Genomic DNA, 57,322 nt, shown 5'->3' with positions numbered 1-57,322 from the left:
TTCGCTCATACACCCGGCGCTGAGCGCTCGGCAGACTTTTATTCGTTTTTCACTCGAACGTGTGTTTGGCGCAACCTTTCGAAAGCTACTACCGTTGTCCAGCTAGGGAGACCATTCGAGAGGGGCCGACGTGACCACCACCGCAGACAGTGCCATCATCACTGCCCAGGACCGCTCCCAGAGCCGACTCGAGCCGGTGCATGCCATGAATGACTCAGTCACGAACACGGAGGGGCCGGAGCCCGCGCGCCCAGCGCGCTCGCTGCCCGGACGACCTCCTGGAATCCGGGCGGACAGCTCGGGGCTCACGGACCGGCAGCGGCGAGTGATCGAGGTCATCCGGGACTCCGTACAACGGCGGGGGTACCCCCCGTCGATGCGGGAGATCGGTCAGGCGGTGGGCCTTTCCAGCACGTCCTCCGTCGCACATCAGCTGATGGCCCTGGAGCGCAAGGGCTTCCTGCGCCGCGACCCCCATCGTCCGCGGGCGTACGAGGTGCGCGGCTCGGACCAGCCCAGCACGCAGCCCACGGACACCACCGGCAAGCCCGCGGCGTCGTACGTGCCGCTGGTCGGCCGGATCGCGGCCGGTGGGCCGATCCTCGCCGAGGAATCCGTCGAGGACGTGTTCCCCCTCCCTCGTCAGCTGGTCGGGGACGGAGAGCTCTTCGTGCTGAAGGTCGTCGGCGACTCGATGATCGAAGCGGCGATCTGTGACGGGGACTGGGTCACCGTGCGACGCCAGCCCGTGGCGGAGAACGGCGACATCGTGGCCGCCATGCTGGACGGCGAGGCCACGGTCAAGCGGTTCAAGCGCGAGGACGGCCATGTGTGGCTGCTCCCGCACAACTCCGCGTACCAGCCGATCCCCGGCGACGAGGCGACGATCCTCGGCAAGGTCGTGGCGGTGCTCCGACGGGTGTGAAGCCCGGCTCGGTCCGACTGGGCCCTTGGTATCCGCGGTACGGATACCAAGGGCCCTCGTCGTTTCCCCGCGGCGCCCGCGCCCTTCGCGGACCCGCCCGGGACTACTTCGCGTCGGCCTTGGCCGCCGCGTCGATCGCGGCGAGCGAGCGGCGTGCCTGGTTCGGGTCGGTCGTGTACCAGAAGTCGGGGAGCGAGGCTCGCAGATAGCTGCCGTACCGGGCATTGGCCAGGCGCGGGTCCAGCACCGCGACGACGCCCTTGTCCCCGGTCGCGCGGACGAGCCGGCCGGCTCCCTGGGCCATCAGCAGTGCCGCATGCGTGGCGGCCACGGCCATGAAGCCGTTGCCTCCCGCCTCCTCGACCGCCTTCTGCCGTGCGCTCATCAACGGGTCGTCGGGCCGCGGGAATGGAATCCGGTCCATGATCACCAACTGGCAGCTCGCACCGGGGACGTCGACGCCCTGCCAGAGCGAGAGCGTGCCGAAGAGACAGGTCTCCGGGTCGGCTGCGAAATTCTTGATCAGCTCGCCCAGGGTCTCCTCGCCCTGGAGCAGGATCGGCTTCTCCAGCCGGGTCCGAAGCTCCTCGGCCGCGGCCTGGGCCGCCCGCATGGAGGAGAACAGTCCGAGCGTGCGTCCGCCTGCGGCCTCCACGAGCTCGGCGAGCTCGTCCAGCATGTCGGTGCGGGACCCTTCGCGCCCGGGCGTCGCCAGATGCCGGGCGACGTACAGGATCCCCTGCTTCGGGTAGTCGAAGGGCGAGCCGACGTCGAGCCCCTTCCACTGCGGGACGTCATCGCCCGCGGTGCCCTCCGGGGAGAGTCCGAGGGACGCCCCCACCCCGTTGAAGTCCCCGCCGAGCTTGAGCGTGGCCGAGGTGAGAACCACGGAGCGGTCGGCGAAGAGCTTCTCGCGCAGCAGCCCGGAGACCGAGAGCGGCGCGACCCGCACGGAGGCGCCGAAGCGGTCGTGCCGCTCGTACCAGACGACGTCGTACTCGGAGCCCTGCGTGATGCGCTCGGCCACGCCGTGGATCGTCTCGACCGAAGCCATCGCCTGCTTGCGGACCGCGTCCTCGTCCTGGACGGACTTGTCACGCGTGGAGCCGAGCGCGGTGATCACCGTACGAGCGGCGTCCCGGAGCGCCATCAAGGCGTACCCGAGGTCCTCGGGAACTTCCTCCAGCCTGCCGGGCAGTGCCAGCTCCATCACCCGCTCGAAGCCCTCCGAAGCCGTCTGGAGCGCGTCGGCGGCCTTCTCGTTGACCAGCTTCGCCGCACGGCGCACCGCGCGGTTGACCTGGCCGGGAGTGAGCTCACCCGTGGCCACTCCGGTGACCCGGGACACCAGCTCGTGCGCCTCGTCGACGATCAGCACCTCGTGCTGCGGAAGCACCGGGGCGCCCTCGATGGCGTCGATGGCCAGGAGCGCGTGGTTGGTCACCACCACATCGGCGAGCTTGGCCCGCTCCCGGGCCTGCTCGGCGAAGCACTCCGCGCCGTACGCGCACTTGGTGGCGCCCAGACACTCCCGGGAGGAGACGGAGATCTGCGCCCAGGCCCGGTCCGAGACACCGGGGGTGAGGTCGTCCCGGTCGCCCGTCTCCGTCTCGTCCGCCCAGTCCCGCATGCGCAGCAGGTCCTGGCCGAGCTTGCTCGACGGCGCCGCCGCCTCGAACTGGTCGAAGAGCCCCTCTTCCTCCTCCTGCGGCACGCCTTCGTGGAGACGGTGCAGACAGAGGTAGTTCGACCGGCCCTTGAGCATGGCGAACTGCGGTCGGCGGCGCAGCAGCGGATGCAGGGCGTCGACGGTGCGCGGAAGGTCACGCTCCACGAGCTGCCGCTGGAGGGCCAGGGTCGCCGTGGCCACCACCACGCGCTCGCCGTGGGCCAGGGCGGGCACCAGATAGCCGAGCGACTTGCCCGTACCGGTGCCCGCCTGCACGAGCAGATGGGATTGGTCGTCTACGGCCTCGGCGACGGCACCGGCCATGGCGGCCTGGCCGGGCCGCTCCGTACCGCCGACGGCGGTCACGGCGGCGTGCAGGAGCTCGGGGAGGGATGGCTTCGTCATAGCCCGACCAGCCTACGGGGCGCCACTGACAACAACGCTCACTCCCGGACTCACGCGGAGGGGTGCAGCGGGTTGGGCACCGTGCCGTGGCGCGCCGCGTGCGGACGCTCTGGCCGGTCGCGGTAGCCGTCCAGGTGCAGGCGGTTGCGGTTCAGACAGAGGCGCTCGATGCGGGGCGTCAGCATGTCGAACATCTCGAACCGCTCCTTCAGCTCCGGGAACCGGGCGTGATGGCGCAGGATCTCCGCCCGGACGAGTGACCAGAATGCGCTCTCCGGGACGCCGAGCTGTTCCTCGCATAGCGGTGACAGGAAGCGGAAGACTCCGGTGAAGAGACCGGAGTGGATGAACTGGGTGAGGAAGGCGGGTTCCTCGGTGAGCAGGACGCGGCGTACGTCCTGCGGCATCGTGTCGTGCTCGGGCAGCGGCCGGGCGCTGACGTTCACGTCGTCGACGAAGTCCTTGATCGCCAGGCGCACCGGGACGTCGTGGTCGTCGAAGACGACGATGGCGTTCTCGCCGTGCGGCGAGAAGACGGTGCCGTAGCGGTACAGGAAGTGCAGCAGCGGCGGGAGCAGGGCGGCGAAGAGCCGGGTGAGCCATGCGGTGGGCGTCAGCCCGGAGCGGGCGACCAGCTCGGCGGTGAAGGCACGGCCCTGCGGATCGGTGTGCAGGAGCGAGGCGAGGGTGCGGGCCCGTTCGCCGGGCGCGAGGCGGGGCAGGAGGGGCTCGCGCCAGATCGCTCCGAGGATCTCCTTGAACTGGTACGGCGTCTCGGGGAGGTGGTCGTAGAGCGGGTGCTCGACCGTGACCGAGGCGACCTCGCCGAGGAGGATGACGCCGCAGGTGTCGCGCAGGAACGGATCGTTGTCCCGCATCCCCTGCACCCAGCTGGTGACGGCGGGCGCGGCGAGGGTGCGCTCGGTCGGCAGGCCACGCCAGACCAGCGTGTTGAGGATGGACAGCGGGAGCTTGACCGTGTGCCGGTCGGGCCGGGCCAGGTTGGCGAAGGTCCGGATGGACTGCTGCGGCAGGCGCAGGTCCGGGTCGGCGTGCAGGGGCACGATGTCGCCGGCGGCGATGGCCGGGGCGAACAGGGGAATGATCCACTCGTCCCACTGCCAGGGATGGACGGGCAGACAGTAGTAACCGTCCGGGTCGAGGCCCCGGCCGCGCAGAGTGGCGGCGAAGGACGAGCGGACCGCGGGGTCCAGTTCCTGGGCGTAGAGCTCGGCGGAGTCGGCGAGCGCACCCACCCCCCGGTAGGCGGCGATCCGGGACGAGACGGCGATCCACGGCAGCGTCACCGGTGTGCGGGCCTCCGGGGTGAAGCGGGCGGCGTCGCCGGCGGAGAACCCGAGCCGCCCCTTGTTGGCGACGATCCACGGATGCCCCGTCTGGTGGCCCTCCAGTTCGGCGTAGCCGAGGTCGGCCAGTTCGGCGGCGGTGACCGCGCCGTGGTCCAGGCGGGCGTCGGCGGTGAGCGTGGTAGTGAGCTCACGGACGAGATGGCCGAGCGTGGCACCGTCGAGCCCGAGAAGGCGGCGGGCGCGGGCGAGGAAGAGCAGCGGATCACCGAAGGGGACGCTGCCCTCCACCTGGTCCCCGGCCGGCGTACCGCTTGCCGTGGCAGCGGTCGCGTAGGCCTCGGCCACCGCACTGCTCGCCGCATGAGCGGTCGTGTCGGCCTCCGCCGCCACGCCGCTCGCCGCACGGACGGCCGTATCGGCCTCGCTCGCCGCACGGGCGGCCGCATCGGCCTCCGTCGCCGCACTGCTCGCCTCACGGATCGAGTCCGGGGCAACGCGCCAACTTCCGTAGACGCCCCGCCGGGCGGTGAAGCTCAGGCTGCCGCCGTCGTCGAGCACGAGGGTGTACGTATCTCCCCCGGCGGATCGTGGAACGGGCTGGACGACTTCCTCGTAGGCGAATTCGCCGAGCATCTTGGCGAGCAACCGGGCGGCGGCCCGGTCCCAGACCGCCCGGTTCAGTTCCGGGGTGCTGAGCAGCGCGGGCGACTGGACCGCATCACGGCTCACGGGATATTTCGGCACGGGGACTCCTCGGGAGGGAACCGACGGGGTTCGAGCGGTGTGGGCGGGGCAGCGAATCGTTCACAGTTGGTCACGGTGGGCTCGGTCGCGGATCATCAGCGCGGCCCGCTTGTCGGGGAGTCGGACCTCGGCCGAGTAGCGGAATCCGGCGCTCAGGAAGGCGGAGACGGACGGGGTATTGCGGATGTCGGGCTCGGCGACGACTCGCGTGCACCGGGGGCGGTTGTCGAGGACGAGGTCGGAGACGGCCCGGAGGAGGGTGGTCCCGATCCCACGGCCCCGTCGGCCCACATCACCGATGAGAAGGTGGATCCCGGTGTCGTGCGGCCGGACCCGGCAGAGCCGGGCCAGCGGGTCGAGGTCGGCCCGGTAGATCTCCCAGTAGCTCATCGGGACGCCCGCGAGCACGCCCAGACAGGGGACGCTGCGTCCGTCACCGTCGAGTTGGGGCATCAGGTGCCGGGCGGTGACGGCCTCGGCTCCGGCGAGTTCCCAGAAGGCCGCGACGGCGGGGTCGTTCATCCAGCGGCTGATCAGCGCGAGATCGCGTTCCGGACGCACGGGGACGAGCTGGAACACTCCGGCCGGGGTGGTGACCGGCTTCCACTCGGCCGGCCGGTCGAGCAGCACGGAATCCTGCGGTCCGCATGAGGGGGCGGGGGTCTCCTGCGCGCCCCCGTGCGGCACGGGGGCCTCCTCCGCCAGGAGCGCGAGCAGTTCGTCGGTGAGCCGCAGATCCAGCGTGTCCTCGGTGCCCGCCCCGGCCCGGGAAGCGGGGCAGGCCCCGGGGTCGGCGGGCGCGTCGGCGGGAGGCACGGTGCCGCTCTCCTCTCTCGTCGGCGTCCGGCCGGGACGGGGTTCAGCGGTCGGCGTCCCGGTCGGCACGGATTCGTCGGTCGGCGTCCTGACCGGGACGGGTTCGCCTGTCGGCGTCCCGGCCCGGACGGGGTTCAGCGGTCGGCGTCACGGCGGGGACGCGGGGGGATCCTCAGCCGCACAGGGGGTTGGTGATGGTGACGTAGACGGACTGGGTGTCCACCGGCCCGACGAGTTCGTCGAGGCCGTGCAGGCGCGTCAGCATGTTGGCCTTGCAGCGCAGGCGGGGGGTTTCCAACAACTGCGCGGGGAGCGGGGATCCCAGGGCGGTGGCCGAGCCCAGGAAGCGCCGGAAGGCGGCGAGGAGCACCTGTTCGTCGGCGAGCTGCTGGGCGCCGAACGCCCCGATCAGTCCGAACACGTTGTTGATGCCGAGGTAGTACGCGAAGCGTTCGTCGGTGACGGCGTCGGAGACGAAGGTGTCGCTGACCGATCCGATGCCGGGGAGCCTGTGGTCGAGGGCGGCGCGGTGGGACTCTCGGAAGTAGTAGCCCTGATTGTCGCGGTAGCGGCCGCCGACCGGCCAGCCCTCGGCGTCGAGCAGGACCAGGGTGTTCTGCTGATGGGCTTCGAGGGCGACCCCCGCGTTGCCGTCGAGCCAGAGCACCGGCTGCACCACCCGGTCCAGGTAGCGCAGGAACCACTCGGCCGCGACGGCGGTCGTGGCCCGGCCGGTGGCGGCGCCGAGGCCGAGGACGATGTCGGCGAGGCGGGAGCGCATGCCCGCACGGTCCGGCCAAGGGCGCGGCGAAGTGAGCCCGGCGATGCAGACCGCGTCGTCGTACCGGCCGAAGGGATTGTGGCGCAGCATGACGTCGAGGCCCGGGATGTGTTCGCCCTCGGGGGTGTCGACCGCGAGCCAGGCGGGGTCGCGGACGATGTCGAACGTGGGGTGGACCGCGTGCCACTGCCGGGCGAGTCCGCTGCGCAGCAGCCGGTGGACCTCCACGCCCCGGTGGAGCTCCTTGCGGAGGTTCTCCCGCCGGGAGTTGGTGATCCGCACCCCGAGGGAGAGCTTCAGCATGAGGTCGGCGCCGGGCCGCTGCACGGTGCGCACCGAGGAGGTGGGGTGCCAGCGCTCGCCGTACGGACCGAGGTCGTGCAGCAGGCCGGAGTCGGCCAGGGCGGCGACTTCGGGACGCATCGCCAGTTCGCGGGCCTGCCAGGGGTGCAGCGGGATCGGTGCCGTGTGCGGCGGGAGGCGCAGGCCCTCGGCATGGCGGGCCACCAGTTCCCCGGCCGGGACCGGGCGGCCGTGGTCGGTCCAGGCGGAGTCGGTGGCCAGTACGGACCGGTCGACGGCCATCCAGTGGAGCGGGAAGGAGCCGTGCGACTCGGGTGAGTAGAGGCGGGACTCCGAGTCGGAGAGGCCTTCCCTGCTCTTGGGCGAGGGGTGGAACGGGTGGCCGAGGAGGAGTGACTGCTCGGCGGTCAGGAAGAGGTCCGCCGCGGCGGGCGGGGCGGGCCGGCGCCGTTGCCCCTCGATGAAACCGGCGGTCCGCCGCACCGAGTCGGCCACCCTGGCCACCATGTCGGCGCCCTCGTTGTGGTCGGCCTCGCGGCCCAGGAGGGCGGCGACGGTGACGGCGTCGGCGGGGGGTGCGTCCTCGGATGCCTGCTCCAGGCGGGGCGGGCCGAAACGGTGCCAGCCGGTGGCGGACCAGTGGAGGACGGGGACGAGCAGGGCGTTGCCGCTCGCGGGCAGCGGGATGCGCAGGGTCTCCCCGGCCGGGCGCGGCAGGTCGCATTCCCGCGCCCAGCAGCGCAGCAGGTTCTCGATGCCCGCAGCGCCGGCGGCGCGGAGCGGGTCGGAGTGGTCCAGGGGATCGGGGTGGGCCGGGGGGTCGGGATCGTCCAGCGGTTCGGACGCCGGTGCGGGGCAGGCGGTCGTGGTCCGGTGGGCGTGCCACGGACCGTGCGGCACCTCCTTCTGGCGCGGCACGGTCGACGCCTCGACGGCGAGGTGGCCGGAGGTCCCGGCCTCTCCCCGGTGGTGGCTGGAGGGAGGGCCGTCGGCCTCGGGCGCGGGGGTGGGGTTCACGGCGGTCTTTCCTGTGATGGTTTCCGGGGTCAGCGGATCGACCCGGTCGCGGTCCGTCGGTGCGGTGAGCGTTCGGCGGCTGCCAGGGCGTGGGCAAGGCGGTCGACGACCGCTGTCGCCTGTTCGTCGGTGAGCGTGAGGGGTGGGAGCAGACGTACGACCGTGGAGTGACGGCCGCCCAGTTCAACGATGAGGCCGCGGCGCAGGCACTCCTGCTGGACGGCCCTGGCGAGGACGGGATCCGGGGGTGCCTCGCCGCCCGAGCCCACCGGAGCGGCCTCGGGGTCGACCAGTTCCACGCCGATCATCAGTCCGCGCCCGCGGACGTCACCGATGCACGGGTGCCGGGAGGCCAGTGACCGCAGGTTCGCGAGCATCCGGGCGCCCAGGGCGGCGGCCCGGTCGGCGAGCTGGTTCTCCCGCACGTAGGCGAGGGTGGCGGTGCCGGCGGCCATGGCGAGCTGATTGCCGCGGAAGGTGCCGGCGTGGGCACCTGGCTGCCAGGTGTCGAGCTCGGAGCGGTAGACGATCACGGCGAGCGGGAGGGAACCCCCGATGGCCTTGGACAGCACCATCACGTCGGGCACGATGCCGCTGTGCTCGACGGCCCAGAAGGCACCGGTCCGGCCGACTCCGGTCTGGACCTCGTCGGCGATCAGGGGGACGGACCGGGCTGCGGTGATCTCCCGCATCCGGCGCATCCAGCCGTCCGGAGCGGGATTGACGCCGCCTTCGCCCTGGACGGGTTCGAGGATCATGCCGGCCGGTGCGGGTGTTCCGCTCTTGGGGTCGTCCAGCACGCTCTCGGTCCAGCGCGCGGCCAGTTCCGCGCCGCGCTCCCCGCCGGCGCCGAAGGGACAGCGGTAGTCCTGCGGGAACGGGAGCCGGGTCACCCGTACGTCCTCGGCGCCACCCGAAGCGGCGAGGGCGCCCGCCGTCATGCCGTGGTACGCGCCGGTGAAGGCGAGCAGACCGCTGCGGCCGGTGGCGGCGCGGACCAGGGTGAACGCCGCCTCGACCGCGTCGGTGCCGGCCGGCCCGCAAAACTGGATCCGCGCGTTGTCGGCGAACTCCCTCGGCAGGGTGGAGAACAGCTCCGTGGTGAAGGCGTCCTTGACCGGCGTGGCCAGATCGAGCACGTGGAGCGGTGCACCCGAGTCGATGACCTTCTTGATCGCCTCCAGGACAACCGGATGATTGTGCCCGAGGGCCAGCGTCCCGGCTCCGGACAGGCAGTCGAGGTAGCGACGCCCGTCCGCTCCCTCGATGGTGAGTCCGCGTGCCCGCACCGGCACGATCGGCAGCGAACGGGCATACGTCCGGGCGGCCGATTCGCGCAACGCCTGGCGGCGCAGGATGCCTTCGTGCGGCGCGAGTGGTGGTGCCGGAGCTGGTTCGGTCACGGCCACGGCTGTTGATCCTCCCGCTGTAACAGTTGCGTTGCACGTCAGCACGATTCCGCAAGGACGGACTGCGGGGGTGAACGCTGTCTGTGTGTCCCCCGTATGTACCAACGACGGCGGGCGCGCGGGATCACGGGTAAATCCGAAGATCCTTACGGGCCGGAACCGGGCCCCTGCCGCACGCCGTCCACAGCCACACCGGCATAGTGGGGGACCGTGCCGTGGCTCCGGGACGGAGTCCCGGCCGGCCGGCATGGGCGGAAGGCCGCACGGACCGACGTCCGCCGGAGCCGGCCCGTGTCTCGCACAGCAGTACCGAAGTGCCGTACAGAAGCTTTGATTGACGAAGTCCCAGGGGGATCACCAGATGCGACTCGTTCGACCAGGATTCACCGCACGCCGTGGGGGAAGCGCTCGCCGCTTCCCCTCCCCCGTGCTTGCCGCCGCGGCGGTCACCGCCGTCCTCGCGCTCACCGCGACCGCCTGCGGGCCGGGCGAGGACGACGCGAGCACCGGGCCGAGCAGCAGTTCCGCGGGCCAGACGTCGGACGGCAAGATCGCCATTCCGGATGATCTGAAGGACCGGCTCAAGGAACACGGGATCGACCTCGACCAGTGGAAGGGCGGCGAGTGGAAGAACTGGGACAAGGACAAGTGGCTGCGTGAGGCCAAGGACTACATCAACCCCATCATCGAGGGCCTCTGGGACCCGGACCGGATGCGGGACGCCGACAAGGCGCCCGAGCAGCCGGTCGAGAACGACATCTCCGGCGACAAGGGCGTGACGGACCCGACGCCCGCCCCGGTCCGGGCCGTCGGCGTGCAGACGCCGTACCACGACAACGCCGCGGAATCGGGCAAGCTGTTCTTCGACGGCCCCGAGGGCTCGATGGTCTGCTCGGCGACCGTGGTGAAGGACCCGGCACACCCCGGCAAGTCCAACATGGTGTGGACCGCGGGCCACTGCGTGCACGCAGGCAAGAAGGGCGGCTGGTACCGCAACATCGCCTTCGTGCCGTCGTACAACGACAGCGGCCTGTCGACCGACGAGCTGCGGAACAACCCGCCCAAGGAGAAGGTCGCCCCGTACGGCGTGTGGTGGGGCTCGTGGGCGCAGACCTCCCAGCAGTGGATCGACCAGGGTGCCTCGGTCGGCGGTCTGGGCGCTCCGTACGACTTCGCCGTGCTGCACGTGACACCGGAGAAGGGCTCGACCGGGAAGTCCCTTGAGGAGACGGTCGGTTCGGCCCTGCCGGTCGAGTTCAACGCCCCGGCGGTGCCCAAGATCGCGGACATGACGGCGACCGGCTTCCCGGCCGCTCCGCCGTACGACGGCCAGAAGCTCTTCCAGTGCAAGGACAAGCCGGGCCGGCTCTCGCTCACCCAGGACGACCCGACGATGTACCGCATCGGCTGCACCATGACCGGTGGTTCCTCCGGCGGCGGCTGGGTCGCGGCGGGCCAGGACGGCAAGCCCGCCCTGGTCTCCAACACCTCCATCGGCCCGGTGTCGGCCGGCTGGCTGGCCGGACCCCGCCTGGGCGAGGAGGCCAAGGGCGTCTACGACTCGGTCAGCAAGAAGTACGCGGGGCAGTGAGCACGGATCGTCGTCCGCACGGGCGCGGATGACGACACCTCAGGGGTCTTCGGCGGGAGGTTCTCTGCCGAAGACCCCTGACCCGCGGGAACGTCGATCCGGTTGAGCCGTGCCTGCCGCTGGGTCTGCGGCCCTGCCGTGCCCGATCCAGGATCCGCGGCGCCCGGCGCCCGGCCCCGGTGGCGACGACCGCCGCCCGGCCCGTCATAGGGTGATCCCGCACCATCACCGACAGCCGGTCATCCCGGCATCCGGCATGACAAGCTCATGCCATTTTGAAGATTTCAGGGGGAATCTTTTCCATGCGATCCATACGTCCGCTGCTCGCCGCGACGGGTCTCGTCGCCGCACTCGCGCTGACGGCCACGGCCTGTGGTCCGAGCGAGGACCAGGCGGCCGACAAGCCCGTCGCCACCGAATCCGCCGGCTCCGACTCCAGTGACGGCATATCCGCCGGTCTGGCCGACACCCTGAAGAAGCACGGGGTCGATCCGGAGAAGTGGAAGAGCGGCGACTGGAAGAACTGGGACAAGGACAAGTGGCTGCGTGAGGCCAAGGACTTCGTCAACCCGGTCATCGACGGGCTGTGGAAGCCCGACCGGATGAAGTCCGCGAAGGACCCGGCCAAGACCATGTCCGCCGGGGACCTCTCCGGCGACCAGGGTGTCACCGACCCGGAGCCGAGGCCGGTCACGGCCGAGGCCGAGAAGACGCCGTACCACGACTACGCGGCCCCCGTCGGGAAGGTGTTCTTCGACTCCCCCGAGGGCTCCATGGTCTGCTCGGGCACCGTCGTCAAGGACCCGAAGAACCCGGGCAGGTCCAACCTGGTGTGGACGGCCGGCCACTGCGTCCACGCCGGCGCGAAGGGCGGCTGGTACCGCAACATCGTCTTCGTGCCCGCCTACAACGACAAGGGCAAGACCGCCGCGGCGCTGGAGAACGCGCAGCCGCAGGAGATCGCCCCGTACGGCGCCTACTGGGCCGACTGGGCCACCACCTCCGGCGAGTGGCTGGCCGACGGCGGCCCCACCGGCGGTGAGGGCGCCCCGTACGACTACGCGGTCCTGCACGTGAAGCCGGAGCGCGGCACCAAGTCCCTGGAAGAGACCGTGGGCAACGCCCTGACGGTCAACTTCGACGCCCCGGATGTCGCGCGGATCAGCGCGATGGGCGCGTGGGGCTACCCGGCCGCCCCGCCGTACAACGGTCTGATCATGCACAAGTGCGTCGACCGTCCCGGCCGGCTCTCGATCAGCCCCGCCACTCCCACGATGTACCGCATCGGCTGCACGATGACCGGCGGTTCGTCCGGCGGCGGCTGGTTCAGCGAGGGCGGCGACGGCAAGCTGGCGCTGGTCTCCAACACCTCCATCGGCCCGGCGACGGCCGGCTGGCTGGCCGGTCCCCATCTGGGCGAGGGCGCCCAGCAGATCTTCACGATGATGAGCGACAAGTTCGGCGCCGAGTAACGGACGCGCCCGCACGACAGACGGATGGCCTGCTCCCTCGCGAGGGAGCAGGCCATCCGTCTGTGTGCTGTGCTCAGTGCACCGCGGGTACGAACGCGGCGAGGTCCGAGGCAAGCTCCTCGTGCACCCGCGCCTTGAGCAGCGTGCCCTCCGCCGTGTGCTCCTCGGAGATCACCTCGCCCTCGGCGTGCACGCGCGAGACGAGCCCGCCCTCGGTGTACGGCACCAGGGCCTCGATCTCGACCGACGGCCTCGGCAGCTCCCTGTCGATGAGCGCGAGCAGCTCGTCGATACCGGCGCCGGTCCGTGCCGACACCGCGATCGCGTGCTTCTCGTTGCGCAGGAGCCGCTGGAGGACCAGCGGGTCGGCCGCGTCCGCCTTGTTGATCACCACGATCTCGGGCACGTCCAGCGCACCCACCTCGCGGATCACCTCGCGCACCGCGGCGAGCTGCTCCTCCGGCACCGGGTGCGAGCCGTCCACCACGTGCAGGATGAGATCGGACTCGCCGACCTCCTCCATGGTGGAGCGGAAGGCCTCGACCAGGTGGTGCGGCAGATGCCGTACGAACCCGACGGTGTCGGCGAGCGTGTAGATCCGCCCGCTCGGTGTCTCGGCCCGGCGCACGGTCGGGTCCAGGGTGGCGAACAGGGCGTTCTCCACCAGCACACCCGCGCCGGTCAGCCGGTTGAGCAGCGAGGACTTGCCCGCGTTGGTGTAGCCCGCGATGGCGACCGAGGGCACCTTGTTGCGCTTGCGTTCCTGGCGCTTGATCTCGCGGCCGGTCTTCATCTCCGCGATCTCCCGGCGCATCTTCGCCATCTTCTCGCGGATCCGTCGCCGGTCGGTCTCGATCTTGGTCTCACCGGGACCACGGGTCGCCATGCCGCCACCGCCGCTGGAACCGCCGCCGCCCATCTGACGGGAGAGCGACTGACCCCAGCCGCGCAGGCGCGGCAGCATGTACTGCATCTGTGCCAGTGAGACCTGCGCCTTGCCCTCACGGGACTTGGCGTGCTGGGCGAAGATGTCGAGGATCAGTGCGGTCCGGTCGACCACCTTGACCTTGACGACGTCTTCCAGGTGGATCAGCTGGCCGGGGCTGAGCTCACCGTCGCACACGACGGTGTCCGCCCCTGTTTCGAGAACGATGTCGCGCAGTTCGAGGGCCTTGCCGGAACCGATGTAGGTGGCCGGGTCGGGCTTGTCACGGCGCTGGAAGACGGCGTCGAGCACCTGTGCTCCGGCCGTCTCCGCGAGTGCCGCGAGCTCCGCGAGGGAGATCTCCGCATCGTGCACCGTGCCCGAGGTCCAGACGCCGACCAGCACGACGCGCTCCAGGCGCAGCTGGCGGTACTCGACCTCGGTGACGTCCTCGAGCTCGGTGGAGAGTCCGGCCACACGCCGCAGCGCGGCACGGTCGGAGCGGTCCAGCTGGTCGCCGTCCCGCGCTCCGTCGATCTCGTGGCTCCAGGCGACGTCCTCTTCCATCAGGGCGTCCGCCCGAAGGCTTTCGGTGAGGCTCTCGGTGACGTTCTCCGTGGCACTCTGCGCGTCCTGCGCGTCCTGGGGAAGGGAAGAAGAGGAGGTCATTGGATCCTTACGTCGATAGAAGTCGGTTGCATCAGTCACAACGCGTGACCTTCCCGGATGATTCCCGCGGGGGGATTTCTCCGGTCCGGCCGCCGCGGCGACTCGTCGATAGTGGCATGGCGGGACCGGCCCGTCACGCGGGTTTACCGTTGCCGCGCCGGTGTCGTGCTGCGCCAGTCCGGATGCCCCGGCATGGGCGGCGTCTTCTTCCCGTACAGCCAGCCTTCGAAGAACGCGGTCAGGTCGCGTCCGGCCACCCGGGACGCCAGGGCGGTGAAGTCGGCCGTGGCGGCGACGGAGTCGCGGTGCTTCCTCACCCAGAGCCTCTCCAGCCGGTCGAAGGCCTCCCTGCCGATCTCCTGACGGAGCGCGTACAGGACCAGTGCGCTTCCGTCGTACACCACCGGCCGGAAGAGGCTGATCTTCTCGCCCGGTGCCGGCGCGGTGGGGCGGGCCGGCGGACCGCCCTCGGCGCGCCAGCCGTCCGAGCGGGTGTAGGCGTCGCGCATCCGGCGTTCCAGCGGCTTGTCGGCGTGCTCCTCGGCGTAGCGCGCCTCGTACCAGCTGGCGTGCCCCTCGTTGAGCCAGAGGTCGGACCAGGTCCGCGGGGAGACGCTGTCGCCGAACCACTGGTGGGCCAGCTCGTGGACCATGACCGAGTCGACGTACCACGCGGGGAAGCCGCCGTCGGTGAACAGCCGGCGTTCGAAGAGGGAGAGGGTCTGGGTCTCCAGCTCGAACCCGGTCTCGGTGTCGGCGACCAGTACGCCGTAGTTCTCGAACGGGTAGCGGCCGACCTGCCGTTCCATCCATTCCAGCTGGCCGGGGGTCTTCTTCAGCCAGGGTTCGAGCCTCTCCCGGTCGGCGGCCGGGACGACGTCGCGTACCGGCAGCCGGTGCGGACCGGTGCGCTCGACGACGGTGGAGCGCCCGATGCTGACCTGGGCCAGTTCGGTGGCCATGGGGTGCTGGGTGCGGTAGGTCCAGGTGATGCGGTCGCCGTGCCTGATCCGACCGGTGCGCAGGCCGTTGGCCACCACGGTCAGATTCCGCGGGGCGGTGACGCGGAAGGTGAAGTACGCCTTGTCGGCGGGGTGGTCGTTGCCGGGGAAGACCCGGTGTCCGGCGTCGGCCTGGTTGGCCATGGCGAGCCCGTCGGCGGTCCGCACCCACCCCCCGCTGTCCTGTTCGCCCGAGGGGTCGCTGGTGTGGCGGACGGTGATGCGCAGGGGCACTCCTGCCGGGAGGCTGCCCGGTGGCTCGATGACCAGGTCCTCGTCCCGGACCGCGAAGTCGGCGCGCAGGCCGTTCACTTCGACGGAGCGCACGGTGCCGCGGGCGAAGTCGAGGTTGATCCGGTCCAGCGGCTCGGTCGTCCGCGCGTCGATCGTGGTGACGGCGTCCAGCGGCTCGCTGTTGCGGCCTTCGTAGCCGAGGCCGATGTCGTAGGCGAGTACGTCGTATCCGGGGTTGCCGAGATGCGGGAAGAGCGGATCCCCGATGCCGAGGGGCACCGGTGCGGGCAGGGTCGCGGCGACGAGGGTGGCCGATGCGGTGGCCAGCAGGGCGGCCCGCAGACGACGGGAGAGGAACGGCATGGACTACGGCTACCAGCGCCGCTCCGCCGTCGAGGGACGGCGCGCGCCGCGCCACCCGAACGAGATCCGCCGCGGACGGTGCGCGCGGGTCAGAGTGCGGCGGCGGGGTGCTGGGCGCGGCTCACGTCGTACACGCCCGGGACGTCGCGCATGGCGCGCATCAGCGCGGGCAGTCCGGCGGCGTCGGGGAGCTGCAGGGTGTAGGTGTGCCGCACGCGCTGTTCGCTGGGGGGTTCGACGGTGGCGGAGATGACGGCCGCGTCCGCGCCGGCGATCGCCTCGGTGAGGTCGGCGAGGAGCCGGGGCCGCCCGAAGGACTCCGCGACCAGGGTCACGCGGCATTCGGCGGCGTCGCCCCAGCTCACGGCGACCGGCACCCGGCCTACGGCCTCCATCCTGCCCACGACGGGACACTCCAGGCGGTGCACGGTGACGGCGCCTCCGCGCACCGTGAAGCCGGTGACGGCGTCCGGGGGTACGGGGGTGCAGCAGCCGGCGAGCCGCACGGTGGTGTCGGGCCGCTCGACCACGGCGCTCACGCCGCGGCCGGCCGCACCGGCCGTTTCCGGCCGCCCGGGCCGGGCGGACCGGCCCGGTTGCGGTCCGGTCCTCCGGCCGTCGGGCGGGATTCCGGCGGCGGTTTCCGGGGCCTGCGGATGGGCGTCGAGCCAGCCGGTGATGGCGATGCGGGCGGTGGGCGTCGTCGCGTGGTCGAGCCAGTCGGGCGAGGGCCCGGACGCGGCGTCCTCGGCGAGGAGCGGCTGGACGGTGTCGCCGTCGCCGAGCACCGTACTGAGTGTGGCCAGCCGGCCGTTCACCCGGGCCCCGATGCAACTGTGTGCGGCGTCCCCGTACTGCGCGTAGGCGGCGTCGACACAGGTGGCGCCCACGGGCAGGCCGAGCGTGCCGCCGTCGGTGCGGAAGACGGTGATCTCGCGGTCCTGGGCGAGATCGGCACGCAGGGTCGTCCAGAAGGTGTCGGGGTCGGGGGCGGACTGCTGCCACTGGAGGAGCCGGGAGAGCCAGCCGGGACGGGTCGGGTCGGCGCGCTCACCGTCCGCGGGTTCGGTGTTCGCTGACGTGCCGTCCGCGGCGTAGGGATTGCCGAGCGCGATGACGCCGGCCTCGGCGACCTTGTGCATCCGGTGGGTGCGGATGAGGACTTCGGCGACCTCGCCGTCCGGGCCCACGACCGCCGTGTGCAGCGACTGGTACAGGTTGAACTTGGGGGAGGCGATGAAGTCCTTGAACTCGGAGATCACCGGGGTGAAACAGGTGTGGAGTTCGCCGAGGACCGCGTAGCAGTCGGCGTCCTCGGCGACGAGCACCAGCAGGCGTCCGAAGTCGCTGCCGCGCAGTTCGCCGCGTTTGATCCGGACGCGGTGCACGGAGACGAAGTGGCGAGGCCTGACGAGCACTTCGGCGGTGATGTCCGCTTCGCGGAGCACCCCGGCCACCCGGTCCGCGATGGCGGTGAGCGGGTCGGCGGCAGCCGCGGCGGAGATCACGGCGCGGGTGTGCGCGTACTCCTCGGGGTGGAGGATGGCGAAGACGAGGTCCTCCAGCTCGGTCTTGAGCGCCTGGACACCGAGCCGTTCGGCGAGCGGGATCAGTACGTCGCGGGTGACCTTGGCGATCCTGGCCTGCTTCTCGGGGCGCATCACGCCGAGCGTGCGCATGTTGTGCAGCCGGTCGGCGAGCTTGATCGACATCACCCGGACGTCGTCGCCGGTGGCGACGAGCATCTTGCGGAAGGTCTCCGGCTCGGCGGCGGCCCCGTAGTCGACCTTCTCCAGCTTGGTCACGCCGTCGACGAGGTAGCAGACCTCCTCGCCGAACTGCTCCCGCACCTGGTCGAGAGTCACCTCCGTGTCCTCGACCGTGTCGTGGAGGAGGGACGCGGTCAGGGTGGTGGTCTCGGCGCCGAGCTCGGCGAGGATGAGGGTGACCGCGAGCGGGTGGGTGATGTAGGGCTCGCCGCTCTTGCGCATCTGTCCGCGGTGCGAGCTCTCCGCGAGGACGTAGGCCCGGTGCAGCACGGTGAGATCGGCGTCGGGATGGTGGGCCCGGTGCGCCTCGGCGACATGGCCGATGGCGTCCGACAGCCGGTCCCTGGAGGCCGGACCGAGCAGGGCGACCCGGCCGAGCCTGCGGAGATCGATCCGGGGACGGCCCCGCCTGCGGATGGGAGCACCTGGGTTGGTGGCCTCTGCGCTCATGGGGCACCTCCGGCAACGTCGACCGGCGGTGGGAAGGGGCGGTCGCGCCTCCGGGCCGGTGCTTGATGCTACCGACCCCACCACGTGGCGGAGTCCGCCTCTCGCCCAGCGTGAAACGGATCACCCATTCGAGCGAAGCTCTATGACGTGAGCGTGTCCAGCCAGACCGGATCGATCACGCCCTCGGCAACGATCACGGCCGCTCCGGTCATCTCGATCTCGCCGTCAGGGTGCTCGGTGATCACCAGCGTGCCGCCCGGAAGATCGACGGTGTACGTGACCGGAGCCCCGGTCTCCGCCGGGTCCGCCGCGTCCCGGCGGGCCGCGGCGACGGCCACGGCGCAGGCGCCGGTGCCGCAGGAGCGGGTCTCGCCCGAGCCCCGCTCGTGGACCCGCATCGCGACATGCCGGGGCCCGCGGTCCACGACGAACTCGATGTTGACCCCGTCCGGGTAGACGGCGGCGGGCGCGAAGGACGGCTCGCCGAACAGGTCCCCGGCGTGGGCCAGGTCGTCGACGAACGCGATCGCGTGCGGATTGCCCATGTTCACGTTGCGGGCGTCCCAGCTGCGGTCTCCGACGGTGACGGTGACGCCGTCGGAGGGAAGCAGGGCGCGGCCCATCGAGACGGTCACGTCGCCGTTCTTGGCGAGGTGCACCTTCTTCACCCCGCCGCGGGTGGCGACCGCGAGGTCGCCCTCCTCCACCTCACCGGCGCGCTGGAGGTAGCGGGCGAAGACCCGCACGCCGTTGCCGCACATCTCGGCGACGGATCCGTCGGCGTTGCGGTAGTCCATGAACCACTCGGCCTCGTCGGCCATGGCCCGCGCCTCGGGGTGGGCGGCGGAGCGCACGACGTGCAGCAGACCGTCACCGCCGATGCCGGCGCGGCGGTCGCACAGCCCGGCGACGAGGGACGCGGGCAGGTCGATGGCGTTGTCCGGGTCGGGAACGATCACGAAGTCGTTCTCGGTGCCGTGGCCCTTGAGGAAGGCGATCTGCGAGGTGGTCACAGGACAACTGTACGAGCCCCCGCCGACAGCTCGGAGAACCGGCCCGCCGGACGGGGCGGGTTGCCCGTCCGTCACCGACGGCCCGGCCCGGTCCTCAGTTCTGCAGTCGTGCCACGCGCCAGACGGCCAGTGCGACCAGGACGGCGCACACCGCCACGTACAGCGCGATCACCCGCCAGTCGGCCCGCTCCCCGGAACCCCGGGACGGCAGTCCGGGCCAGGTGTACCCGACACGGCGGGCCGCCATCATGCCCCAGCCCGCGGCGCAGCAGCTGATCAGCAGTCCCAGCATCGCGACCACCGGGCCGCCGTCGCCCACCTCGAAGGCGAGCGGGAAGGCGAACATCAGCGATCCGAGCGCGGCGAGCATGACGATCGGCGCGAGCTGCCAGATACGCATCCGCCGGGCGGGACGCAGCTCGACCTCGACCTCGGGGGTCACGGCGAGCTCATCGGGCCCGTCGGGGCTCAGGCGTCCCGCTTCGTGCTGTGTGTCCGGTGCGTCTTGTTCTGTGTCGCGAGGGCCGGCCTCCATCGCCACGCGCCCTCCCAACTCGGACTGGTCGATCGATGCTCGATGATGGCACGCCACAGGTCGCCGAAATGACGGGCAGGGCTTCCCGATGCCATCACGTGATCAGGCTGTAACCGCTCGTTCGACCAACGCCAGCGCCCGGCCCGGGAGTTCCCCGCGATGCTCCGCGGCGCCATTGAGCCACTGGACGCGCGGGTCGCGGCGGAACCAGGAGTCCTGGCGGCGTGCGAAGCGCTTGGTGGCACGCACGGTCTCGGTGCGCGCCTCGTCCTCGGTGCACTCACCGGCCAGGGCCGTGAGCACCTGCTGATAGCCGAGGGCCCGGGAGGCGGTGCGCCCCTCGCGCAGACCCAGTGCCTCCAGGGCGCGCACCTCGTCCACGAGTCCGGCCTCCCACATCCGGTCGACCCGCATCGCGATGCGCTCGTCGAGCTCCGGGCGGGCCACGTCGACGCCGATCTGGACGGCGTCGTAGACCGCATCGTTACCCGGGAGATTGGCGGTGAAGGGCTTGCCGGTGATCTCGATGACCTCGAGGGCCCGCACGATGCGCCGGCCGTTGCTCGGCAGGATGGCGCGGCCCGCCTCGGGGTCGGCCGCGGACAGCCGCTCGTGCAGTGCCCCGGAGCCGTGCTCGGCCAGTTCCGCCTCCAGCGCGGCCCGGATGCCCGCGTCCGTCCCGGGGAACTCCAGTGCGTCGATGGCGCCCTTCACGTACAGACCGGAACCGCCCACGAGGACGGGCGTGCGGCCCTCGGCGAGCAGCCGGTCGATCTCGGTGCGGGCCAGGCGCTGGTACTCGGCGACGCTGGCGGTCTCGGTGACGTCCCAGATGTCCAGCAGCCGGTGGGGGACGGACCCGCGCTCGTCGAGCGTCAGCTTGGCGGTTCCGATGTCCATCCCCCGGTAGAGCTGCATGGAGTCGGCATTGACCACTTCGCCCCCGAGCTGCTGAGCGAGGAACACCCCCAGGTCGGACTTTCCGGCTGCGGTGGGACCGACGACGGCGATGACCCGCGGTGCGGGAGCTGGACTTCTCACTGCCCCAGTCTCGCAAACCTCGGGGCCGTTCCCGAATGGACGAGGCGCGGGCTGCGGGGTGGCCCCCTCGGCGCGCGTCGCCGAGTAAAATGATGTCTACATATGGGTGGTTTCTCATGGTTCCGCCGTTTGTCGCCTCACACCGGCGAAGCCGAGGCCGGGAGAGTACGGAACAGCAAGGCGGGTACCGGGGCCGGAGAGAGCACGCGCACGCAGCCCCCAGCAGAGAAGGTGTCCGATGGGCTTCATGGACAATTTGAAGGCGAAGCTGAGCCCCGCGAAGGACAAGGTGAGCGACCTCGCGCAGCAGCACGGGGACAAGATCGACCAGGGGCTCGACAAGGCCGCGCGGACGGTGGACGCGAAGACCAAGGGCAAGTACAGCGACAAGATCGTGTCCGGCACGCAGAAGGCCAAGGGGGCCGTGGACCGGCTGGCCCAGAAGGACGGGGGCGGTACGCCGCCCGCGCCGGGCAGCACGCCGCCGCCGCCCGCTTCCTGACACCGGGCGCAGGACAGTACGACGGCCGAGGAGCGCTACCGCTCCTCGGCCGTCGTGCGTTCTGCCTGCGGGAGAGGGTCAGGACCAGGCGGCGACCAGGTAGCCCACGCCGTACGGTGCGTCGTCGTACAGCAGCCTGCCGTCCAGTCCCGCTCCCTCGGCCGCTCCGGCGAGCACCTGCCAGGGGGCGCGGCCCGCGGCCTTGAGCTCCTGGCCCAGCGCCTCGTCCAGCGCGATCAGCGCGCCCGTGTCCGCCGCCCCGAGCGCGCGCGCCGCCGCCGCGTCGAACCCGGCGGCGCGCTCGTCGAGATAGCCGGGCGCCTTCAGGGTGCGGCAGGCACTGCCGTCGCCCATCACCAGCAGCGCGACCCGGTCCGCGCGGGCGGCCAGCGCACGCCCCGTCTCCGTGCAGCGGCCGGTTTCCAAGGGCTCCCCCACCCCGAGCGCCTCGACCGGGGTGCCCGCCCATCCGGTGCGGGACAGCAGCCACGCGCCGACCGTGAGCGACGGTGCGAGCGGGCGCTCCGCGACCGCGCCCAGGTCCCGCCCCAGCCGTACGCCGAGGTCGACGCCGAACTCCTGGAAGCCACCGGTGGCGCCCTCGGGATGGGTGCCGCGGCCCGCGAGGTCCGCCGGGCCGATCACGATCAGCAGATCGGGCCGGGAGGCCGCGAGCACCCCCAGGGCGTCGGTGCACGCGGTCCTCGCTCCATCGAGCTCGGGCGCGGCACCGGCGGCGACCTCGGGGACCAGCAGCGGCGGACAGGGGCAGACAGCGGCGGCTACAAGCATGGTGGGCAGCGTACTGGCCCGCCGCGACCCCTCCGGGAGCGGTAGGCCCGTCAGTCGCAGCCGCAGCCCGGTGCCGAGGCGGCCGGCAGCGGCGCGGGCGCGCCGATCCCGGGCAGGCCCAGCATGACGCCGGCCGGCTTGGCGGCCGCGGCGGCGGTGCGCTTCTCCCAGGCGTCCCCCGAGCGGGTCCGCCGCACCCCGAGGGGCGCGCCTTCGGCGAGAAGGTGGTGCGGGGCGGCGTAGCTGATCTCGACCGTCACCACGTCGCCGGGCCGTACGTCCTCGTCCGGCTTGGTGAAGTGGACCAAGCGGTTGTCGGGCGCGCGGCCGGACAGGCGGTGGGTCGCGCCGTCCTTGCGGCCCTCGCCCTCCGCGACCATGACGTCCAGGGTGCGGCCGACCTGCTTCTTGTTCTCCGACCAGGAGATCTCCTCCTGGAGGGCGGACAGGCGCATGTACCGCTCCTGGACGACCTCCTTGGGGATCTGCCCGTCCATGTCGGCGGCCGGGGTTCCGGGGCGCTTGGAGTACTGGAAGGTGAAGGCGTTGGCGAAGCGCGCCTCGCGGACCGCGTGCATGGTCTGCTCGAAGTCCTCCTCGGTCTCACCGGGGAAGCCGACGATGATGTCGGTGGAGATCGCGGCGTCCGGCATCGCGGCCCGCACCTTGTCGATGATGCCGAGGAAGCGTTCCTGCCGGTACGAGCGCCGCATCGCCTTCAGGATCGTGTCGGAGCCCGACTGCATCGGCATGTGCAGCTGCGGCATCACGTTCGGCGTCTCGGCCATGGCCGCGATCACGTCGTCCGTGAAGTCGCGCGGGTGCGGCGAGGTGAAGCGGACCCGCTCCAGGCCCTCGATCCGCCCGCAGGCCCGCAGCAGCTTGGAGAAGGCCTCGCGGTCGCCGATGTCGGAGCCGTACGCGTTGACGTTCTGGCCGAGCAGGGTGATCTCGGAGACGCCCTCGGCGACCAGGGCCTCGATCTCGGCGAGGATGTCGCCGGTCCGGCGGTCCTTCTCCTTGCCGCGCAGCGCCGGCACGATGCAGAAGGTGCAGGTGTTGTTGCAGCCGACGGAGATCGAGACCCAGGCGGCGTACGCCGACTCACGGCGGGTGGGCAGCGTCGAGGGGAACGCCTCCAGGGACTCGGCGATCTCGATCTGCGCCTCCTCCTGGACACGGGCGCGCTCCAGCAGCACGGGCAGCTTGCCGATGTTGTGCGTGCCGAAGACGACGTCGACCCAGGGGGCCCGCTCGACGATGGTGTCGCGGTCCTTCTGGGCGAGACAGCCGCCGACCGCGATCTGCATCCCGGGGCGCTTCGTCTTCATCGGGGCGAGCCGGCCGAGGTTGCCGTAGAGCTTGTTGTCGGCGTTCTCCCGCACCGCGCAGGTGTTGAAGACGACGACGTCGGCGTCGCCGTCGGAACCCTCGGGCGCCCGCACGTAACCGGCGTCCTCCAGCAGACCCGACAACCGTTCGGAGTCGTGGACGTTCATCTGGCACCCGTAGGTGCGCACCTCATAGCTTTTTCTGACGTCCACTGCTTCGCTCCGGTTGCCGCTGCTCATGCGACAAGGGTAGGCGCTGCACGGACACCTCCCGCCGCGGGCGGCTTCCGGACCGCGCACCGGCCCTCGCCGCGACGGGTGGATCGGGCGGCGCCCCTGGCCAGGGGTGGGAACCACCTGGCAGGATCGCCGCCATGCTCCCGGCAGGACTGTCCCGAATCGGCCGGCGGCGCTCCGTTCGGACGGGCGCCGCCCTCCTCGTCGTGCTCGGGCTGCTCCTGTGGTGGCTGCTTCCCATCGGCGAACAGACGCCGACCGGGAAGCTGACGTTCAGTACCGGGGTGCGCAGCGGCGTCTACGAGCGCTACGGCGAGCGACTCAAGGGTGCGCTCGCCAAGGACCTGCCCGAGGTGTCGATACGGCTGCAGACCAGCGAGGGCTCGCAGCAGAACATCGCCCGGGTCGCGACGGGCAAGGCCGATTTCACCATCGCCACCACCGACGCCCTCGCCACCTATCTCCGGGGCCACAAGCCGGGTGCCGACCGGCTGCGCGGCTGTGTCCGGCTGTACGACGACTACATCCAGCTGGTCGTGAAGCGGGATTCGGACATCCGCAGGGTCGGGGATCTGCGCGGCAAGACGGTCGCGGTCGGACAGCCCGGTTCGGGGGTACGGCTGGTCGCCGACCGGCTGATGACGGCCGCGGGCCTGAACCCCGTCGACGATGTGACGGCGGTGCCCGCGGGGATCGACACGATGCCGAAACTGCTGGAGGAGAACCGGCTCGACGCGTTCTTCTGGTCCGGCGGGCTGCCGACGACCGCGGTGGCGGATCTCTCGGACCGGTTCTCGATCCGGCTGGTCCCCCTGGAGGACCCGCTCATCAAGGAGCTCCAGGCGGCCGGGGGGTCCACCCGCTACTACCGCTCGGCCGTGATGCCCGCCGACGCGTATCGCAACGCGCAGCAGGGGCAGGCCACCCCCACGGTGGCGGTCGCCAACGTGCTCGTGACCACGGACCGCACGGACGCGGCGATGACGGAGGCGTTCACCCGGACGGTGATCGACAGCCGTGACCGGATCGGGCGCGAGGTGCACGCCGCACAGCTGGTGGACCTCCGGACGGCCATCTACACGGATCCCCTGCCGCTGCACGAAGGGGCCAAGCGCTACTACCGCTCGGTCAAGCCCTGAGGGTCCCGCCCCTCCTCCTCAGCCCTGCGGCCCGTTGCGCGGCACCGAGACCGTCACCCGCAGCCCGTGCGGCTCGTTGCGCGCGCAGGACAGCGAGCCGGCGCCGGCGGCGAGGAGCGCCTTGGAGATGGAGAGGCCGAGGCCGGACCCCCGTACGTTCTGATGCTGGGAGCTGCGCCAGAACCGGTCGCCCACGCGTTCCATCTCCTGTTCGGTGAGCCCCGGTCCGCCGTCCGCGACGACGACGGAGACGGACGTGCTGTCGGAGGCCACCGTGACCCGGACCTCCTCGTCCCCGGGGGTGAACTTGAGGGCGTTGTCGATGATGGCGTCGAGCGCGCTGGACAGGGCGATGGGGTCCGCCCAGGCGGTGACGGCCGCCATGCCGTCCGCCCGCAGCCGCACGCCCTTCTCCTCGGCCACCGGCCGCCAGGAGGCGACCCGTTCGGCGCTGAGGGCGCCTATGTCCGTGAGCTGGAGATCGGCGCCGGCGTGCTCGGCCAGGGCCAGGTCGAGCAGGTCGTCGAGCACCTGGCCGAGGCGCTTTCCCTCCGTACGCACGGAGGCGATCTCCTGGTTGCCCTCGGGCAGTTCGAGGGCGAGCAGCTCGATCCGCAGCAGCAGCGCCGCCAGGGGGTTGCGCAACTGGTGCGAGGCGTCCGCGACGAAGGCGCGCTGCTGCTCCAGCACGTCCTCCACGTTGTCGGCCATCTCGTTGAACGAACGGGCCAGGCGCCTGAGTTCCGGCGGGCCGCCCGACGCCGCCACCCGGGACCGCATCCGGCCGCTGGCGATGTCGTGGGCGGCGGCGTCCAGCGTCCGGACGGGGAGCAGCACCCATCCGGTGAGCCGGTTCGCGGCACCGAGGGCCACCAGCATCGCGATCACCTCACCCGCGGCGATCAGGAGCCAGCCGCGGAGCGTGGCGGCGCGCATCTGGTCGGTGGGCGAGTCGATGACGACGACGGCGACCACGTCGCCGTCCCGCACGACGGGCGAGGCGACGACCACCCTGCCCTCCTGCCAGGGCCAGACCTGGGGCGGATCGTGGCTGCGGCGGCCGAGCAGCGCCTCGTTGAACGCCTCGCGGCCCTCGCCCTCGACGGGCAGCCGCCAGGATCCCGGCGCCTTGGCCATCGCGGAGTCGTCGCGGTAGAAGACGCCGGCCCGGATGCCGTAGACGGCGTCGTACGTCTCCAGCTCGCCCTGCAGCGTGCGGCGCCGCTCATCGGCGCCGCTGGTGCGTTCGGTGATGAACTGGGCGAGTGCGGCGAAGCGTGCCGTGTCGTCGATGCGGTCGATCACGACGCCCTGCTGCCGGGCCGCCGCCACGCTGACGGCCAGCGGGAAGCCCAGCGCGAGCAGAACGCTCGCCATGAGGACGATGAGCAGCGGAAGCAGACGGGTGCGCAACGGGAACGTACGCCTTTACGCGGACGGCGCGACGAGGCGGTAGCCGACTCCGCGCACGGTCTCGATCAGGGCGGGCAGCCGCAGCTTGGAGCGCAGGGAGGCGACATGCACCTCCAGGGTGCGTCCCGTCCCTTCCCAGCTCGTACGCCACACCTCACTGATGATCTGCTCCCTGCGGAACACCACCCCGGGCCGCTGGGCGAGGAGGGCGAGGAGGTCGAACTCCTTGCGGGTGAGCTGGACCTCGCTCCCGTCGACGCTGACCCGGCGGGTCGGCAGCTCGATGTGCACATGCCCCAGGCGCAGGGCCGCGACGGGCGTGGGCGCGGTGTCCTCGTTGCCCGACTTGCGCCGGCTGACGGCATGGATGCGGGCGAGGAGCTCGCCGGTGTCGTACGGCTTGGTCACGTAGTCGTCGGCGCCGAGGTTGAGTCCGTGGATCCGCGAGCGGACGTCGGCCCGCGCCGTCACCATGATCACGGGTACGGAGCTGCGCTTGCGGATCTTCCCGCAGACCTCGTATCCGTCCTGGTCGGGCAGGCCGAGGTCGAGGAGCACGACGCCGAAGGGTTCCGTCTCGGCGGGAAGGAGCGCCTGGAGGGCCTCCTCGCCGCTGCGGGCGTGCACCACCTGGAAGCCGTGCCGCGCGAGGATCGCGGACAGGGCGGCGGCGACGTGGTTGTCGTCCTCGACGAGCAGCAGTCTCATGGCCCCCCTTTCCGAAGGTGCGATGTCTGTACGGTCTCGTACACCCCCGGTTACTTCCCCGTACCGGGGCGTTTCACGTCAGGGTGTACCAGGGCATCCACTCCGATGACGGGTGGGCCAGTCAAGGCCCACCCGTTGCATCGAGGTTTCCGTTATGCACCCGGTACGCCCCGGGGGTCCGGTAGGGCGTCCCGTTCACGCGGAGTGTCCGGTTGCAGCCGGATCGTTATGCTCAATTTCCGCTCAGATGTAATGACGGTGGTCGCACTGCGTCACTAAGGTCCTTCCCAACCGAGGAGGACGGAGCATTAAGCCGATGAGCGGAGTTTCAGTGACCAAGGGCGCCGAGGACGCTGCACCCGCGGCCGGCGACGACCTGGTCGTGCTGAGCAACGTCAACAAGCACTTCGGCGCGCTGCATGTGCTCCAGGACATCGACCTGACGATCGCCCGCGGCGAGGTCGTGGTCGTCATCGGGCCCTCCGGGTCCGGGAAGTCCACGCTGTGCCGCACGATCAACCGCTTGGAGACGATCGACTCGGGCGCGATCTCGATCGACGGGAAGCCCCTGCCCGAGGAGGGCAAGGAGCTGGCGAGGCTGCGTGCCGACGTCGGCATGGTCTTCCAGTCGTTCAATCTCTTCGCCCACAAGACGGTGCTGGAGAACGTGACGCTCGGCCAGCTCAAGGTCCGCAAGGCGGACAAGAAGGCTGCCGAGGACAAGGCGCGTTCACTGCTCGACCGGGTGGGCGTCGGAACCCAGGCCGACAAGTACCCCTCTCAGCTCTCCGGTGGCCAGCAGCAACGTGTGGCGATCGCCCGGGCGTTGGCGATGGACCCGAAGGTCATGCTCTTCGACGAGCCGACCTCCGCGCTCGACCCGGAGATGATCAACGAGGTGCTGGAGGTCATGCAGCAGCTCGCCCGCGACGGCATGACCATGGTCGTCGTCACGCACGAGATGGGCTTCGCCCGCTCCGCGGCCAACCGCGTCGTCTTCATGGCGGACGGGAAGATCGTCGAAGAGGCCACGCCCGACCAGTTCTTCAGCAACCCGCGCAGTGACCGGGCCAAGGACTTCCTGTCGAAGATCCTTCACCACTGATGGAGCCTTCAGCGCCGGTCTCCGGACCGGCTGATCACTCACATCGCGTCAACTCTAGGGAATTTCACCATGCAGCTTCGTAAGGTCACCGCCGCCTCGGCCGCCGTGCTCGCCCTCGCCCTGACCGCCACCGCCTGTGGCTCCGACGACAAGGACGACGCGTCCGGTTCGGGCGGCGGCAAGACGATCACCATCGGTATCAAGATCGACCAGCCCGGCATCGGCCTGAAGACCCCGGACGGCAAGTACACCGGCTTCGACGTCGACGTCGCCACGTACGTCGCCAAGGAACTCGGCTACGACGCCAAGAACATCGAGTTCAAGGAGACGAAGAGCGCCGACCGCGAGACGGCGATCTCGCGCGGTGACGTGAAGTTCATCGCCGCCTCCTACTCGATCAACGACGAGCGGCTGCAGAAGGTCGACTTCGCGGGTCCGTACCTCCTCGCCCACCAGGACATCCTGGTCCGCGCGGACGACAACTCGATCAAGTCGCCCGAGGACCTGAACAACAAGAAGCTCTGCTCGGTCACCGGCTCGACCTCGGCGCAGAACGTCAAGGACAAGCTGGCCCCGAAGGCACAGCTCCAGGAGTACGGCGGCTACTCCGAGTGCCTGACCGGTCTCGAGAACAAGGCCGTCGACGCGCTGACGACGGACGACAGCATCCTGGCGGGTTACGCCTCGCAGGACGCCAACAAGGGCAAGTTCAAGCTGGCCGGCTTCAAGATGACCAACGAGAACTACGGCATCGGCCTGAAGAAGGGCGACGCGGACCTCAAGAAGAAGATCAACGACGCGCTGACCAAGATGGTCTCGGACGGTTCGTGGGACAAGGCCGTGGAGGCCAACTTCGGCCCGGCGGGCTACAAGAACGAGCCCGCCCCGAAGATCGGCAACGTCGTCAAGTGAAGCAGGGCTGACCGGGCGCGCCGCCACTGACGGCGGCGCGCCGTGCCCTCCTACACGCGGAAGCGCGGGAGATCGTGTTCGACTTTCTTGATGGTTACGACCTGCTTGGGGCGTTCTGGGTGACGGTGCAGCTCACCGTCTACTCCGCCCTCGGCTCCCTCATATGGGGAACGCTGCTGGCCGGCATGAAGGTCAGCCCGGTCCCCCTGATGCGCGGCTTCGCGACCGGGTATGTGAACGTGGTGCGGAACATTCCGCTGACCGTGATCATTCTGTTCGCGTCACTGGGCCTCTACTCGACGCTCGGCATAGCCCTCGGCTCCTCCGACATCAAGGGCATCAACTTCCGGCTCGCAGTGCTCGCCTTCGTCGTCTACACGGCGTCGTTCGTGTGCGAGGCTCTGCGTTCGGGCATCAACACGGTGCCGGTCGGTCAGGCGGAGGCGGCCCGGGCACTCGGGCTCAGCTTCTCCCAGGTGCTGCGGCTGATCGTGCTCCCTCAGGCGTTCCGGTCGGTGGTCAACCCGCTGTCCAACGTGCTCATCGCGCTGACGAAGAACACCACCGTCGCAGCGGCGATCGGGGTCGCGGAAGCCTCGTACCTGATGAAGGAAATGATCGAGAACGAGGCCCAGCTGCTGCTGATCTCCGGTGTGTTCATCCTCGGCTTCATCGTCCTGACCCTCCCGACCGGCCTCATCCTCGGCTGGGTCGCCAAGAAGGTGGCGGTGAAGCGATGAGTTCCGTCCTCTACGACGCACAGGGGCCCCGCGCCAAGCGGCGCAACCTCCTGTACACCGTCCTCTTCGTGCTGGCCGCTGCGGCGGTGCTTTGGTGGGTGTACGACGGCCTCGCCGAGAAGCACCAGCTCGACTGGGTCAAGTGGAAGCCCTTCTTCGCCGGCACCCAGGCGTGGGAGACGTTCATCTGGCCGGGCTTCCAGAACACGATCAAGGCGGCCTTCTTCGCCCTGATCATCGCTCTGCCGCTGGGCGCGCTGTTCGGCATAGGGCGGCTCTCGGACCACCGCTGGGTGCGCGCTTCCGGCGGGGTGGTCGTGGAGTTCTTCCGCGCCATTCCCGTACTGCTCCTGATGGTCATCGCGAACCAGGCGTACTCCGAGTACACCGATCTCGACCCGGACACCCGTCTGCTGTACGCCGTGGTGACGGGCCTGGTGCTCTACAACGCCTCGGTGCTCGCCGAGATCGTGCGGGCCGGCATCCTGACGCTTCCGCGCGGGCAGACGGACGCGGCCAAGGCTATCGGTATGCGCAAGGGCCAGACGATGGTCTTCGTACTGCTGCCGCAGGCGGTCACCGCCATGCTGCCGGCCATCGTCAGCCAGCTCGTGGTGATCGTGAAGGACACCGCCCTCGGTGGCGCGGTGCTCAGCTACCCGGAGCTGCTCGCCTCGGTCCGGCCGATGTCCGCCAACTACGGCTCCAACACCATCGCCTGCTTCACGATCGTCGCGGTGGTCTACCTCGCGCTGAACTTCGCCCTGACGTCCTTCGCGAGCTGGCTGGAGCGGTGGCTCCGGCGCGGGAAGAAGAGCACGGGCGCGGTCGTCGGCACCGGCCCGGGGGGCGAGCTGGAGACGATCGGTGCGCCGTCGCTCAATGTGGACGACGGACGCGCCGTCTGACGGCTCGTCGCAAGACGCCCGCGAGGGGCGGTGGCGCGTGCGCCACCGCCCCTCGCCGCGTTCCGGTGTCACTTGACGCGCGCACCCCCAGTAGGTTGCATACGTTCTGTGATCGCGCCCCGAGCCTCCGCCGCCGCATCTCCTTCGACGCCGCCCTCCGCCTCAGGAGCCGCCCCGGCCTCCTGCCTCCTCCCGTGCGCCTCCACGCGTCCGACCACAGGTGTTCCGGGGGCCGCGCCGTGGACCCGGTGATCATCGTCGGCGCCGGGCCGGTCGGCCTGGTGCTGTCGCTCGCCCTCGCGGCGCAGGGCGTGCCGTGCGTGCTCCTCGACGAGGATCCGGGCAAGGACGAGACGCGTCCGGCCCGCACGGTCGTGCTGCGCGAGGACACCGCCGACCTGGTGGAACGGCTCGGCTGCAAGACACTCCAGCACGAGGGCCTGCGCTGGTCCGGCTGGCGGTCCATGCGGCGCAGGCAGCTCGTACGCGAACTCGCACTCGGCGAGGGCATGCCCGACTGCGACCCGCCGGCCGCCCCCGTCCACGTACCGCAGCACGCGCTGGTGCGGGGACTACGGGACGCGGTGGCCGCGACGGAGCTCGTGCAGACGGCGCGGCTCAGCCGCATCGACACCCTGGAGCAGGACCCCGACGGGGTCACGGTGCACACCCGGGAGCCGGGTTCGACCTGGTGGCGCGGGAGTTACCTGGTCGGCTGCGACGGGGCGAGGTCCACCGTGCGCAAGCTCCTCGACATCCGGTTCCCGGGGCGTACGGCGGTGGAGCGGCATGCCGTCGCCGCACTGCGCACCGAGCTGCCCTGGCCGGGCGAAGCCGTACTGCACCGGCTGCCCCCGTGGCGCACCGGCGGCGCCGAGGTCACCGCGCGGCCGCTGCCGGACGGTGTCTGGCGGCTGGACTGGCTGCTGCCGCCACGCGGCGAACTCGTCACGCCGGACGCCCTCGTCACCCGGGTCCGGGACACCCTCGCGGGCTGGTGCGGCGAGACACCCCCGTACGAACTGCTGGACACCGGCGTCTACACACTCCACCACCGGCTGGCCCGCAGGTGGCGGGTGAAGCGGGCCTTCCTGGCCGGGGACGCCGCGCATCTGCTGGGGGCCCTGGGCACCCAGGGGCTCGACGAGGGGCTGAGGGACGCCGAGAACCTGGCGTGGAAGCTGGCGCTGGCCTGGCATCACGGGGCCCATGACGTGTTGCTGGACAGCTACCAGGCCGAGCGGCGGGCGGCGGTCGCCTCGCGGCTGCGCGCCGCCGACCAGTCACTGCCGATACTGCGGGGCGGCGGCGGGCTGCGGACGCTGCTTCCCGGGAGCGCACGGGGGCACGACTCGCTCCTCACCGACGGGCATCTGGGCTGCGGCCCACTCGGTGCGCCCCCGTCCTACTCCCATTCCCCCCTTGCGCCCCCGCGCGCCGAGGCGCACACCGCGGTCGGTACGCCCCCCGGTGCGCCGGTCGCGGATGTACGGGTCACCGCGCCGGACGGAACGACCGTGCGGCTTCGGGAGCGACTGGGGCAGGGCCATCTGCTGGTGGTGCTCGTGGCACCGGGTACAGGGGTCTGGGACCGGCGGCACTGGATGCGGGCCGGGGTCATGCCCCGGCTCGTCGAGGCGGTCGACGGCCTGCCGGTGAAGGCCGAACTGCTGGTCACCGAGAGCTATCCGGGGGCGTCCGCGCACACCGTGCTGCTGGTCCGGCCGGACGGCCATCTCGTGGAATCGTTCGGCGGGGTCCGGCCGGCGGAACTCCTCGCGGCGGCGGACGCGGCGCGCGGCGGCGCGGCGCTCACCTCCGTGCGCTCCGACCGGACCGCAGACATCAATTGACCGACGCAGGCGCACATGGTCTACTCCGGAACATGACCGACACCGATGTGCGCCTGTGGCGGAGGGTCCATATGGACCTGCTCCGTTATGCGGGCTGCGTGTGTCGCCCGTCCTGCTGAATCGCCTCCTCCTGCTCCGCCGTGCCGCGACGTACGGCCGGAGCGTCCACGCGAACTCTCAGGACGGTCCCTGTGTCTGCCTCCCCCTCCCCTGTGCCCGTACGTACGTCCGACCCCGGTCCGACCGCTGCGGAACTGCTCGACTTCGTCCGCCGCACCGCCGCGGACACCGCACTCATCGCCTCCCTTCCCCTCGACCCCGAGGGCCGTACCTGGATCCGGCTCGACGGACCCGGCGGGAGCGAGGCCTGGCTGATCGGCTGGCCTCCCGGCGCCGGAACCGGCTGGCACGACCACGCCGACTCGATCGGTGCCTTTCTCACCGCGGCCGGCACGCTGAAGGAGCACGCGCTCGCGGCGCGGCTGCCCACCGACGGGTGGAAGACGCTGGAGCTGTCCGAGGGCATCGACCGTTCCAGGGAGTTGACGACCGGTCAGGGCAAGGCGTTCGGCCGGCACCACGTCCACGAGGTGCTGAACGAGTCCACCACGGAGCACGCCGTCTCCGTCCATGCGTACTACCCACCGCTGCCGCAGATCCGGCGCTACAGCCGCACCGGCGCGGTGCTGCGCCTGGAGCAGACCGAACGCCCGGAGGACTGGCAGTGAGCGACGCACGGCACGAGGGTGGGGACGGCCGGGTCGGGATCGACGAGCTCCTGGAGCGGGTCCGGGCCGGATACGAGCGGATCGGACCGCAGGAGGCGCAGGCGGCGGCCGACGAGGGCGCGTTGCTCGTGGACATCCGCTACGCGGAACTGCGGGCGCGGGACGGGCTGATCCCGGGGGCTTTGGTCGTCGAACGGAACGAGCTGGAATGGCGGCTGGACCCGCAGGGCAGCCATCGCGCCTCGGAGGCCGTGAGCCACGGTCTGCGGGTGGTGGTGATCTGCAACGAGGGATATGCGTCCAGCCTGGCCGCCGAGTCGCTGCACCGGCTCGGGCTGCACCGGGCGACGGACCTGATCGGCGGCTTCCAGGCCTGGCGCGCAGCGGGGCTCCCGGTCGTGGAGTGACCGGGAGCCCCGCCGGGCCGAGGCCGTCACCGGCTGAGGGCCCCGCCGGCTGGGGAGCCCCCGCCGGCTCGGGGCCATCGGTCATCGGCTCGTGACCGCCTCCACCGGGCGGGCCTTCAGCGTCAGCCTGCCGGGCAACGCCGTGGCGATCAGGGCGAGCACGGCCGCGGCGCCCACCACCGTCGCGTACACCAGCGGCACCACGGTGGGCGCCGCGCCGCCCGTCATGCCGATACTGAAGGCGGTCAGTACGGCGAGCGCGATACCGGTACCGAGGACTGTGGCGACGGCCAGCACCGACAGTGCCTCGATCCGGAGCATCCGCAGCACCTGACGGCGCGTCGCCCCCGCCAGCCTCAGGAGCGCGAACTCCTTGAGCCGCTCGGAGACCGACATGGCAAGCGTGTTGACGACGGCGATGGCGGTGAAGGCCAGGACGAGTCCCATGGCCAGCAGGTTGACCTCGGCGTTCTCCTGCTGACGGTCTGCCTGGAGCCGGTCGGCGGTCTCGGGCGTGACGACGGCGACACCCGGGAACCTGCCCAGAGCAGCCGTCAGTTCGCTGCGGCTCGCGTCCCCTGCGACCAGGACGGTGGCAGCTAGGGGGTTGTCCATGTGCCGGGCCAGCAGGTCGTGCGGCAGCGTCAGGTCGCCGAAACCCAGCCCGCGACGGTAGACGGCCGCGACCGTGAGAGTGGCGGGGGTGCCGTCGCCCAGGTGCAGCTTCAGTTCACTGCCGGGGCGCAGGCCCAGTTGATCGGCGGCCAGTTCACTGAGGGCGGCGGAGCGGGAGTCCGCAGTGAACGCGGCGATCGAGCCGCGCGTCACGCCGGGGTCCCAGGTCCGGGCGAGACCCGCTGTGGTGACTCCCTGGGCCTGGTACTTGGTGAGCCCGACCCGGACGGTGGTGCGGACCACCTCCGTGGCGGCGGTGACTCCGGGCGTCCTGCGCACGGCATCGGCCGCGGCTGACGGCACGCCGGGGCCCTGCGCACCCAGCACCCAGGTGGCGCGGGTGCCCTCACGGGCCTGGGCCAGGGCCGCGTCGCCGAGGGTCGGCTGGACGAAGAGAACCGTGCAGGTCATGCCGATGAGCAGCGTGAGCGGGGTGACGACGGAGGCCATCCGGGTGGAGTTCCCGCGGATGTTCGCCGCAGCCAGGATGCCGACGTGTCCGGCCGCCCGGAGCACGCCTGCCAGCAGGAACGCGGCCCCTCGGACCAGGATCGGCCCGAGCAGCGACACAGCCGTGGCCAGCACCACCACGGCCAGGAAGGTGACGGGGGTCGAGGCGGCCTCGGTGTGCAGGATGCCCAGCACGGCGACGAGCACCCCGCCGCCGATGAGCAGGACCAGGCCGGCGGCCATGCGGCCCCGGGCCGGACGGCGACGCTCGACCGCGGACTCGGCCATGGCCTCGGCGGGACGGAGGCGGGCGATACGGCGGCCGGAGATACGGGCGGCGGCCCAGGCACCGAGGAGGGTGACGGCCAGGGCCACGCAGGCGGGAAGGATTCCGGCCGTCCGCTCCAGCGTCGGCGGAACCACCCCCATGTCGATGAATCGGCTGTGCAGCCATCCGGCCAGCGGCAGGCCGGCAAGGGCGCCCAGCACCCCGGCAACCGCGCCGACCAGCAGCGCCTCGCGGCCGAGCAGGCGGCGGATCTGCCGTGAGGTGGCGGCGATGGTACGCAGCAGGGCCAGCTCCCGGTGGCGTTGCTGGATGGAGAGGGCGAACGTCCCGACGACCACGAGCACGGCTACCAGCAGCGACGTGCCGCCCATCGCGCCGCCCATGGAGACCAGCTTCACGCGCGCGCCCGCAGCGTCCAGGAACTCGACCGGGCCGCGCTCGTCTCCCGTCGAGACCTGGGCGGTGGTGCCCTTGAGGGCTTGCGCGATCTGCTGCTTCAGCCGGTCGCTGTCCGTGCCGGCTGTGGGCAGCACCCCCAGGGCGGAGACCTTGCCCGGGCGGGCGGCCAGGCGCTCGGCCTCCGCCGTGGAGAAGAACAGCGAAGTCTGCCGCCGGAGTTCAGGGTGCCCGTCCGGGGCCGCGATGCCGCTGACCCGGTAGGTGCGAGGGGCCTGCGTGGACTGCACGGTGAGCCGGTCGCCGGTCGTGAGGCCGGCCCGTTCGGCGAGCCCCCGGTCGATCACGACGTCATCGGCGGACGCCGGGGCACGGCCTGCGGTGAGGGCGAACGGGGTGAGCGGGGCGGATTCCCAGGAGTGTCCGTACGAAGGTGTGTCGCCGCCCTGCGCTTCCGCGGGCAGGGCCGGCAACGGAGCGGCGAGGAAGGTCAGTTCGGGGACGACCGCGCGCACACCGGGCAGGGTGCGGATCCGGTCGGCGGTGGTGTCGGGGAGCCAGGCACGTTCGGCGACGGGCTTGGCCTTGTGTTTGGTCTTGGTCTTCCCGTTGCCCTTGTGCTTCACGGTGGTCCGGTGGACGTTCTGGTCGGCGGAGACGACGAGGGGCGTCGCGGCGTAGCGCTCGGTGGCGATCCGTCCGCGCAGGCCGGTCTCCAGAAGAGTGCCGCAGGCAGTGACGAGGGCTGCGGCGCACATGAGGGCCAGCAGCGCTCCGAGGAATCCACCTTTCCGGTCGCGGACCGTCCGCAGGGCGTAGCGCAGCATCATGATGCGTCCGTCTCTCTTCTGTTGGCGTCATCCGTGGCGGAACCGTCAGGGACGGGGATGTCTCCGGCCGGGCCCGGGAAGGCGAGCAGCCGGGTGTGGACCGTGCGGGCGCCCGGCGGGGGCTCGGCACCGTGGCGCTTGTAGCGGTTCATGAGGGCGATGTACTCCTCGAAGAACTCCTGGAGTTCGGGGAGTGTGAGCCGCAGCGAGCCGCGCGAGTAGGCATGGCCGTCGGCCCACCCGTCGGCATCCGAGCCGTCCGCCGCAGTGCCGCTCTCGCGCTGGAGCCGCTCGAAGAGCGCGAGATCGGCTGCGTACGCGTGGCGGTTCAGCTCGTCGATGACGACCCGCATCCCAGGTGTCCGGCGGGACGGCGGCGGAAACCGTCGGTCACCGGGAACGGCCCGCCACCATCGCGCCCTGCGGGTACTCGGCACCTGCGGCACGGTGTCGGCCACGAAGCCGTACCGGGCCAGTTCACGCAGGTGGTAGCTGGTGGCCCCGGTGTTCAGCCCCAGGGCACGGGCGAGGATCGCCGATGTCGCGGGGCCGTGCAGGGTGAGGTGCTGAAGGATCTGCTGACGTCGCGGCTGGGCGAGAGCCTTGAGTGCGGCCAGCTCCGTGATCTCGGTACCACCGGGCTTCTCTGGCATGCGTCACACACTGCTCTGTGCACAGACAGCTGTGCACTGGAGCGTTCCGGCGTCTTCACAGGGGGGCTTTCCCCCGTACGAGCGCGGGCGCGGGGGTGGGGGCGGGCGCGGGTGCGGGGGCGGGCGCGGGTGCGGGGCGGGGCACGGTCCGCAGGCCCGTGTCCCTGGCTGGCTTCCCCGGCCGGTGTGCCCGGCGCGTGTGCCCGGCGCGTATCCCCGCACGTGTCCCCAGCCCGGGTACGCCCGCTCCGCATCACCGGGTACGCCCGCCCCCAACCGCCGGCGGGAATCAGCGGTCGGGAGACAACGGTCGGGAATCAGCGGTGAAAATCACCGGATTCCGGAGCGACACACCCATATGGCCTCGCTCCGGTGGAGCGAACCGCAGACCGGACGGACATTCGGCTCAACGCCCAGGACCGCTGCGACGTCGCCATCGCACCGCTTCCGGCGTCGTCATGCCACCGCTACGACGGGGAGCCCGCACCCATGCCGACCACCGCCCTCACCCCCGATGAACTCGACGTCCAGGCCGCCCGTCTCCACGACTCGGCAGCCTGGCAGCAGATCGTCGCGGGCTGGGAACGCACTGTTCCGGAGCCCTCGCACCCCGTCTCACCCGGCAACGCTCAGGAGCGGCCCGCCCCCTCAGGTGACTGGCGTGATCTGCTGTCCGTGCCCGTGGATCAGCTCATCGCCGACACGCTGCACTCACTACCCGCCGCCGTACCGCGCGAGCGCCCGCTTCCCGGGCGTCTGGGTGCCGTACTGCCCGACCGGCTCCATGCCTGGCGGCGCATCGGGCAGCCGGAGGTGCGCCCCTCCGTCCATCTCGCCCACGCACGACAGATCCTGACCGAATGGGGGTGGCAGAACACCCCGTACCGACTCCGCAACGCCCGCGGTGCCCGATGCGTGTGCGGCGCCATGCTCACGGCACACCGTCTGGGCTACGGATCGGTGCACACCGTCGACCGGGCCGGTGCCTGGCTGATCTCCGAACTCCGCTCCCAGGGCTGGACCGGTCTGATCGGACCGTGGAACCGCTACCCCGGGCGCACCGCCGAGGACGCCCTCGCCCTGATCGACGCCACCATCAGCCGCGCGGCCCGCGCCGGGCAGTAGGGCCGGGCAGTAGGGGTCGGGTAGTACGGCCGGACGCCGACGGACGGCTACGACGAGGACCGCACCCGTAACGCTCTCCACCGCCGCCACTCAGAACGGGTCGTCCAGCCCCTCGGTGTCCTCGCCCTCCTCCTCCAGTGCCCGGCGCACCACGCGCAGGGCCATTCCCTCCCCGTACCCCTTGCGGGCGAGCATGCCCGCAAGGCGGCGAATCCGTTTGTCGCGTTCCAGGCCCCGGGTGGATCGGAGCTTGCGTGCGACGAGCTCGCGCGCCGTCTCCTCCTCCTGCTCGGAGTCGAGCTGACCGACGGCCTCGTCGATCACGGCGGCGTCCACACCCTTGGTCCGCAGCTCGCGGACGAGCGCGCGGCGGGCCAGCCCGCGGCCGTGATGCCGGGATTCCACCCAGGCATCCGCGAACGCGGCGTCGTCGATCAGCCCGACGTCCTCGAAGCGCGACAGCACTTGCTCGGCCACCTCGTCCGGGATCTCCCGCTTGCGCAGGGCGTCCGCGAGCTGCTGGCGGGTGCGTGCGGTACCGGTGAGCAGCCGCAGGCAGATGTTGCGCGCCTGCTCGACCGGGTCTCGCGGCTCCCCCTTCTCGGCCCTCGACGAGGAAGGGGAGCCGCTGCTTCTGGAGCGGGAGCGGGAACGGCGCCCGGCCCCCTCGCCGAATCCCGTACCCGCACCTCTGCCATGGCCGGCCCCCGTTGCCGGCTCATGGAAGAGGTCGGATTCGCTCTCGGATCCGGTGGTGTGTCCGGCGGCGGATTCGGTGCCGGGACCCGCGCCGGATTCGGCGGCGCTGCCCGGCCACTCCGTACGACGCGTCACGGTCTAGCTCTTGGCCGCCGCCGTCTTGGCCGGCTTGGTCTTGCCGGCCGAAGCGGCCACCGGCTTCGCCGCACTGTCTGCCGCAGCCGCCGCGGCTCCTGCCGCGTCCGCTCCGGGCTCGGCCGCTGCCTCCGGCCGCACACCGACGCCCAGCTTCTCCAGGATCTTCTTCTCGATCTCGTTGGCGAGGTCGGGGTTGTCCTTGAGGAAGTTGCGGGCGTTCTCCTTGCCCTGGCCGAGCTGGTCGCCCTCGTACGTGTACCAGGCGCCGGCCTTGCGTACGAAGCCGTTGTCCACGCCCATGTCGATCAGGCCGCCCTCGCGGCTGATCCCGTGGCCGTAGAGGATGTCGAACTCGGCCTGCTTGAAGGGCGGTGCGACCTTGTTCTTGACGACCTTGACGCGGGTGCGGTTACCGACGGCGTCCGTGCCGTCCTTGAGCGTCTCGATCCGTCGGATGTCGAGGCGCACCGAGGCGTAGAACTTGAGCGCGCGACCACCGGTGGTGGTCTCCGGCGAGCCGAACATCACACCGATCTTCTCGCGGAGCTGGTTGATGAAGATAGCCGTGGTCTTGGACTGGTTGAGCGCGCTGGTGATCTTCCGGAGCGCCTGGCTCATCAGGCGGGCCTGCAGACCGACGTGCGAGTCGCCCATCTCGCCCTCGATCTCCGCACGGGGCACCAGGGCCGCGACGGAGTCGATGACGATCAGGTCGAGGGCGCCCGAGCGGATCAGCATGTCCACGATCTCGAGAGCCTGCTCGCCGTTGTCCGGCTGGGACAGGATGAGGTTGTCGATGTCGACCCCGAGCCGCTTCGCGTACTCCGGGTCGAGGGCGTGCTCCGCGTCGATGAAGGCCACCGTGCCGCCGAGCTTCTGCGCGTTCGCCACGGCGTGCAGCGTCAGCGTCGTCTTACCGGAGGACTCCGGCCCGTACACCTCCACCACACGGCCGCGCGGCAGGCCGCCGACGCCGAGCGCGACGTCGAGCGCGGTCGAGCCGGTGGGGATCACTTCGATGGGCTCGTTCGGCCGCTCGCCGAGGCGCATCACAGCGCCCTTGCCGAATTGCCGTTCAATCTGTGCGAGTGCGGCGTCCAGCGCCTTCTCGCGGTCGTTTCCTGCCATGGGTTCCACCCGATTTGCTTGAGTCGATCGCTTCACGTCAAAGACGCTAACCCCTGCCACTGACAATGGGCCTCGACGTCCTCCCGGCCTGTGGACAACTCCACGGTCGAGCCCGGGAAAACCCGGCCGGAATCCCATGAGAATGGATGTTCGATTTTGGTGTCAAGCGCACCACGCCGCACCGACTCGCCCCCAGGATAGCGCCCCACCGCCAGGCATTTAGTCAGCTAGTGGCATAAATGCGACACCGCGCCAGGAGCGGAACACGACGAGGCAGTGCGGCCCGGAGGATTTCCCCGTCTCCGGCGCACGACTGAGGACCCGACCGTTCCTCGTCGTCACCCAACCGCTCCTCGGGTCCTTGCTCTACCGCTCCTCGTCCTCGCCCCGGCGCCCGTCGTCACCCTGCTGCCCCTCATCGCTCCGGTGCCCCTCGTCCGTCCTCTGGCCGGCCTCGCTCTCGGGGGCGCGCCAGAGTCTGCGCAGCCGTGCGGCGAGCGATTCACCGCGCCGCCACTGATGGCGTCCGTGCACGCGGGGATCGTCCGTGACGTCGTAGCGCTTCACATACGCGCCCAGGAACGCCTGCAGCGTGGCCACGGCCGGGATGGCGATCAGCGCACCGACGGCACCCATCAGCGCCGTACCGGCGACCACCGAGCCGAAGGCGACCGCCGGGTGGATGTCGACCGTCCTCGACGTCAGCTTGGGCTGCAGCACGTAGTTCTCGAACTGCTGGTACACCACGACGAACCCGAGGACCCACAGCGCGTACCAGGGGTCGACGGTGAACGCGATCAGCATCGGCAGGGCACCCGCCAGATACGTACCGATCGTGGGGATGAACTGCGAGACGAGTCCGACCCAGACCGCCAGCACCGGCGCGTAAGGCACCCCGAGGGCCAGCAGCAGGATGTAGTGCGCGATGCCGGAGACGAGCGCCATCAGGCCACGCGAGTAGAGGTATCCGCCCGTCTTGTCCACCGCGATCTCCCACGCCCGCAGCACCTCCGCCTGGCGGGCGGGAGGAAGGACGGAGCACAGCGCGCGGCGCAGCCGTGGGCCGTCGGCAGCGAAGTAGAACGAGAACAGGAAGATCGTCAGCAGCCGGAACAGGCCGCCGAGGACCGTGGTGGACACGTCGAGCACGCCGGTCGCACTGTTCTGGACGTACTTCTGCAGCCAGTCGGAGTGCAGCAGGCTGTCCTGCACCTCCACGCGGGAGAGCTCCGTGTGGAAGGTCTGGTTGACCCAGTTGATCACCGAGTCGAGGTACTCGGGGAAGTCCTCCACCATGTCGACGATCTGGCCCGCGAGCATCGAACCGAGCAGCACGACGAAACCGGCGCCGGCGATCAGGACACCGAGGAAGACCAGGAAGGTGGCGAAGCCCCGGCGCATGCCACGGGCCGACATCCGGCTCACCGCGGGCTCGATCGCGAGCGCCAGGAAGAAGGCGATCAGCACATTGATCAACAGGCCGATGAGCTGGTCGAACGCCCAGCTGCCGAGCCGGAAGCAGGCGTAGAGCGCCAGTGCCAGCACCATGGCACGCGGGAGCCAGCCGGGCATGCGGCCGCTCCCTGTGCCGGACGGCGGGGCGGGTGGCGCGGCCGGCGGGACGGGTGGGGTGAGGGGCTGCTGGGTCTGAGCGGTCTCGTCTGTCGGTGCCACGGAGCAAGTCTCGCCTACTGCTGAGGCAATCGGGTGCGCACCCCGGGAGCCTGCCCTCCGCCGCACCGCTTCGGACTGCGCCTCAGCGCTTGTCCGCGGGGATACCGACTGCCGTGCAGACCCCGCGCCAGACGTCCTTGGCCTCCCACCCCTCGTCAAGGGCCTGCCACACCGTGCGCCCGCCGAGCTCCGCCATCACGTGGTCCCGTGCGAAGGAATCGGCGTACCCCGCGCCGAAGTGGTCCGCCATCCGTTCCCAGAAAATCGTCAACCGCATGCCACCAGTATCCCGCTCCTGAGAGTGCAGCCTGGCCGCCCGGCCCTGCCGGGAGCGTTTGCCGTCCTACGGTCGGTGCATGGCTGGAACCGGAACAAGTCCCCTCAATCGTGCCGAGCAGTTCATCTGGCTCACGGCCCGCGTCCTCGAACAGCGGCGGTTCGCCCATCACTTCCTGAAAGGAAGCGCGGACGCCGTGGAAACGGCGCTTGCCGCCTTCCTCAACGAGGACGGCGGATACGGTCACGCGCTCGAACCCGATCTGCGCGGCCCCGTCAGTCAGCCGCTCCACACGGCCCACGCACTGAACGTCCTCGACTCCATCGATCGCTGCGGCGGGCTCCGGGTGGAGCGGATCTGCCGATTCCTGACCGCCGTGTCCACCAAGGAGGGCGCCTTACCCGCTCTGCTCCCCTCACAACGCGGCTACCCGGCCGCGCCATTCATTCCGGTCGTCGACGATCCACCGGCCGAGCTGTTGGTCACCGGGCCCGTCGTCGGGCTGCTCCACCGCAACTCCGTGTGGCATGCCTGGCTGTTCCGTGCCACGGACTTCTGCTGGGCGGCCGTCGACGCCCTGGAGGTGTCGCATCCCTACGAGATCGAGGCCGCGGTCGCCTTCCTGGACGGTGCGCCGGACCGGGCACGGGCCGAGGCCGCGGCCGACCGGCTCGGACGCCTGGTGCGCGACCAGCGGCTCGCCGTCCTGGACCCGGAACGGCGCGCGGAGTATCCGGTGGCGCCCGGATACGCGCCGGGTGAACAGCACTTTCCGTACGACTACGCCCGCGCGCCCGAGTCACTCGCCTTGCGCTGGTTCACCGAAGCGGAGATGGATCGCGCGCTGGACCATCTGGCGGCCGGGCAGGAGGCGGACGGCGGCTGGCCGGTGAGCTGGCGGCAGTGGGCACCGGGAACCGCCTTGGAAGGCCGCCCCCTGGTCACGCTCAGAGCCCTGCAGACGCTGCGGGCGTACGGGCGCGCCCTGGACTGACACGGGCGCCGACGGGTCGGCGGCTGTCGCCGGCCCCGACCCCTCACGCGCTGCCGCGCCCCGACCCCTCACGCGCTGCCGCGCCCCATCCCGTGTCCGGAGTCGAGCGGGAGCAGCGCCGCGATGGCGGGCGCGGCGCCCTCGGCCACCCGGATCGTCCCCGTCAGTTGCGCGAGCCGGCTGTCGGCGGTGTGCGGTGCCGCGCGGTGCACCCGGATCGTCCCCGTCAGTTGCGCGAGCCGGTGTCGGCGATGTGGGGACGCGGTCCGAGGAGTACGGCGGTGAGGCGTCGGGGCCTGCTGTGCGCCAGGTACGTCCGCAGGGTCCGCAGCCGTTCGGGACGTACCGCGACCGGGTCCAGCAGGGCGGCGATGAGCCCGCCGCCGGGTCCGGGCCGCTACGGGTGGAATGCGAGGAGCACGTCGTCAGACCGTGCACGCCCCGGGGGCAGTTCGCACACCCGCGCGACCCGCATGATCTCGGCCGCCGTACGGGATACCTCGGCCACCGCCGCAGCTGGGCCGGCGGGCTACCACTGCGCGTATCTGCTGATGGCGGGCCTGATCGCGGTCTCCTGCGTGCTCGCCGTCTGCCTCCCGCGGCCCGAGCGAGTCGCGTTGCGGCCGACTGTTCCCCCAGCTCCGGCGGTCGGTCTGCCCGTGCGCTGACAGGGCGCATCCTCAGCTCATGGGTAAGGGGCTCGGTCCAATGGACCGAGCCCCTTACCCATGACCCGCGCATCCGGCCTCCGCAGGCGCGATCAGCCGAGGGCACGCACTCCGGCGGTGACGACCACGGCCACTCCCACGACGACGAGGAAGGGCGCCCGCAGCACGAGGGCGAGGGCCGCGGCGGCGAGGCCGGCGCCCCGGGCGTCGAGCACCAGGTGCTGCCCGGTGCCGAAGGCCTGCTGTGCGGTGAGGGCGGCCAGCAGGGCCACCGGAAGCAGCGCGGCCAGGCGCTGCACGAGCGGGCGCTCCAGGGCGCCGGCCGGCACCAGGAGCCCCAGGAGCTTGGCGAGGTAGCAGCCGACGGCGGTCAGCGCGATGGCGATCCAGACGTTCATCGGCCGTCCTCCTGCGTGGTGGTGCGCGGATCCCCGGCCTCCGGGGCCTTCCCCGCTTCGTGCGCTTCCCGGGCCGCCCCGGCCGATTCGCCTATGGTCCCGCCCTTGCCCCGCCCCATCAGGAAGAGGACGGCGGGTGCCGCGAGCGCCGCCAGCAGTACGGGCACCCCGGCGGGCAGCACGGGCAGCAGGCCGAGGGCGAGCACGACGGCCAGCGCGGCCGTGACCCGCTCGGTCGTGCTCGTCAGCATGGGTGCGAGCAGGGCGAGGAAGACGGCCGGGCCCGCCGCGTCCAGTCCCCAGGCCGCGGTGTCGCCGAGCGCCTCGGCGCCCAGCGCTCCGACCAGCGTGGTGAGGTTCCACAGCACGTACAGCGTGAGACCGGTGACGGTGAACCCGATCCGGGCGGCCCGCCGGGTGGGCTGGGGCAGCGTCACGGCGGTCGTCTCGTCGATGACCCATTGCGCGGCGAGGGGGCGCAGCGCACGCGGCAGAGCGAGCAGCTGCGACAGCCGCAGGCCGTAGAAGGAGTTGCGTACACCGAGGAAGAAGGCGCCGGCGGCCGCGGTGTACGGATTGCCCCCGGCGGCCAGGGCGCCCACCAGGGCGAACTGCGAGGCGCCGGTGAAGACGAGGAGGCTCAGCGCGCAGGTCTGCAGCAGGCTGAGTCCTGAGCCGGCCGAGGTGACGCCGAAGGCGAAGCCGGAGAGGCCGACGGCTATGCCGACGCCGAGTGCGTCACGTACGACGGCCGCGTCCGGCTTGGCCTCGGCGGTGATCGCGCTGCCGCCGGGCGGGCCGGCGGCGCTCTGAGGGGGTGCTGTCTGTTCTGCCACGCCCGGGACGCTACCCGGGCAGGTCGGGTCCGGTCTTGTACGTTCTTGCGCGTTCGCGCTGGTAGGCGCCGGGTGGTACCCCGACTATGCGGGTGAAATGACGGTTGAGGTGGGGCTGGTCGGTGAAGCCGACCTCGGCGGCGGCAGCGGCGGGTCCGGCGCCCGCGTCGAGCATCCGCCGCGCACGCCGGACCCGGGCGTCGGTGAGCCAGGTGTGCGGCGGCATTCCGTACTGCTTCTTGAAGGCCCGGAGCAGGGCGAACGGGCTCGTGCCGAGCTCGGTGGCCAAGGCCTCCAGGGTGGGCGGCTCGGCCATCCTGCTCTCCAGGACGGCCCGGGCGCGTGCCGCGTCCCGTGCGCCCGCCGCCCCGGCCGTACGCGTCGGCAGCGCGCTGCCGTGCCGGGTGAGCAGGCGCGTGACCAGGGCCCGCAGCACGCTGTCCGCGGCGAGGGCGTTGCCCTCCTCCGCCGCGCGGTGGACCTCGCCGATCAGCCGGGCCGCGTACGGATCGACCACGCCGGTCTCCGTGAAGCCGACCGTGCCGCGCAGGTTCGTCGTGTCGGCCGCGATGTCGCTGATCACCTGGGCGGACGGGTAGAGCGTGGCGTACACCCACCCTTCGGGCACTCCGGCGCGTGCGGTGTGCGGGACCTCGGGGTTGATCATGACGACAGTTCCGGGTCCGGCGTGGACGGTCCCGCCGGGCAGTCCGACGTCCTCGACGCCCTGGGTGATGGTCCCGAAGACGTAGCCCTCGTGGCTGTGGCGGGGGAATGTGTGGCGGACGTAGCGGGCCCGCAGCAGATCGAGGTCGGGCAGCTCCGCGTACTGCCAGTACCTCGCCCACTCCTTCGGGCCCTTCGCTCCTGCCATGCTCGGATTCTCGCAGCTCCCGGGGGCCGGGGCCGCCGGTGCGACGCCCGGCCCGGCGTTTGCCACGGCCGTTGTCAGTGGCGGGGTGCACGATGGGGAACATGACCGGCTCCGCTATCGATTCGTTCTCCCCCGCGACCCGCAGCTGGTTCACGGGGGCCTTCAGCGCGCCGACGGCCGCGCAGGAGGGCGCCTGGCGGGCGATCGGCGAAGGGTCGGACGTCCTGGTCGTCGCCCCGACCGGATCGGGCAAGACCCTGGCCGCCTTCCTCGCCGCCCTCGACCAGCTGACGGCGGTCCCGCCGCCCGCCGAGGCGAAGAAGCGCTGCCGAGTGCTGTACGTGTCGCCGCTCAAGGCCCTCGCCGTCGACGTGGAGCGCAATCTCCGCTCGCCACTGACCGGTATCCGCCAGGAGTCGGTGCGCCTCGGACTGCCCGAGCCCGAGGTGCGGGTGGGCATCCGCTCGGGCGACACCCCGCCCGCCGAGCGCCGCTCCATGGCGACACGGCCGCCGGACATCCTGATCACCACCCCCGAGTCCCTCTTCCTGATGCTGACGTCCTCGGCCCGTGAGGCGCTGGCCGGGATCGAGACGGTGATCCTCGACGAGGTGCACGCGGTCGCGGGCACCAAGCGGGGCGCCCATCTCGCGCTGTCCCTGGAACGGCTCGACGAGCTGCTGCCCCGGCCCGCCCGCCGGATCGGTCTGTCGGCCACGGTCCGGCCGGTCGACGAGGTGGCACGTTTCCTCTCACCGCAGCGGAAGGTGGAGATCGTCCAGCCGCCGTCCACCAAGCAGTTCGATCTGTCCGTGGTCGTGCCGGTCGAGGACCTGGGCGAGCTCGGCGGCTCCCCCGCCACCGACCCGGACTCCGCGGGCCAGGCGGACAAGCCGTCGATCTGGCCGCATGTGGAGGAGCGGATCGCCGACCTCGTCCAGGCCCACCGCTCCACCATCGTCTTCGCCAACTCCCGCCGTCTCGCGGAGCGGCTCTGCAACCGGCTCAACGAGATCGCCTACGAGCGGGCCACCGGCGAGACGATGCCGGAGGCCCACTCGCCCGCCGAGGTCATGGCGGAGTCCGGTGCGGCGAAGGGCGCTCCCCCACTGCTCGCCCGGGCCCACCACGGATCGGTCTCCAAGGAGCAGCGCGCCCAGGTCGAGGAGGATCTCAAGGCGGGCCGGCTTCCCGCGGTGGTCGCCACGTCCAGCCTGGAGCTGGGGATCGACATGGGGGCCGTCGACCTGGTGATCCAGGTGGAGTCCCCGCCGTCGGTCGCTTCCGGACTGCAGCGGGTCGGCCGTGCCGGGCACCAGGTGGGCGCGGTCTCCACCGGGGTCGTCTTCCCGAAGTACCGGGGCGATCTGGTGCAGGCGGCCGTGGTCACCGAGCGGATGCGCACCGGATCCATCGAGGCGCTGCGGATCCCGTCCAACCCCTTGGACGTACTGGCCCAGCAGCTGGTGGCGATGGTCGCCCTGGACAGCTGGCAGGTGGACGACCTGCTGGCGGTGACGCGACGGGCCGCCCCCTTCGCCTCGCTGCCCGAGTCGGCGTTCACCGCCGTGCTCGACATGCTCGCCGGCCGCTATCCGTCCGATGCCTTCGCCGAACTGCGTCCCCGCGTCGTCTGGGACCGGGTCGCCGGCACGGTCACGGGCCGCCCCGGCGCGCAGCGGCTCGCCGTCACCTCCGGAGGCACCATCCCCGACCGCGGGCTCTTCGGGGTCTTCCTGGCGGGCTCCGACCCCAAGAAGGGCGGTGGCCGGGTCGGTGAGCTGGACGAGGAGATGGTGTACGAGTCCCGGGTCGGTGACGTCTTCACGCTGGGCACCACGTCCTGGCGGATCGAGGACATCACCCGCGACCGGGTCCTGGTGTCGCCCGCCCCCGGTGTTCCCGGGCGGCTGCCGTTCTGGAAGGGCGACCAGCTGGGCCGTCCGCTGGAGCTGGGGCGTGCGCTGGGCGCCTTCCTGCGCGAGCTCGGCGGGCTGTCCCCCGAGGACTCCCGGAAGCGGCTGCTGGCCGCCGGCCTCGATACCTGGGCCGTGGACAACGTGCTGTCGTACATCGACGAACAGCGCCGGGCCTGTGGCCACGTCCCCGACGACCGGACCATCCTCGTCGAGCGTTTCCGCGACGAGCTGGGCGACTGGCGCGTCGTCGTGCACTCTCCCTTCGGCGCCCAGGTGCACGCCCCGTGGGCGCTCGCCCTCAGTGCCCGGCTCGCCGAGCGGTACGGCATGGACGCGCAGGTCATGCATGCCGACGACGGCATCGTGCTGAGACTGCCCGACGCGGACATGATGGGCCTGGACCTCCTCGATTTCGACCCCGCGCAGGACACGGCGCAGAACTCCGGCGCCGCGCCGCTCCCCCCGGCCAACGCGTCCCTGGACAGCGACCAGCCTCCGGTCGGCGCCGCCGATGTCGCCTTCGACCAGGGTGAGATCGCTCAGATCGTCACGGACCAGGTCGGCGGCTCCGCCCTGTTCGCCTCCCGGTTCCGCGAATGCGCGGCCCGCGCGCTGCTGCTGCCCCGGCGCAGCCCCGGCAAGCGCACGCCGCTGTGGCAACAGCGACAGCGGGCCGCCCAGCTCCTCCAGGTCGCCTCCGAGTTCGGCTCGTTCCCCATCGTCCTCGAAGCGGTCCGCGAGTGTCTCCAGGACGTCTTCGACGTCCCCGGGCTCACCGAGGTGATGGGCGATCTGGAAGCCCGCCGGATCCGCCTGGTCGAGGTGACCACCCAGGAACCCTCTCCGTTCGCCCGCTCACTCCTGTTCGGCTACGTCGCGCAGTTCCTCTACGAGGGCGACTCCCCGCTCGCCGAGAGGCGGGCCGCCGCCCTCTCGCTCGACTCCCATCTCCTGGCCGAGCTGCTCGGCCGCGCGGAGCTGCGCGAGCTGCTCGACGCCGAGGTCCTGACCGAGCTGGAGCAGGAGCTCCAGTGGCTGGCCGAGGACCGCCGGATCAAGGACATCGAAGGGGGCGCCGATCTGCTGCGGGTCCTCGGCCCGCTCACCGATTCCGAGCTTGCCGAGCGCGGCGCCGAGCCGCAGTGGGCGCAGGAGCTGGAATCGGCACGCCGCGCCATCCGGGTCCGGATCGGGGGCGCGGATCACTGGGCGGCCATCGAGGACGCGGGCCGGCTGCGCGACGCTCTGGGCACGGCACTCCCCGTCGGAGTCCCCGAGGCGTTCACCGAACCGGTGAAGGATCCCCTCGGCGACCTTCTCGCCCGCTTCGCCCGTACGCACGGCCCCTTCACCTCCACCGCTGCGGCCGCCCGGTTCGGCCTCGGCACCGCCGTCACCGACGGGGCACTGCAACGGCTCGCGGCCTCGGGCCGGATCGTCCAGGGCGAGTTCCACCCCGCGGGGATCGGCCAGGAGTGGTGCGACGCCACGGTGCTGCGACGGCTGCGGCGCCGCTCCCTCGCGGCGCTCCGCCATGAGCTGGAGCCGGTGCCGCCGGCCGCGCTGGCGGGCTTCCTCCCCCAGTGGCAGCATCTGAGCGGCAACAGCCTGCGCGGAATCGACGGACTGGCCCGCGCCATCGAACAGTTGCAGGGCGCCCCCGTCCCCGCGTCCGCGCTGGAGAAGCTCGTCCTGCCCAGCCGCGTCAGCGGCTACTCCCCCGCGCTCCTGGACGAACTCACCACCACCGGCGAGGTCGTATGGGCCGGTGCGGGAGCACTCCCCGGCAAGGACGGCTGGCTCTCCCTCTACCCGGCCGACAGCGCACCCCTGCTCCTGCCTCCCCCTCGCCCGCTCGAACTCAGCGCGCTGCACGAGTCCGTTCTCACCACCCTGAGCGGTGGATACGGGCTCTTCTTCCGGCAGATCGCCGATCAGGTCCGGGCCACCACGCACCCGGACTCCACCGATCCCCAACTGGCGGACGCTGTCTGGGATCTCGCCTGGTCGGGCCGGCTCACCAACGACACACTCGCCCCGCTGCGTGCCCTGCTCGGCTCCGGACGCACGGCCGGATCGACCGCCCACCGTGCCAAGCGGGATGTGCCTCGCGGCCGCTACGGCTCGCTGAGCGCTTCGGCACGCCCCGTCTCCCGCACCGGTCCGCCCACCGTGTCGGGCCGCTGGTCACTGCTGCCACCCGTCGAACCCGAGCCCACACACCGGGCCCACGCCCTGGCTCGCACGCTGCTGGACCGGCACGGCGTGGTCACCCGCGGCGCGGTCCAGGCCGAGGGTGTCGAGGGCGGCTTCTCCGCCGCGTACCGCGTCCTGTCCGCCTTCGAGGACAACGGGCAGGCACGCCGCGGCTATGTCGTGGAGGGGCTGGGAGCGGCACAGTTCGCCATGGACGGCGCGGTCGACCGGCTCCGCGCGGTCTCCACCGCGCGCGACCGTACGGAACCGGGCGCGGATCCCCATGCCCTGGTCCTCGCCGCGGCCGACCCCGCCAATGCGTACGGAGCGGCCCTGCCGTGGCCCGAGCCGCCCGCCGGGGCCGGGCACAAACCCGGACGCAAGGCGGGCTCCCTCGTGGTCCTGGTCGACGGGGAGCTCACGCTCTACATGGAGCGCGGCGGCAAGACGCTGCTGGCCTGGCCGACCGATCCGGACGACCCGGCTCTCCGGGCGGCCGCGACCGCCCTGGCCGGCGCTGCCCGTGCCGGAGCCCTGGGCACAGTCACGGTCGAGCGCACCAACGGCGCCTCGTCCCTGACCTCACCCCTCGGCCGCACTCTGGAAGCGGCAGGTTTTCTCGCCACCCCGAGAGGTCTGCGCCTGCGCGCCTGAGCTCCCGCTCCACCACATCCGCCTCCTCACCCCGCCTCAACCGACGCCTCCACCGCGTCCACCTCCTCACCCCGCCCGCCCGACACCTCCGCCACATCCGCCTCCTCACCCCGCCCCGCCCGACACCTCCGCCACCTCTCCACCGAGCGCGCCACGCCCGAGCGCCCCCGGGGCACATAGCGCTGCACACCACACCCACGCGCCTCGGACCCAGCGTTCACGCGCCACAGCCCACTCCCACCGATCACCGGGTCGCCCCGCCCTCACCACCGCCCCCGCGCATCATGGACGTATGCCCGAAGGAGACACCGTCCTGCAGACCGCGAAACGGCTGCACAGCGCGCTGGCCGGCCAGGTCCTGACCCGGTCTGATCTGCGCGTCCCCCGGTTCGCCACCGCCGATCTCACCGGCCGGACCGTTCTCGACGTCTCCTCGCGCGGCAAGCACCTGCTGACCCGCATCGAGGGCGGCCTCACCCTCCACAGCCATCTGCGGATGGACGGCGCCTGGCGCATCTACACCCCCGGCGAACGCTGGCGCGGAGGGCCCGCCCACCAGATCCGCGCCATCCTGGCCAACAGCGCGCACACCGCTGTCGGCTACCGCCTCCCCGTTCTCGAACTCCTGCGCACCAGGGAAGAGGAGAAGGCCGTCGGCCACCTCGGCCCGGACCTGCTGGGACCGGACTGGAACGCCGACACCGCGCTGCACCACCTTCTCGCCGACCCCGCCCGGCCCCTCGGCGAGGCGCTCCTGGACCAGCGCAACCTGGCCGGCATCGGCAACGTCTACAAGTGCGAACTCTGCTTCCTGGCCCGCGCCACGCCCTGGCTCCCCATCGGCCGACTGCCCGAGCCCACGGCGACCCTCCTCGTCACCACGGCCAAGCAGCTCCTGGAAGCCAACCGCGACAACCCGGTCCGCACCACCACCGTCGGCGCCCGCCTCCGGACCGCAGCCGCTCCGGCTTCCCGCGCCCGCCGCCCGAGCGAGAACCTCTGGGTATACGGCCGGACCCACCGCCCCTGTCTGCGCTGCGGGACACCGATCCGCGCGTCGGAGCAGGACTCGCGTCCCACGTACTGGTGCCCCCGCTGCCAATCGGGGCCCACTCCGTAACGGACAGCCCACCACCGCAGCATAGTTGACGACCCGTCAGAATCAGTCGTACGGTCCGGTCATGCCACTCGCCGCGTACGACCTCAGGGGCCGATCCGCGTTCGTCACCGGTGCCGCCGGCGGAATCGGCCGCGCCACCGCCGTCCTGCTGGCGGAGGCAGGGGCCGGCGTCCACTGCGCCGATCTCGACGAGAAGGGCCTTCGGGAGACCCTCGACCTGATCACCGCGGCAGGTGGCGAAGCCCACACACATCCGCTCGATGTCACCGACCGCAACCAGGTCGGGGCGGCGGTCGCGGCCGCGGGCGACCTGGACATCCTGGCCGCCGTGGCCGGGATCATGCATACGAGCAGCGTCCTGGAGACCGAGGACGAGGATCTCGACCGTGTCCTCTCGGTCAATTTCAAGGGGGTCCTGTACGCCTGCCAGGAAACGGCCCGCAGGATGGTCGCGCGCGGCGCCCCCGGCTCGCTGATCACGATGGCCTCCGGTGCGGTCGACTCCGCGAGCCCGGGCCTGCTCTGCTACAGCGCGGCCAAGGCTGCCGTGGTCCAGCTGACCAAGACGCTGGCGACCGAGCTGGGGCCTCACGGCATCCGGGTGAACGCGGTCGCGCCCGGCTGGATCCGCACCCCCATGACCGCCCGCCACGACGAGGCGCAGCAGCACCGGGCCGAGGCCACGATGGCGCGCATTTCGCCGCTGGGCAGGGTCGGCGAGCCCGATGACGTCGCGCATACGGTGCTGCATCTGGCATCGGACGCTTCGGCCTTCATGACCGGCCAGATCCTCCGCCCGAACGGCGGCGTCGCCATGCCCTGGTAGCCCTCCAGGCCCTGCCGACGGACCAGGACCGCGCTCCCTTACGCCAGGACGGTCGCTCAGCGCGGCCGGACAGGGCCGACACGCGCCAGGACCGGCCGGCCTCGCGCCACGACGAGCCGGATATCGACGATCCCGGCACCGACGTGCCGGACAGCGGTGTCTGCGATATCAGCGACTTCCAGGTGCGGCCCATGTCACGCACGCCCTCGGCGCACCGCCGCAGCAAACCCGTGCCCGCGTCGAAGATCCCGAGCGGCCGGGCCGTCTCGGCCACGTGTACGGGCAGGAGGCTGAGCCCCCATCCACCCGCCGCCACCGCCCCCTCGACCGGCCCCGCGTGCGCGGGCTCCAGCACCAGCCGCAGCACGGCCCACCACCACACACCGCCGAGCACGAGCGCCGGCGCCCACCGCCGCACCATGGCTGCCTCCTTCGGGCGAACCCCGGGGCCTGTAGTTCGGAGCAATGCGGGTTCGGGAAATCCGTCCTGATCCGAACGGAAGACCCTAGTCCGGTGCACCTCTCCGCGGGAGAGCGCACCGGCGCAGTACCGGCGCAAACGCCGCAGTCACGCACCTGTCGCGCACGCAGCAGTCACGCTCTGTCGCACGCGGGGCTGTCACACCGCCCCGCGGTTACCGCCCCGGGTCGCACAGGCCCGCAGCGAAGCCGACTCGGAGGCCCACGGCGACGGCCTGTCCAGAGGGGAGCCCCCACCGCTTCCGGTGGGGGCTCCGCCGACTGGCGTTCAGTCCTTGTCGTCGGGGGTCAGGGAGTCCTTGACACCCTCGGCGCGCTCCCGCGCCCCACCCATGGCGCCCTTGGCCTTGCCCTTCGCCTGGTCCGCCTTGCCCTCGGACTCCATGCGCTTGTTGCCGGCCATCTTGCCCATGGCCTCCTTGGCCTTGCCGGCCATCTTGTCCTTCGCGCTTCCGTCGGTCATCACAGCTCCTTGCGTCGTACGTACCGCCTCCGCCCGATCCCGGGCGGGCCGGCTGGAATGGGGCCCCCGCCAGGTGGGAAACCTGGCGAGCGGGCCGGAGAGTACGGTCAGGCACTCTCCGCCTGGAACATCCACGCGTGCTTCTCGAGGTCGGCGGTCAGCGCGATGAGGATGTCCTGGCTGACGGGGTCAGGATCACCCGTCACCTCGATCCGCTCGCGCATCCGGCCGATCACCACGCTCAGGGCGTCCACCAGGGTCCGTACGGCATCGACGTCCTTGACCCAGCCCTCGGGCACGGAGTCGATGGCCGTGGTCTTCGCGATCGTTCCCGACCGTCCGTCCGGGTTGACGCCCAGCGCGGAGGCGCGTTCGGCCACCGTGTCGGAGTGCTGACGGGCGGTGTCGACGACCTCGTCGAGCTGAAGGTGCACGGACCTGAACCGGGGCCCCACCACGTTCCAGTGGACCTGCTTGGCCACCAGGGAGAGGTCGACGAGGTCCACGAGGGCGCCCTGGAGGGCCCCACCCACGGACTTGAGGTCGGTCTCGGACAGCGGGCTCTTCACCACAGACATGCACGTCTCCGATCTGGTATCCGTTCCGTTCAGCACGAACCACGATGGCACAAACGAAGCAAAACGGTCATTCGGGGAGACGGTCGGAACGACCGATCCCCGCTCTCATCCATGCGCCTGCCCGCCGAAAGCCCGCCAACACCCCATCCGCCACATCGCCCGCACCTCGCCCGGACACACAGAAGCCCCGGCCCACCCCTGAGGGGAGGACCGGGGCTCCGGTTTCACACCGAACCGAACGGGTCAGGCGGCGACGACATCCACCGCTTCCGCAGGCGCCTTGATGGTCACCCGCCCCGTCGGTACACCCGTCACCGAAGAAACGGAGACGGAATTGAGCATGGGGCGCACCGGTACTGGTACCGGATCACTGGCTGCTGCCGACTCGGCCAGTTCAGCCAGAGACAGCTCATCGCTCACTTCACGCATGAGCTCAGACATCCGTACATCCAGCGCGTCGCAAATGGCGGAGAGCAGTTCGGAGGATGCCTCCTTCTGCCCCCGCTCCACCTCGGAGAGATAGCCGAGCGAAACTCGGGCGGACGAGGAGACTTCGCGCAGAGTACGGCCTTGGCGCTGGCGCTGCCGACGCAGCACGTCACCAAGCAGGCGACGGAGCAGAATCATCGGTGGCTCCCTCCTCGGACCGCGTAGCCGCATCCTTCACGCCCCACCGTACCGCCTAGCGCTGCGGCCGTGCGGGGAGCGATGTCGTGTTCACTCAGGGCTGCAAACATCAATTCCCCCCGTTGTGTTCCGTATCCTGTGCGCTCGCGTACCCGCCGAGTTCGCCGGAGAGCAGTTCGAGCACGCTCCGTACGCTCTCTCTACGGATGTCCGCACGTCCACCGTTCAACCGTAGTGCGGTCACTTTCCCGGCGTCATGGGGCCCGCAGACTGCGACGAAGACCGTTCCGACCGGTTGGCCGTCCTGTGGCTCGGGGCCCGCCACGCCGGTTGTCGCCACTCCCCAGTCTGCGCCGAGCGCCCGGCGTACGCCTGCCGCCATCTGGCGCGCGACGTCGGCGTCGACTGCCCCTCGCACCGCCAGAAGCTCTGCGTCCACGCCCAGGACTTCACTCTTGAGGGGGGTCGCGTAGGCGGTCACCGACCCTCGGAACACCTGCGAGGCACCGGGTACGGACGTCAGCTCGGCCGCGACCAGGCCGCCGGTCAGCGACTCGGCGACAGCAAGGGTCTCCCCCCGCCCGACGAGCAGCCGCAGCACCCGGGCCGCGGCTGTCACCGCTCGGCCTCCGCGGCACCGCGGTTCCCGGAGGCCGTCTCGGCGGCACCGCGGATGCCGGCGGCCCGGTCGGCGGCGCTGGGCCCCTCGGAGAGCACCCCGGCAGTCCCGGCCCGGTGGGAGGCCCGTCCCTCGCCCCTGGCACTCTCCAGAGCCGCCTCGGCGTTCTCGGCAGCCTCCCGGGCCGCGGCCGCTTTCTCCTCCGCGAGCCCCTGGCGCCGCAGCACGACGGCCTGACGGACATAGTCCAGACCGGTGACGACCGTCAGCACGACGGCCACCGCCATGACCCAGAAGCGCAGCGTGGCCAGCGGACCGGTCAGAGCCAGGACGTACATCCCGACGGCGGTGCCCTGGGCCAGCGTCTTCATCTTGCCGCCGCGGCTGGCCGGAATCACACCGTGCCGGATCACCCAGAACCGCATCAGCGTGATGCCGAGTTCCCGGAAGAGGATCACGCCCGTGACCCACCACGGAAGATCACCGAGGTACGACAGACAGATCAGAGCCGCGCCCATGATCGCCTTGTCGGCGATCGGGTCGGCGATCTTCCCGAAGTCGGTGACCAGGTTGTACTTGCGCGCCAGATGCCCGTCGAACACATCGGTGATCATCGCGACGGCGAACGCGGCCCAGGCGATGGAACGCCAGGCCGGGTCGTATCCGCCGTCGTGGAGCAGCAGCACGACGAACCCCGGGACCAGCACCAGCCGCGCCATGGTCAGCAGATTGGCGATGTTCCACAGGCTGGCCTGATTGACGGCCGCAGCACCCAGTTTTCCGCCGCGGACCGGCGTCGCGCCGGTACCACCTGCCGCGGATGCCGGTGCTCCGGTCATCTGGCTACCTCCGCAAGTTCACAACACTCGGCCACCAGGTCCACGCCTTCGGTGCCAACTACCTTTGCCTCGACCATACGGCCCGGGACAAGCCCCTCGCGTGCGGTGAAGAGCACCTGACCGTCCGTTTCGGGCGCCTGGTGGGCAGCGCGGCCCACAGCGCGCGACTCGTCCTCGGTGGCCTCCACCGACTCGACCAGCACCTGGAGCGACTCACCGACACGCTCCTCGGCACGCTGCGAGGTCAGCTCCTCGGCCAGCTGCGAGATGTGTGCCAGCCGCTCGGCGATCGTGTCGGCGTCCAGCTTGTTCTCGTACCCGACCGCCTCGGTGCCGTCCTCGTCGGAGTAGCCGAACACACCGATGGCGTCGAGGCGGGCACCGGTGAGGAAGCGTTCCAGCTCGGCGAGGTCGGCCTCGGTCTCGCCGGGGAAGCCCACGATGAAGTTGGAGCGGGCGCCGGCCTGCGGTGCCTTGCTCCGGATGGTGTGCAGGAGCTCCAGGAAGCTGTCGGTGTCGCCGAAGCGCCGCATCGCACGCAGCACGCCGGGGGCCGAGTGCTGGAAGGACAGGTCGAAGTAGGGCGCGACCTTCGGCGTCGAGGTCAGCACGTCGATCAGACCGGGCCGCATCTCGGCGGGCTGGAGGTAGCTCACCCGGATCCGCTCGATGCCCTCGACGTCCGCGAGCTCCGGGAGCAGTGTCTCCAGGAGGCGGATGTCGCCGAGGTCCTTGCCGTACGAGGTGTTGTTCTCGGAGACCAGCATGACCTCCTTCACGCCCTGTTCGGCCAGCCAGCGCGTCTCGCCCAGGACGTCCGAGGGCCGCCGCGAGATGAAGGAGCCGCGGAAGGACGGGATGGCGCAGAACGAGCAGCGGCGGTCGCAGCCCGAGGCCAGCTTCACGGAGGCGACGGGGCTGGTGCCCAGCCGTCGGCGCAGAGGGGCCCGCGGACCGGAGACCGGGGCGATTCCCTCTGGAAGATCGGCGGGGGCCGGGGCGGCCTCCTGGGCGTGACCGGGCAGGGCCACGGCGGCGTCCTGGCGGTCGGCCGGGCTGATGGGCAGCAGCTTGCGGCGGTCGCGCGGGGTGTGGGAGGCGTGGATGCCGCCGTTGAGGATGGTCTGGAGGCGGTCGGAGATGTCTGCGTAGTCGTCGAATCCGAGGACTCCGTCCGCTTCCGGCAGGGCCTCGGCGAGGTCCTTGCCGTAGCGCTCGGCCATGCAGCCGACGGCGACGACGGCCTGGGTCCGGCCGTGGTCCTTCAGATCATTGGCTTCGAGCAGGGCATCGACGGAGTCCTTCTTGGCGGCCTCGACGAATCCACAGGTGTTGACCACGGCGACATCGGCATCGGAGGCATCCTCGACGAGCTCCCAGCCGTCCGCTGCCAAGCGGCCTGCGAGCTCCTCCGAGTCCACCTCGTTACGGGCGCAGCCAAGAGTGACAAGGGCGACGGTACGGCGTTCGGGCATGGGCTCAAGACTACTTTGTCCCGGCGCTGGCCCTGCCGTGCAGGGTTCGATCGTTACGGGGAGTGACAAAAGCGGCGGGGGGGCCCCCCCCCCCCCGGGCCCCCCCCCCCCCCCGCCCCCCGGGGGGCCCCCCCCCCCCCCCCCCCGGGGCCCCCGGGGGGGGGGGGGGCCCCCCCCCCCCCCCGGGGGGGGGCCCCGGGCCGCA

49 protein-coding genes are annotated in these 57,322 nt (G+C 71.4%); 18 read left to right on the top strand and 31 right to left on the bottom strand.

The annotated features are described in order from the left end of the window. Positions 1-130: 130 nt before the first annotated feature. Positions 131-925: a transcriptional repressor LexA gene (lexA, locus tag ACGFZA_RS36160; RefSeq protein ID WP_219573501.1), complete on the top strand. Its 795-nt coding sequence runs from the start codon at positions 131-133 to the stop codon at positions 923-925. 103 nt (positions 926-1,028) lie between these two features. Here lexA and ACGFZA_RS36155 read toward each other — a convergent pair whose 3' ends face one another. The 5 genes from ACGFZA_RS36155 to ACGFZA_RS36135 all read right to left on the bottom strand — a co-directional run bounded on the left by ACGFZA_RS36155 (position 1,029) and on the right by ACGFZA_RS36135 (position 9,379). After that, the gene (locus ACGFZA_RS36155) at positions 1,029-2,999 is read right to left on the bottom strand and encodes an ATP-dependent DNA helicase (protein WP_385279788.1); all 1,971 of its coding nucleotides are present in this window, start codon (positions 2,997-2,999) and stop codon (positions 1,029-1,031) included. Between the two features lie 50 nt (positions 3,000-3,049). Further along, entirely contained in the window at positions 3,050-5,053 is a 2,004-nt protein-coding gene (locus ACGFZA_RS36150) for an IucA/IucC family protein (protein WP_393684791.1), read from the bottom strand. Between the two features lie 60 nt (positions 5,054-5,113). Next, entirely contained in the window at positions 5,114-5,869 is a 756-nt protein-coding gene (locus tag ACGFZA_RS36145; protein WP_393684789.1) for a GNAT family N-acetyltransferase, read from the bottom strand. A 172-nt stretch (positions 5,870-6,041) separates the two neighbouring features. Further along, positions 6,042-7,970 carry an IucA/IucC family protein gene (locus ACGFZA_RS36140; RefSeq protein WP_393684787.1) on the bottom strand — a complete coding sequence of 643 codons (1,929 nt, stop codon included), beginning with the start codon at positions 7,968-7,970 and terminating at the stop codon, positions 6,042-6,044. A gap of 29 nt (positions 7,971-7,999) precedes the next feature. Further along, positions 8,000-9,379 carry a diaminobutyrate--2-oxoglutarate transaminase family protein gene (locus ACGFZA_RS36135; RefSeq protein WP_385279776.1) on the bottom strand — a complete coding sequence of 460 codons (1,380 nt, stop codon included), beginning with the start codon at positions 9,377-9,379 and terminating at the stop codon, positions 8,000-8,002. Positions 9,380-9,740: 361 nt separating this feature from the next. On the opposite strand from ACGFZA_RS36135, the gene ACGFZA_RS36130 reads away from it, so the two are divergent. Continuing rightward, positions 9,741-10,970, top strand: a complete 1,230-nt coding sequence (locus tag ACGFZA_RS36130; protein WP_385279773.1) for a trypsin-like serine peptidase — start codon at positions 9,741-9,743, stop codon at positions 10,968-10,970. A gap of 302 nt (positions 10,971-11,272) precedes the next feature. Then, positions 11,273-12,442 carry a trypsin-like serine peptidase gene (locus tag ACGFZA_RS36125; protein ID WP_393684785.1) on the top strand — a complete coding sequence of 390 codons (1,170 nt, stop codon included), beginning with the start codon at positions 11,273-11,275 and terminating at the stop codon, positions 12,440-12,442. Between the two features lie 73 nt (positions 12,443-12,515). Here ACGFZA_RS36125 and hflX read toward each other — a convergent pair whose 3' ends face one another. From hflX to miaA, 6 genes are all read right to left on the bottom strand, one after another. Beyond that, positions 12,516-14,036 (bottom strand): GTPase HflX, encoded by a 1,521-nt coding sequence (gene hflX / locus ACGFZA_RS36120; RefSeq protein WP_385279767.1) that lies wholly within the window; start codon positions 14,034-14,036, stop codon positions 12,516-12,518. A 143-nt stretch (positions 14,037-14,179) separates the two neighbouring features. Next, the gene (locus tag ACGFZA_RS36115; protein ID WP_385279764.1) at positions 14,180-15,634 is read right to left on the bottom strand and encodes a M1 family metallopeptidase; all 1,455 of its coding nucleotides are present in this window, start codon (positions 15,632-15,634) and stop codon (positions 14,180-14,182) included. A gap of 89 nt (positions 15,635-15,723) precedes the next feature. Next, the gene (locus ACGFZA_RS36110) at positions 15,724-17,853 is read right to left on the bottom strand and encodes a RelA/SpoT family protein (RefSeq protein ID WP_393684782.1); all 2,130 of its coding nucleotides are present in this window, start codon (positions 17,851-17,853) and stop codon (positions 15,724-15,726) included. A gap of 140 nt (positions 17,854-17,993) precedes the next feature. Next, a complete protein-coding gene (dapF, locus tag ACGFZA_RS36105) occupies positions 17,994-18,866 on the bottom strand; it encodes a diaminopimelate epimerase (protein ID WP_385279760.1) in 873 nt (290 codons plus the stop codon). A 94-nt stretch (positions 18,867-18,960) separates the two neighbouring features. Next, entirely contained in the window at positions 18,961-19,401 is a 441-nt protein-coding gene (locus tag ACGFZA_RS36100) for a hypothetical protein (protein WP_385280013.1), read from the bottom strand. A gap of 102 nt (positions 19,402-19,503) precedes the next feature. Next, positions 19,504-20,442, bottom strand: coding sequence for a tRNA (adenosine(37)-N6)-dimethylallyltransferase MiaA (gene miaA / locus ACGFZA_RS36095; RefSeq protein WP_385279757.1), 939 nt, complete (start codon positions 20,440-20,442; stop codon positions 19,504-19,506). A 238-nt stretch (positions 20,443-20,680) separates the two neighbouring features. Between miaA and ACGFZA_RS36090 the strand changes: the two genes are divergently transcribed. Next, complete coding sequence (locus tag ACGFZA_RS36090) at positions 20,681-20,944, top strand: antitoxin (RefSeq protein ID WP_326739259.1); 264 nt, start codon at positions 20,681-20,683, stop codon at positions 20,942-20,944. A gap of 78 nt (positions 20,945-21,022) precedes the next feature. Here ACGFZA_RS36090 and ACGFZA_RS36085 read toward each other — a convergent pair whose 3' ends face one another. After that, positions 21,023-21,736 (bottom strand): class III extradiol dioxygenase subunit B-like domain-containing protein, encoded by a 714-nt coding sequence (locus ACGFZA_RS36085; RefSeq protein WP_393684778.1) that lies wholly within the window; start codon positions 21,734-21,736, stop codon positions 21,023-21,025. Between the two features lie 50 nt (positions 21,737-21,786). Next, entirely contained in the window at positions 21,787-23,307 is a 1,521-nt protein-coding gene (gene miaB / locus ACGFZA_RS36080; RefSeq protein WP_385279752.1) for a tRNA (N6-isopentenyl adenosine(37)-C2)-methylthiotransferase MiaB, read from the bottom strand. Between the two features lie 134 nt (positions 23,308-23,441). On the opposite strand from miaB, the gene ACGFZA_RS36075 reads away from it, so the two are divergent. Then, positions 23,442-24,443, top strand: a complete 1,002-nt coding sequence (locus tag ACGFZA_RS36075; RefSeq protein WP_393684776.1) for a TAXI family TRAP transporter solute-binding subunit — start codon at positions 23,442-23,444, stop codon at positions 24,441-24,443. Between the two features lie 18 nt (positions 24,444-24,461). Here ACGFZA_RS36075 and ACGFZA_RS36070 read toward each other — a convergent pair whose 3' ends face one another. Further along, complete coding sequence (locus ACGFZA_RS36070; protein ID WP_385279747.1) at positions 24,462-25,856, bottom strand: ATP-binding protein; 1,395 nt, start codon at positions 25,854-25,856, stop codon at positions 24,462-24,464. Between the two features lie 15 nt (positions 25,857-25,871). Beyond that, a complete protein-coding gene (locus ACGFZA_RS36065) occupies positions 25,872-26,564 on the bottom strand; it encodes a response regulator transcription factor (protein WP_385279744.1) in 693 nt (230 codons plus the stop codon). Positions 26,565-26,880: 316 nt separating this feature from the next. Between ACGFZA_RS36065 and ACGFZA_RS36060 the strand changes: the two genes are divergently transcribed. The 8 genes from ACGFZA_RS36060 (at position 26,881) to ACGFZA_RS36025 (ending at position 33,217) form a co-directional block, all read left to right on the top strand. Beyond that, positions 26,881-27,669 (top strand): amino acid ABC transporter ATP-binding protein, encoded by a 789-nt coding sequence (locus tag ACGFZA_RS36060; protein WP_385279741.1) that lies wholly within the window; start codon positions 26,881-26,883, stop codon positions 27,667-27,669. Between the two features lie 69 nt (positions 27,670-27,738). Then, positions 27,739-28,581 (top strand): glutamate ABC transporter substrate-binding protein, encoded by an 843-nt coding sequence (locus ACGFZA_RS36055; RefSeq protein ID WP_393684772.1) that lies wholly within the window; start codon positions 27,739-27,741, stop codon positions 28,579-28,581. A 74-nt stretch (positions 28,582-28,655) separates the two neighbouring features. After that, a complete protein-coding gene (locus ACGFZA_RS36050) occupies positions 28,656-29,321 on the top strand; it encodes an amino acid ABC transporter permease (protein WP_393684770.1) in 666 nt (221 codons plus the stop codon). Further along, positions 29,318-30,229 (top strand): amino acid ABC transporter permease, encoded by a 912-nt coding sequence (locus ACGFZA_RS36045; protein ID WP_393684768.1) that lies wholly within the window; start codon positions 29,318-29,320, stop codon positions 30,227-30,229. The genes ACGFZA_RS36050 and ACGFZA_RS36045 overlap by 4 nt, the downstream gene beginning before the upstream one ends. Before the next feature lie 239 nt (positions 30,230-30,468). Then, on the top strand, positions 30,469-32,082 hold the full coding sequence (locus ACGFZA_RS36040; protein WP_393684766.1) for an FAD-dependent monooxygenase: 1,614 nt from the start codon (positions 30,469-30,471) through the stop codon (positions 32,080-32,082). A gap of 32 nt (positions 32,083-32,114) precedes the next feature. Then, complete coding sequence (locus tag ACGFZA_RS36035; RefSeq protein ID WP_311307652.1) at positions 32,115-32,201, top strand: putative leader peptide; 87 nt, start codon at positions 32,115-32,117, stop codon at positions 32,199-32,201. A 93-nt stretch (positions 32,202-32,294) separates the two neighbouring features. Next, positions 32,295-32,810, top strand: a complete 516-nt coding sequence (locus ACGFZA_RS36030) for a cysteine dioxygenase (protein WP_385279726.1) — start codon at positions 32,295-32,297, stop codon at positions 32,808-32,810. Continuing rightward, positions 32,807-33,217 (top strand): rhodanese-like domain-containing protein, encoded by a 411-nt coding sequence (locus ACGFZA_RS36025; protein ID WP_393684764.1) that lies wholly within the window; start codon positions 32,807-32,809, stop codon positions 33,215-33,217. The genes ACGFZA_RS36030 and ACGFZA_RS36025 overlap by 4 nt, the downstream gene beginning before the upstream one ends. 81 nt (positions 33,218-33,298) lie before the next feature. Here the strand turns inward: ACGFZA_RS36025 and ACGFZA_RS36020 are convergent, their stop codons facing one another. Together ACGFZA_RS36020 and ACGFZA_RS36015 are read right to left on the bottom strand one after the other, a co-directional pair. Next, on the bottom strand, positions 33,299-35,857 hold the full coding sequence (locus ACGFZA_RS36020; protein ID WP_393684762.1) for an FtsX-like permease family protein: 2,559 nt from the start codon (positions 35,855-35,857) through the stop codon (positions 33,299-33,301). Beyond that, on the bottom strand, positions 35,854-36,510 hold the full coding sequence (locus ACGFZA_RS36015) for an ArsR/SmtB family transcription factor (RefSeq protein WP_393684760.1): 657 nt from the start codon (positions 36,508-36,510) through the stop codon (positions 35,854-35,856). Before ACGFZA_RS36015 ends, ACGFZA_RS36020 begins: the two co-directional genes overlap by 4 nt. 489 nt (positions 36,511-36,999) lie before the next feature. Here ACGFZA_RS36015 and ACGFZA_RS36010 point away from each other — a divergent pair, with 489 nt between their 5' ends. Further along, positions 37,000-37,635 carry a hypothetical protein gene (locus ACGFZA_RS36010; RefSeq protein ID WP_385280010.1) on the top strand — a complete coding sequence of 212 codons (636 nt, stop codon included), beginning with the start codon at positions 37,000-37,002 and terminating at the stop codon, positions 37,633-37,635. A gap of 90 nt (positions 37,636-37,725) precedes the next feature. Here the strand turns inward: ACGFZA_RS36010 and recX are convergent, their stop codons facing one another. From recX to ACGFZA_RS35990, 4 genes are all read right to left on the bottom strand, one after another. Continuing rightward, complete coding sequence (gene recX, locus ACGFZA_RS36005) at positions 37,726-38,469, bottom strand: recombination regulator RecX (protein WP_393684758.1); 744 nt, start codon at positions 38,467-38,469, stop codon at positions 37,726-37,728. Between the two features lie 3 nt (positions 38,470-38,472). After that, positions 38,473-39,600 (bottom strand): recombinase RecA, encoded by a 1,128-nt coding sequence (gene recA, locus ACGFZA_RS36000; RefSeq protein ID WP_393684756.1) that lies wholly within the window; start codon positions 39,598-39,600, stop codon positions 38,473-38,475. A gap of 366 nt (positions 39,601-39,966) precedes the next feature. After that, on the bottom strand, positions 39,967-41,172 hold the full coding sequence (locus tag ACGFZA_RS35995; protein ID WP_393684885.1) for an AI-2E family transporter: 1,206 nt from the start codon (positions 41,170-41,172) through the stop codon (positions 39,967-39,969). 184 nt (positions 41,173-41,356) lie between these two features. After that, entirely contained in the window at positions 41,357-41,551 is a 195-nt protein-coding gene (locus ACGFZA_RS35990; protein WP_327708537.1) for a DUF3046 domain-containing protein, read from the bottom strand. Positions 41,552-41,630: 79 nt separating this feature from the next. On the opposite strand from ACGFZA_RS35990, the gene ACGFZA_RS35985 reads away from it, so the two are divergent. Beyond that, a complete protein-coding gene (locus tag ACGFZA_RS35985; RefSeq protein ID WP_385279706.1) occupies positions 41,631-42,545 on the top strand; it encodes a hypothetical protein in 915 nt (304 codons plus the stop codon). Between the two features lie 68 nt (positions 42,546-42,613). On the opposite strand, the gene ACGFZA_RS35980 is transcribed toward ACGFZA_RS35985, so the two are convergent. The 4 genes from ACGFZA_RS35980 to ACGFZA_RS35965 all read right to left on the bottom strand — a co-directional run bounded on the left by ACGFZA_RS35980 (position 42,614) and on the right by ACGFZA_RS35965 (position 45,321). After that, complete coding sequence (locus ACGFZA_RS35980) at positions 42,614-42,757, bottom strand: hypothetical protein (RefSeq protein ID WP_393684753.1); 144 nt, start codon at positions 42,755-42,757, stop codon at positions 42,614-42,616. A gap of 548 nt (positions 42,758-43,305) precedes the next feature. Further along, entirely contained in the window at positions 43,306-43,611 is a 306-nt protein-coding gene (locus ACGFZA_RS35975; RefSeq protein ID WP_393684751.1) for an AzlD domain-containing protein, read from the bottom strand. Then, positions 43,608-44,447 carry an AzlC family ABC transporter permease gene (locus ACGFZA_RS35970; RefSeq protein ID WP_393684749.1) on the bottom strand — a complete coding sequence of 280 codons (840 nt, stop codon included), beginning with the start codon at positions 44,445-44,447 and terminating at the stop codon, positions 43,608-43,610. The genes ACGFZA_RS35975 and ACGFZA_RS35970 overlap by 4 nt, the downstream gene beginning before the upstream one ends. Positions 44,448-44,457: 10 nt before the next feature. After that, on the bottom strand, positions 44,458-45,321 hold the full coding sequence (locus ACGFZA_RS35965; protein WP_385287967.1) for an AraC family transcriptional regulator: 864 nt from the start codon (positions 45,319-45,321) through the stop codon (positions 44,458-44,460). A gap of 101 nt (positions 45,322-45,422) precedes the next feature. On the opposite strand from ACGFZA_RS35965, the gene ACGFZA_RS35960 reads away from it, so the two are divergent. From ACGFZA_RS35960 to ACGFZA_RS35950, 3 genes are all read left to right on the top strand, one after another. Continuing rightward, positions 45,423-50,090, top strand: coding sequence for a DEAD/DEAH box helicase (locus ACGFZA_RS35960; RefSeq protein ID WP_393684747.1), 4,668 nt, complete (start codon positions 45,423-45,425; stop codon positions 50,088-50,090). A gap of 292 nt (positions 50,091-50,382) precedes the next feature. Next, a complete protein-coding gene (locus ACGFZA_RS35955) occupies positions 50,383-51,210 on the top strand; it encodes a DNA-formamidopyrimidine glycosylase family protein (protein WP_393684745.1) in 828 nt (275 codons plus the stop codon). Positions 51,211-51,271: 61 nt separating this feature from the next. Beyond that, positions 51,272-52,036: an SDR family NAD(P)-dependent oxidoreductase gene (locus tag ACGFZA_RS35950; RefSeq protein ID WP_385287961.1), complete on the top strand. Its 765-nt coding sequence runs from the start codon at positions 51,272-51,274 to the stop codon at positions 52,034-52,036. 748 nt (positions 52,037-52,784) lie between these two features. Here the strand turns inward: ACGFZA_RS35950 and ACGFZA_RS35945 are convergent. The 6 genes from ACGFZA_RS35945 to rimO all read right to left on the bottom strand — a co-directional run bounded on the left by ACGFZA_RS35945 (position 52,785) and on the right by rimO (position 57,117). After that, positions 52,785-52,979 carry a CsbD family protein gene (locus ACGFZA_RS35945; protein WP_385287958.1) on the bottom strand — a complete coding sequence of 65 codons (195 nt, stop codon included), beginning with the start codon at positions 52,977-52,979 and terminating at the stop codon, positions 52,785-52,787. 107 nt (positions 52,980-53,086) lie between these two features. Next, on the bottom strand, positions 53,087-53,557 hold the full coding sequence (locus tag ACGFZA_RS35940) for a Dps family protein (protein WP_385287956.1): 471 nt from the start codon (positions 53,555-53,557) through the stop codon (positions 53,087-53,089). A 243-nt stretch (positions 53,558-53,800) separates the two neighbouring features. Beyond that, positions 53,801-54,184 (bottom strand): helix-turn-helix domain-containing protein, encoded by a 384-nt coding sequence (locus ACGFZA_RS35935; RefSeq protein ID WP_148021270.1) that lies wholly within the window; start codon positions 54,182-54,184, stop codon positions 53,801-53,803. Positions 54,185-54,293: 109 nt separating this feature from the next. Beyond that, entirely contained in the window at positions 54,294-54,803 is a 510-nt protein-coding gene (locus ACGFZA_RS35930) for a CinA family protein (protein ID WP_393684742.1), read from the bottom strand. Next, a complete protein-coding gene (gene pgsA / locus ACGFZA_RS35925; protein ID WP_385287951.1) occupies positions 54,800-55,642 on the bottom strand; it encodes a CDP-diacylglycerol--glycerol-3-phosphate 3-phosphatidyltransferase in 843 nt (280 codons plus the stop codon). Before pgsA ends, ACGFZA_RS35930 begins: the two co-directional genes overlap by 4 nt. Further along, positions 55,639-57,117, bottom strand: coding sequence for a 30S ribosomal protein S12 methylthiotransferase RimO (gene rimO, locus ACGFZA_RS35920; RefSeq protein WP_385287948.1), 1,479 nt, complete (start codon positions 57,115-57,117; stop codon positions 55,639-55,641). Before rimO ends, pgsA begins: the two co-directional genes overlap by 4 nt. Positions 57,118-57,322: the final 205 nt, after the last annotated feature.

The sequence above is a fragment of the Streptomyces sp. NPDC048211 genome, assembly GCF_043202315.1.
Classification (GTDB): domain Bacteria; phylum Actinomycetota; class Actinomycetes; order Streptomycetales; family Streptomycetaceae; genus Streptomyces.
The sequence above is the reverse complement of the archived record's forward strand: the minus strand, read 5'-3'. Positions and strand labels throughout refer to the sequence as shown.

Bases quoted from the DNA above. Each gene is read 5' to 3' on its own strand.
- ACGFZA_RS36045 (WP_393684768.1), top strand. From the start codon at position 29,318: ATGAGTTCCGTCCTCTACGACGCACAGGGGCCCCGCGCCAAGCGGCGC.
- ACGFZA_RS36010 (WP_385280010.1), top strand. From the start codon at position 37,000: ATGCCGACCACCGCCCTCACCCCCGATGAACTCGACGTCCAGGCCGCC.
- ACGFZA_RS35995 (WP_393684885.1), bottom strand. From the start codon at position 41,172: ATGCCCGGCTGGCTCCCGCGTGCCATGGTGCTGGCACTGGCGCTCTAC.
- ACGFZA_RS35965 (WP_385287967.1), bottom strand. From the start codon at position 45,321: ATGGCAGGAGCGAAGGGCCCGAAGGAGTGGGCGAGGTACTGGCAGTAC.
- ACGFZA_RS36100 (WP_385280013.1), bottom strand. From the start codon at position 19,401: ATGGAGGCCGGCCCTCGCGACACAGAACAAGACGCACCGGACACACAG.
- ACGFZA_RS35990 (WP_327708537.1), bottom strand. From the start codon at position 41,551: ATGCGGTTGACGATTTTCTGGGAACGGATGGCGGACCACTTCGGCGCG.
- ACGFZA_RS36130 (WP_385279773.1), top strand. From the start codon at position 9,741: ATGCGACTCGTTCGACCAGGATTCACCGCACGCCGTGGGGGAAGCGCT.
- recA (WP_393684756.1), bottom strand. From the start codon at position 39,600: ATGGCAGGAAACGACCGCGAGAAGGCGCTGGACGCCGCACTCGCACAG.
- ACGFZA_RS35960 (WP_393684747.1), top strand. From the start codon at position 45,423: ATGACCGGCTCCGCTATCGATTCGTTCTCCCCCGCGACCCGCAGCTGG.
- ACGFZA_RS36090 (WP_326739259.1), top strand. From the start codon at position 20,681: ATGGGCTTCATGGACAATTTGAAGGCGAAGCTGAGCCCCGCGAAGGAC.
- rimO (WP_385287948.1), bottom strand. From the start codon at position 57,117: ATGCCCGAACGCCGTACCGTCGCCCTTGTCACTCTTGGCTGCGCCCGT.
- ACGFZA_RS36125 (WP_393684785.1), top strand. From the start codon at position 11,273: ATGCGATCCATACGTCCGCTGCTCGCCGCGACGGGTCTCGTCGCCGCA.
- ACGFZA_RS35940 (WP_385287956.1), bottom strand. From the start codon at position 53,557: ATGTCTGTGGTGAAGAGCCCGCTGTCCGAGACCGACCTCAAGTCCGTG.
- pgsA (WP_385287951.1), bottom strand. From the start codon at position 55,642: ATGACCGGAGCACCGGCATCCGCGGCAGGTGGTACCGGCGCGACGCCG.
- ACGFZA_RS36015 (WP_393684760.1), bottom strand. From the start codon at position 36,510: ATGCCAGAGAAGCCCGGTGGTACCGAGATCACGGAGCTGGCCGCACTC.
- ACGFZA_RS36075 (WP_393684776.1), top strand. From the start codon at position 23,442: ATGCTCCCGGCAGGACTGTCCCGAATCGGCCGGCGGCGCTCCGTTCGG.
- ACGFZA_RS35975 (WP_393684751.1), bottom strand. From the start codon at position 43,611: ATGAACGTCTGGATCGCCATCGCGCTGACCGCCGTCGGCTGCTACCTC.
- ACGFZA_RS36115 (WP_385279764.1), bottom strand. From the start codon at position 15,634: ATGCCGTTCCTCTCCCGTCGTCTGCGGGCCGCCCTGCTGGCCACCGCA.
- ACGFZA_RS35935 (WP_148021270.1), bottom strand. From the start codon at position 54,184: ATGATTCTGCTCCGTCGCCTGCTTGGTGACGTGCTGCGTCGGCAGCGC.
- ACGFZA_RS35985 (WP_385279706.1), top strand. From the start codon at position 41,631: ATGGCTGGAACCGGAACAAGTCCCCTCAATCGTGCCGAGCAGTTCATC.
- ACGFZA_RS36060 (WP_385279741.1), top strand. From the start codon at position 26,881: ATGAGCGGAGTTTCAGTGACCAAGGGCGCCGAGGACGCTGCACCCGCG.
- ACGFZA_RS36155 (WP_385279788.1), bottom strand. From the start codon at position 2,999: ATGACGAAGCCATCCCTCCCCGAGCTCCTGCACGCCGCCGTGACCGCC.
- ACGFZA_RS35950 (WP_385287961.1), top strand. From the start codon at position 51,272: ATGCCACTCGCCGCGTACGACCTCAGGGGCCGATCCGCGTTCGTCACC.
- ACGFZA_RS36035 (WP_311307652.1), top strand. From the start codon at position 32,115: ATGACCGACACCGATGTGCGCCTGTGGCGGAGGGTCCATATGGACCTG.
- ACGFZA_RS35955 (WP_393684745.1), top strand. From the start codon at position 50,383: ATGCCCGAAGGAGACACCGTCCTGCAGACCGCGAAACGGCTGCACAGC.
- miaB (WP_385279752.1), bottom strand. From the start codon at position 23,307: ATGAGCAGCGGCAACCGGAGCGAAGCAGTGGACGTCAGAAAAAGCTAT.
- ACGFZA_RS35945 (WP_385287958.1), bottom strand. From the start codon at position 52,979: ATGACCGACGGAAGCGCGAAGGACAAGATGGCCGGCAAGGCCAAGGAG.
- ACGFZA_RS36085 (WP_393684778.1), bottom strand. From the start codon at position 21,736: ATGCTTGTAGCCGCCGCTGTCTGCCCCTGTCCGCCGCTGCTGGTCCCC.
- ACGFZA_RS36110 (WP_393684782.1), bottom strand. From the start codon at position 17,853: ATGAGCGCAGAGGCCACCAACCCAGGTGCTCCCATCCGCAGGCGGGGC.
- ACGFZA_RS36055 (WP_393684772.1), top strand. From the start codon at position 27,739: ATGCAGCTTCGTAAGGTCACCGCCGCCTCGGCCGCCGTGCTCGCCCTC.
- ACGFZA_RS36065 (WP_385279744.1), bottom strand. From the start codon at position 26,564: ATGAGACTGCTGCTCGTCGAGGACGACAACCACGTCGCCGCCGCCCTG.
- ACGFZA_RS36020 (WP_393684762.1), bottom strand. From the start codon at position 35,857: ATGATGCTGCGCTACGCCCTGCGGACGGTCCGCGACCGGAAAGGTGGA.
- hflX (WP_385279767.1), bottom strand. From the start codon at position 14,036: ATGACCTCCTCTTCTTCCCTTCCCCAGGACGCGCAGGACGCGCAGAGT.